This is a genomic window from Cyclobacterium sp. L-R (genome assembly GCF_056859355.1).
In genome coordinates this window covers 1-57,671 of the sequence record NZ_JBSXOH010000063.1, presented here as the reverse complement: position 1 = coordinate 57,671, position 57,671 = coordinate 1, and the positions used below count along the sequence as shown (strand labels likewise).

The 57,671-nt window shown below is 38.4% G+C and carries 35 protein-coding genes (1 of these 35 running past the window's edge); 21 read left to right on the top strand and 14 right to left on the bottom strand.

Annotation, left to right across the window (positions count from 1 at the left end):
* From AC13EX_RS08775 to AC13EX_RS08750, 6 genes are all read left to right on the top strand, one after another.
* Nucleotides 1–1,242 carry the 3' portion of a DUF1501 domain-containing protein gene (locus tag AC13EX_RS08775; protein WP_339717935.1) on the top strand. The gene continues 216 nt to the left of window position 1, outside the view, so only the last 1,242 of its 1,458 coding nucleotides appear in the window; its start codon lies beyond the left edge, outside the window; the stop codon is at nt 1,240–1,242.
* Between the two features lie 190 nt (nt 1,243–1,432).
* Nucleotides 1,433–2,389: an aldo/keto reductase gene (locus tag AC13EX_RS08770; protein WP_482892385.1), complete on the top strand. Its 957-nt coding sequence runs from the start codon at nt 1,433–1,435 to the stop codon at nt 2,387–2,389.
* 27 nt (nt 2,390–2,416) lie between these two features.
* A complete protein-coding gene (locus AC13EX_RS08765) occupies nt 2,417–3,373 on the top strand; it encodes an aldo/keto reductase (protein ID WP_482892384.1) in 957 nt (318 codons plus the stop codon).
* Between the two features lie 757 nt (nt 3,374–4,130).
* Nucleotides 4,131–4,559, top strand: coding sequence for a response regulator (locus tag AC13EX_RS08760; protein ID WP_048642973.1), 429 nt, complete (start codon nt 4,131–4,133; stop codon nt 4,557–4,559).
* Between the two features lie 266 nt (nt 4,560–4,825).
* Complete coding sequence (locus tag AC13EX_RS08755) at nt 4,826–6,301, top strand: sulfatase family protein (protein WP_482892382.1); 1,476 nt, start codon at nt 4,826–4,828, stop codon at nt 6,299–6,301.
* A gap of 447 nt (nt 6,302–6,748) precedes the next feature.
* On the top strand, nt 6,749–8,167 hold the full coding sequence (locus AC13EX_RS08750; protein ID WP_482892381.1) for a Glu/Leu/Phe/Val family dehydrogenase: 1,419 nt from the start codon (nt 6,749–6,751) through the stop codon (nt 8,165–8,167).
* Between the two features lie 479 nt (nt 8,168–8,646).
* Here AC13EX_RS08750 and AC13EX_RS08745 read toward each other — a convergent pair whose 3' ends face one another.
* A complete protein-coding gene (locus AC13EX_RS08745; protein ID WP_339717978.1) occupies nt 8,647–9,531 on the bottom strand; it encodes a 3-keto-disaccharide hydrolase in 885 nt (294 codons plus the stop codon).
* Between the two features lie 30 nt (nt 9,532–9,561).
* Nucleotides 9,562–10,638, bottom strand: coding sequence for a hypothetical protein (locus AC13EX_RS08740; RefSeq protein WP_339717977.1), 1,077 nt, complete (start codon nt 10,636–10,638; stop codon nt 9,562–9,564).
* 195 nt (nt 10,639–10,833) lie between these two features.
* Between AC13EX_RS08740 and AC13EX_RS08735 the strand changes: the two genes are divergently transcribed.
* Together AC13EX_RS08735 and AC13EX_RS08730 are read left to right on the top strand one after the other, a co-directional pair.
* The gene (locus AC13EX_RS08735; RefSeq protein WP_048642977.1) at nt 10,834–12,246 is read left to right on the top strand and encodes a Gfo/Idh/MocA family protein; all 1,413 of its coding nucleotides are present in this window, start codon (nt 10,834–10,836) and stop codon (nt 12,244–12,246) included.
* A 249-nt stretch (nt 12,247–12,495) separates the two neighbouring features.
* Nucleotides 12,496–14,082 carry a sulfatase family protein gene (locus AC13EX_RS08730; protein WP_482892379.1) on the top strand — a complete coding sequence of 529 codons (1,587 nt, stop codon included), beginning with the start codon at nt 12,496–12,498 and terminating at the stop codon, nt 14,080–14,082.
* Between the two features lie 14 nt (nt 14,083–14,096).
* Here AC13EX_RS08730 and AC13EX_RS08725 read toward each other — a convergent pair whose 3' ends face one another.
* The 6 genes from AC13EX_RS08725 to AC13EX_RS08700 all read right to left on the bottom strand — a co-directional run bounded on the left by AC13EX_RS08725 (nt 14,097) and on the right by AC13EX_RS08700 (nt 23,652).
* On the bottom strand, nt 14,097–15,260 hold the full coding sequence (locus AC13EX_RS08725) for an FG-GAP repeat domain-containing protein (protein WP_482892377.1): 1,164 nt from the start codon (nt 15,258–15,260) through the stop codon (nt 14,097–14,099).
* Nucleotide 15,261: 1 nt separating this feature from the next.
* Nucleotides 15,262–18,354: a PVC-type heme-binding CxxCH protein gene (locus tag AC13EX_RS08720; RefSeq protein ID WP_482892375.1), complete on the bottom strand. Its 3,093-nt coding sequence runs from the start codon at nt 18,352–18,354 to the stop codon at nt 15,262–15,264.
* A gap of 279 nt (nt 18,355–18,633) precedes the next feature.
* A complete protein-coding gene (locus AC13EX_RS08715; RefSeq protein ID WP_048642979.1) occupies nt 18,634–18,822 on the bottom strand; it encodes a hypothetical protein in 189 nt (62 codons plus the stop codon).
* 393 nt (nt 18,823–19,215) lie between these two features.
* On the bottom strand, nt 19,216–19,953 hold the full coding sequence (locus tag AC13EX_RS08710) for a 3-keto-disaccharide hydrolase (protein ID WP_482892373.1): 738 nt from the start codon (nt 19,951–19,953) through the stop codon (nt 19,216–19,218).
* A 100-nt stretch (nt 19,954–20,053) separates the two neighbouring features.
* Entirely contained in the window at nt 20,054–21,571 is a 1,518-nt protein-coding gene (locus tag AC13EX_RS08705) for a DUF4301 family protein (protein WP_482892372.1), read from the bottom strand.
* A 740-nt stretch (nt 21,572–22,311) separates the two neighbouring features.
* Nucleotides 22,312–23,652, bottom strand: coding sequence for a DUF5723 family protein (locus AC13EX_RS08700; protein ID WP_482892370.1), 1,341 nt, complete (start codon nt 23,650–23,652; stop codon nt 22,312–22,314).
* A gap of 143 nt (nt 23,653–23,795) precedes the next feature.
* Here AC13EX_RS08700 and AC13EX_RS08695 point away from each other — a divergent pair, with 143 nt between their 5' ends.
* Together AC13EX_RS08695 and AC13EX_RS08690 are read left to right on the top strand one after the other, a co-directional pair.
* A complete protein-coding gene (locus AC13EX_RS08695) occupies nt 23,796–24,584 on the top strand; it encodes a hypothetical protein (RefSeq protein WP_482892368.1) in 789 nt (262 codons plus the stop codon).
* On the top strand, nt 24,578–25,585 hold the full coding sequence (locus AC13EX_RS08690; protein ID WP_048642984.1) for a S41 family peptidase: 1,008 nt from the start codon (nt 24,578–24,580) through the stop codon (nt 25,583–25,585). Before AC13EX_RS08695 ends, AC13EX_RS08690 begins: the two co-directional genes overlap by 7 nt.
* A gap of 181 nt (nt 25,586–25,766) precedes the next feature.
* On the opposite strand, the gene AC13EX_RS08685 is transcribed toward AC13EX_RS08690, so the two are convergent.
* Both AC13EX_RS08685 and AC13EX_RS08680 read right to left on the bottom strand, forming a co-directional pair.
* Nucleotides 25,767–28,775, bottom strand: a complete 3,009-nt coding sequence (locus tag AC13EX_RS08685) for a PVC-type heme-binding CxxCH protein (RefSeq protein WP_482892365.1) — start codon at nt 28,773–28,775, stop codon at nt 25,767–25,769.
* Between the two features lie 40 nt (nt 28,776–28,815).
* Nucleotides 28,816–30,405 carry a hypothetical protein gene (locus AC13EX_RS08680; RefSeq protein WP_339716560.1) on the bottom strand — a complete coding sequence of 530 codons (1,590 nt, stop codon included), beginning with the start codon at nt 30,403–30,405 and terminating at the stop codon, nt 28,816–28,818.
* A gap of 493 nt (nt 30,406–30,898) precedes the next feature.
* Here AC13EX_RS08680 and AC13EX_RS08675 point away from each other — a divergent pair, with 493 nt between their 5' ends.
* Entirely contained in the window at nt 30,899–31,771 is an 873-nt protein-coding gene (locus tag AC13EX_RS08675) for an arylamine N-acetyltransferase family protein (RefSeq protein WP_482892363.1), read from the top strand.
* A gap of 117 nt (nt 31,772–31,888) precedes the next feature.
* Here AC13EX_RS08675 and AC13EX_RS08670 read toward each other — a convergent pair whose 3' ends face one another.
* Nucleotides 31,889–32,134 carry a hypothetical protein gene (locus tag AC13EX_RS08670; RefSeq protein ID WP_048642988.1) on the bottom strand — a complete coding sequence of 82 codons (246 nt, stop codon included), beginning with the start codon at nt 32,132–32,134 and terminating at the stop codon, nt 31,889–31,891.
* Nucleotides 32,135–32,976: 842 nt separating this feature from the next.
* Here AC13EX_RS08670 and AC13EX_RS08665 point away from each other — a divergent pair.
* On the top strand, nt 32,977–34,308 hold the full coding sequence (locus AC13EX_RS08665; protein ID WP_048642989.1) for a Gfo/Idh/MocA family protein: 1,332 nt from the start codon (nt 32,977–32,979) through the stop codon (nt 34,306–34,308).
* A gap of 607 nt (nt 34,309–34,915) precedes the next feature.
* Here the strand turns inward: AC13EX_RS08665 and AC13EX_RS08660 are convergent.
* A complete protein-coding gene (locus AC13EX_RS08660; protein ID WP_482892362.1) occupies nt 34,916–36,058 on the bottom strand; it encodes an SGNH/GDSL hydrolase family protein in 1,143 nt (380 codons plus the stop codon).
* A 464-nt stretch (nt 36,059–36,522) separates the two neighbouring features.
* On the opposite strand from AC13EX_RS08660, the gene AC13EX_RS08655 reads away from it, so the two are divergent.
* Both AC13EX_RS08655 and AC13EX_RS08650 read left to right on the top strand, forming a co-directional pair.
* Nucleotides 36,523–39,912 carry a SusC/RagA family TonB-linked outer membrane protein gene (locus tag AC13EX_RS08655; RefSeq protein WP_482892360.1) on the top strand — a complete coding sequence of 1,130 codons (3,390 nt, stop codon included), beginning with the start codon at nt 36,523–36,525 and terminating at the stop codon, nt 39,910–39,912.
* A gap of 29 nt (nt 39,913–39,941) precedes the next feature.
* Nucleotides 39,942–41,525, top strand: coding sequence for a SusD/RagB family nutrient-binding outer membrane lipoprotein (locus tag AC13EX_RS08650; protein WP_482892358.1), 1,584 nt, complete (start codon nt 39,942–39,944; stop codon nt 41,523–41,525).
* A 350-nt stretch (nt 41,526–41,875) separates the two neighbouring features.
* On the opposite strand, the gene AC13EX_RS08645 is transcribed toward AC13EX_RS08650, so the two are convergent.
* Nucleotides 41,876–43,291, bottom strand: coding sequence for a sulfatase-like hydrolase/transferase (locus AC13EX_RS08645; protein ID WP_482892356.1), 1,416 nt, complete (start codon nt 43,289–43,291; stop codon nt 41,876–41,878).
* Nucleotides 43,292–43,460: 169 nt separating this feature from the next.
* Here AC13EX_RS08645 and AC13EX_RS08640 point away from each other — a divergent pair, with 169 nt between their 5' ends.
* The 7 genes from AC13EX_RS08640 (at nt 43,461) to AC13EX_RS08610 (ending at nt 56,281) form a co-directional block, all read left to right on the top strand.
* Complete coding sequence (locus AC13EX_RS08640) at nt 43,461–45,017, top strand: sulfatase family protein (RefSeq protein WP_048642992.1); 1,557 nt, start codon at nt 43,461–43,463, stop codon at nt 45,015–45,017.
* A 48-nt stretch (nt 45,018–45,065) separates the two neighbouring features.
* A complete protein-coding gene (locus AC13EX_RS08635; protein WP_482892355.1) occupies nt 45,066–46,418 on the top strand; it encodes a nucleoside hydrolase-like domain-containing protein in 1,353 nt (450 codons plus the stop codon).
* A 136-nt stretch (nt 46,419–46,554) separates the two neighbouring features.
* Nucleotides 46,555–48,528 carry a heparinase II/III domain-containing protein gene (locus tag AC13EX_RS08630; protein ID WP_482892354.1) on the top strand — a complete coding sequence of 658 codons (1,974 nt, stop codon included), beginning with the start codon at nt 46,555–46,557 and terminating at the stop codon, nt 48,526–48,528.
* Nucleotides 48,529–48,736: 208 nt separating this feature from the next.
* The gene (locus AC13EX_RS08625; protein WP_482892352.1) at nt 48,737–50,617 is read left to right on the top strand and encodes a sulfatase family protein; all 1,881 of its coding nucleotides are present in this window, start codon (nt 48,737–48,739) and stop codon (nt 50,615–50,617) included.
* 74 nt (nt 50,618–50,691) lie between these two features.
* The gene (locus AC13EX_RS08620) at nt 50,692–52,467 is read left to right on the top strand and encodes a sodium:solute symporter family protein (RefSeq protein ID WP_048642996.1); all 1,776 of its coding nucleotides are present in this window, start codon (nt 50,692–50,694) and stop codon (nt 52,465–52,467) included.
* A 529-nt stretch (nt 52,468–52,996) separates the two neighbouring features.
* The gene (locus AC13EX_RS08615; protein WP_482892350.1) at nt 52,997–55,345 is read left to right on the top strand and encodes a TonB-dependent receptor; all 2,349 of its coding nucleotides are present in this window, start codon (nt 52,997–52,999) and stop codon (nt 55,343–55,345) included.
* Nucleotides 55,346–55,351: 6 nt separating this feature from the next.
* Nucleotides 55,352–56,281, top strand: coding sequence for a DUF4249 domain-containing protein (locus tag AC13EX_RS08610; RefSeq protein WP_169786496.1), 930 nt, complete (start codon nt 55,352–55,354; stop codon nt 56,279–56,281).
* Between the two features lie 311 nt (nt 56,282–56,592).
* Here the strand turns inward: AC13EX_RS08610 and AC13EX_RS08605 are convergent, their stop codons facing one another.
* Nucleotides 56,593–57,207, bottom strand: coding sequence for a DUF4230 domain-containing protein (locus tag AC13EX_RS08605; protein WP_482892348.1), 615 nt, complete (start codon nt 57,205–57,207; stop codon nt 56,593–56,595).
* Nucleotides 57,208–57,671: the final 464 nt, after the last annotated feature.

The window sequence follows — 57,671 nt, the reverse complement described above, 5'->3', positions numbered from 1 at the left end:
CCCTCTCAATTGGAATCTTTTGATTTCAAACCTAAACTTCGGGATTTGTGGGGGCAGGAATTGCCTGAATCTATTAGGAAAGGTCAAAGGCTTACAGGAATGACGGCCAGCCAGACAAGCTTCCCCATGGTCGGATCCTTTTGTGATTTCCAGCAATACGGTCAAGCAAGGGCCTGGATTAGTTCACTTTTTCCTCATACAGCGAAGATTGTAGATGATATCTGTATTATCAAATCAATGCATACTGAGGCGATAAATCATGATCCTGCACTTACTTTTTTCCAAACAGGTGCACAACAAGGAAACAGACCCAGTATGGGGTCTTGGTTGAGTTATGGGCTTGGAAGTGAAAACAATAATTTACCTGCTTTCACTGTGTTGCTTTCTAAAGGCAAAGGAAATGGACAAGGCGTATATGCTAAACTTTGGAGCAATGGGTTTCTGCCCTCAGCACATCAAGGGGTTCAGTTTAGCAATGGAGAGGATCCTGTACTCTATCTAAATGATCAAGATGGCATGAGCAAGTCGGATAGAAGAAAGATGTTGGACAATTTAGCGGCCTTAAATCATCATGCTTATGAAAAAATAGGAGACCCTGAGATCCAAGCTAAAGTAGCCCAATATGAACTAGCTTACAGGATGCAGACAGCAGTACCAGAGGCTACGGATTTGTCTAATGAGCCAGACAGTATATTTGAAATGTATGGGGAGGGGAGTAGAAAGCCTGGGACTTTTGCCGCCAATTGCCTTCTTGCCCGCAAGCTTTCTGAATCGGGAGTAAGGTTTGTTCAATTGTATCATCAAGGATGGGATCAACATGGCAACTTACCCAATGAGATGTCCGTTCAGGCAAAAGATACAGACCAAGCATCAGCCGCTTTGATAAAAGACCTGAAGCAACGAGGGCTCTTGGATGAGACTTTGGTAATTTGGGGTGGAGAGTTTGGACGTACCAATTACTCCCAAGGACGATTGACTCAGGACAATTATGGAAGAGATCACCATCCCAGATGTTTTAGCATTTGGATGGCTGGTGGAGGAATAAAACCTGGTATAGTTTATGGGGCTACCGATGAATTAGGTTATAATATTACCGAGAATCCAGTTCATGTTCATGATTTTCAGGCCACTGTATTGCACCAACTTGGGCTGGATCATGAAAAGCTGATATATAGGCACTTGGGTAGGAAATTCAGGCTTACAGATGTGTCAGGTAGAGTGATTAAGGAATTATTAGTGTAAATTTTTAGTTTGCATAGAGTCTTAGATAATGGGAGTTATCTTTCTAATTATGGCTTTTTGCAATAATGTAAATCAGGTCGAAAAAATATTGTCATTAGGGGTAATTAATTATTATCATGGGGATTCTGTTATGGAACCCCTGTTTGAGTAGTCAAAGTGAATTTCTAGTTCTAGTACATAACCAATATTAATGAAAAGTTTATTATTTCAAAATGGGGACCAAATGCCAGCTCTTGGCTTAGGAACCTGGAAGTCAAAGCCAAATGAAGTTTATGAAGCTGTGCTTCATGCAATAAAGGTTGGCTATAGGCACATAGATTGTGCTTATGTTTACAAGAATGAAAATGAAATAGGCAAGGCAATAAGTGATGCTATTTCCCAAGGCTTAGTGAAGCGGGAAGAATTATGGGTTACATCGAAGTTATGGAATGATTCTCATTTGCCAAATGATGTGCTTCCTGCGATTAAGAATACATTGAACGACTTACAGTTAGATTATCTTGATCTTTATTTAGTTCATTGGCCTATAGCTCTAAAAAAAGGAGTTGGTATGCCAACTGAACCGAGTGATTTTTTGACGAAGGATGAAGCACCTTTAAGTGCCACTTGGGCTGAAATGGAGAAGCTTCAAATAAATGGGCTAACACGCCAAATTGGGGTTTCTAATTTCAATTCGGCCAAAATAGAAGCACTTAAAAAAACAGCTTCTCTAATGCCTACAGTCAATCAAATAGAATTTCATCCTTATCTGCCTCAGGCTAAGTTAAAAGACTATTGTGATAAAAACGGAATTCATATTACTGGGTATGGCCCATTGGGAGCAGCCTATAGGGTGGCAGCCAATGAAGTGGATCACCCATTATTGCTTGAAAACAAGCAATTGGAAATTATAGCAAAGAACAATTCTGCTTCAGTAGCGCAGGTGGTACTCGCATGGGCAATAGAGAAAGGGGTTTCTGTAGTTCCTAAGTCCGTAAATTTTCAAAGAATAGAAGAGAATTTTGCTGCCAGTAAATTGGTTTTGAATAAGGAAGATATGGAAACGATTGACAATCTTGGGGGGCCTTACCGTTACACCCATGGAGGAGCTTGGGTAGGGGAGATAAGTCCTTATGATTTTTCTGACATTTGGGAAGAAAATCTATAAGTAAAATTTTAAATTAAGAACAAAACTATGAAATACATAACATTCAAAAATCAGGATAAAATGCCTATGTTGGGTCTAGGAACCTGGAAATCAGGTCCTGGAGAAGTTTATCAAGCGGTACTTTGGGCGCTGGAAGCTGGATACAGGCATATTGATTGTGCAGCAATCTACCAAAATGAAAAAGAAGTAGGAGATGCATTGAAAGAAGCTTTTGACAAGGGAATCGTGAAAAGAGAAGAGGTATGGGTAACATCTAAGCTATGGAACAATGCCCATGAAATAGATAAGGTAGAGGAAGGACTTCAAAAAACCTTGGCGGACCTGCAGCTAACCTACCTTGATCTTTATCTAATACATTGGCCCATTTCCTTAAAAAGTGGGGTGACCTTTCCTAAAGATGGAAATGATTTTCTTGATTATAAGACAGTTCCACTTACAGACACCTGGAAAGGAATGGAAGCGTTAAAAGAAAAGGGACTCACCAAGCATATTGGCGTATCCAATTTCAATAAAGCTAAACTGAGTGAGATTATTGGTGCTTGCCAGGTGGTACCAGAGATGAATCAAATTGAAATACATCCCTATTTGCCTCAAGAGGGATTAGTGAGTTTTTGTAAAGAAAAAGGCATCAATCTAACTGCCTATTCCCCATTAGGATCAGCGGATAGGCCAAAGGCAAGACAAAAAGAGGATGATCCAATATTGATGGAACACAAGGTTTTTAAAGATATTGCTAAAAAACACGAGGCGTCAGTGGCTCAGGTTTTGATCGCTTGGTCATTGCATAGAGGCATTGCTGTAATTCCTAAATCCGCCAATAAAGATAGGATTAAAGCCAACCTTGCATCTAAGGATATTGAACTTGAAAAAGATGACTTGAAAGCCATAGGTGAAATTACTAGTCGGCATAGGTATATTGATGGAACCTTTTTTACCGAAGTGCCAGGAAGTCCATTTAAACAATCAGATCTCTGGGAGAGTTAAGTCCTAAATAGGAAGTAAATAATCTAATATATACTGCAATTGCTTTAATATCAGTTCATCGGAAATTGCCCATAGTGCGGCTATATGGATTTTCTAACGGATTGGATTTAGAGTAATTGCAGTTTTTTTAGGTTGCGTTTGTGTTGGTCTTAAACCCGAAATATGCAATAGCATTCTATTACGTGCTGAAATTGCTTTAAAATCAGCCACTTCGTTGCTGTATTCAATTTCACCATGGCGGTGCTATGCTGAAATCTCCAAACAGTCTGATTTTCTTGCGATTGTAACACTTCTCGTAAACACGGGACAGGCTTCACCCCTGACTATTGTCAGGACGGAGAAATCCTATTACATAATCCGGGTTAAATAGTAGGCTTTACTTCAAATCTTGAACTTCCATAAAAAAATTAATTATAATCGGTTTAAATAGTTGAAATTTTAATTGAAATTTCATTTTTAATAATAAAATAGCAATACTTTTGCAGTGTATTTACAGCTTTATTGATTTTGTTTGTTGCTTGAATTTTAGAATAATATTGGTAATGACCGTTTAATATTGAACTAAACGTCCTTTTCTGCTTATAAATTTACTTTTAAATTTAAAAAGGGTGTATATTTAGTTCTACTCAATTTGAAAGCACATTAATTTAGGTTTCAAAATAGAAAATGGGATTTAATTGCTGTACGCTAACCAACATAGTTAAATATCCTTACTGTTTTGATTAAAGGAATTAATATTTTAGTATAAAAAATGACAATGAAATCAGCGCACATTTTATTGGTAGAAGATAATGAAGGTGATGTATTTTTAACTAAAGAAGCCTTAAATGAAAGTGAGAATAGCAATACAGTAAGTGTAGCCAGAGATGGTCAGGAAGCGCTAGATTTTATTTTTAAGACAAATGGGTTTGAAGAAAAAACCACTCCAGATTTAATTATCTTAGACGTTAATCTACCTAAGAAAAATGGACATGAGGTCCTTTATGAGCTAAAGAACCATGATTGCTACAAGCAAATTCCCGTAATTATATTATCTACTTCCAGTTCCCAAAAAGACATTGATTTGTCTTACCAGAACTATGCAAATTGTTATATAACAAAGCCTATTGTTGTTTCAGACTTTATAAAGGCCATATCTTCGATTCAACAATTTTGGTTAGATACTGCTACACTTCCCGTTAATTAGGTATATTTATCAAATTAGCCTCAATCAGTAATTCTTCAAATATTACTGTAAATCTGATTAATCCCAAGTGAAGTAATAGAAACGCTGTTCCAGATTGGCTAGCCATTTCACTCTTTCCTGTGCCATTTTCTCGAATCTGCTTGTACATTTTGACTCATCCATATTTTTTCCTTCCATAATGTTTTGGATTGGTATAAGTTTTATGCCTCTAGTTTTGTAAAATCCCCAAGGATAGGTATCTTTTATCAGCTAAACAAAGGACGCAAATGAGTACTTATTTTCGAATGCATTTTAATAAAATCAATTGTTTATCTCTTTTAATAATTGGACTTGTCTTTTTGGGCTGTAATTCTACTTCAGAGAACAATGGGGTAGACAATGAACAGCAAAAGCCCAATATCGTTATCATTTTCACTGATGATCAAGGATATGCGGATGTAGGTGTTTTCGGCGCAAAGAATATAGCCACTCCTAATCTGGATAAAATGGCTAAAGAAGGGGTTCAGTTCACTAATTTTCATGTTGCCAATGCTGTATGTTCTGCCTCTAGGGCTTCTTTGCTTACAGGATGTTATTCGAATCGACTTGGGATTTTTGGAGCACTTTCGCATCAAAGCAAGCACGGTCTGTCTCCGGATGAGATGACCATTGCAGAGGTTCTTAAGCCTGAAGGCTACACTACAGGAATAGTAGGTAAATGGCATTTGGGGCATCTTGAGCCGTTTCTTCCTACAAAGCAAGGGTTTGATGAATTCTTTGGGCTTCCTTATTCCAATGATATGTGGCCATACCATCCAGAAAGACCGGATTTTTATCCTCCCCTTCCATTGTACCAAAACGAAACGATTATCGATACACTTATTGATCAAAGTCTGTTGACAACGATGTATACAGAAAAAGCCGTTGACTTTATTGATAGAAACAGTGAAAAGCCATTTTTCTTGTATTTGGCACATAGCATGCCTCATGTACCTTTATTTGTTTCTGATAAGTTTAAGGGAAAATCTGATGCAGGGATCTATGGAGATGTGATAATGGAGATAGACTGGTCAGTAGGACAGGTAATAGAGGCCTTAGAAAGAAATGGTCTAGAAGAAAATACCCTCGTTGTATTTACTTCGGATAATGGTCCATGGCTTTCCTATGGCACCCATAGCGGGAGTACTGGTATTTTCAAAGAAGGAAAAGGAACTTCATGGGAAGGAGGTATTCGTGTACCTACAATAATGAAATGGCAAGGAAAACTTCCCAAGGGTAAGGTTCAGGATAAGATGGCCATGACAATTGATCTATTGCCTACTATAGCGCATCTGACGGGTGCTTCCTTGCCACCAAACAAAATTGATGGAAAAGATATATGGCCACTGATAGAGGTGGAGGAAGGCGCAGAATCGCCACAAGACGCTTATTTTATCTACTATAACAAAAATGAACTTCAAGCTGTTATTTCCGGTAATTGGAAGTTGTACTTTCCACACAGGTACCGTTCATTACCTGATGATTTCATTAAGCCTACTAATGGTATCCCTGTAAAATATAAGATGTTGGATTTAACAGAAATGGAACTATATAACCTTGAAGATGATCCGGCAGAAACCAAAAATGTTATAGAAGAATATCCTGAAATTAGGGATAAATTAAACACTTTGGCCAATGCTGCTAGAAAAGATATGGGAGATGCCTTGCAGGGAATAGAGGGTAAGAATGTTCGTTTGCCGGTGAAAGATTCAAGTGCTAATTGAAATTATTTCAGTATTTCCGATAGGTAAATCAAAAGTAATAATGGTACCGCAATTTATTCCCAAAAAATTCCGACAGACCGATTATTTTGCATTGAAAATAGGACAAAATCAGCTTACCCCTTAGCTCACACCAAATTTATTTAACAAAGTATTCGAATCTAAGTTAAACTAAGATTATGTGATAGAATCTCTCCGACTTGACAATAGTCAGGGGTAAAGTCTGTCCCGAGTTTAAGGGAGAGGCTAATTGGAGACAAGCATAGCACTGTATTGATGAAGTCGAAAACAGCAAAAAAGTGGTTGATTTTGTAGAGATTTCATCAAGTAATAGAAAGCTAATAGCATATTGCTGGTTAAATTTTGGATAGGGTCTAGTAATTGCGTTTTAGGCATAGACCTTGCTGGCTATAAATTGAAAATTTTAGTTTAAAATTAAATGAAGGTTTTATGAAAGCAAAGGAGGAGTACAGTCTATTTGAAGATGTAAGTAAAGTTGTGGATGATGCAGCACGTCATATGGATATTCATCCTGGTTTGTTAGAGCAAATAAAACAATGCAATAGTATTTACAAATTTAGTTTCCCCTTAAAGAATGGTGATGGAACCTATGAGGTATTATCAGGGTATAGGGTACAACATTCTCATCATAAATTGCCCGTAAAAGGAGGGATCAGGTACAGTAGTTTTGTGAATGAAGAGGAGGTAAAGGGATTGGCGGCATTGATGACCTATAAATGTGCCTTAGTAAATATACCTTATGGTGGAGCGAAGGGTGGAGTTAGAATAGATCCGAATAATTATAATGTTGATCAACTGGAAAAAATCACCAGACGGTATACAGCCGAATTGATTAAAAAGAAATTTATAGGCCCAGCTATAGATGTACCCGCACCAGACTATGGGACAAGTAGCAGGGAAATGGCTTGGATTGTAGATACTTTTGAGGCTTTCAACCCTGATGTGATCAATGCCAAAGGATGTGTTACTGGTAAACCACTTTCTCAACATGGTATAGAAGGAAGAACTGAAGCTACCGGAATGGGTGTGTTTATTGGAATACGCGAAGCCGTAAGTGTTAAGGAAGACATGGATGCACTTGGACTGAAGGTTGGCTTGAAAGGTAAAAAAATCATTATTCAAGGCTTGGGGAATGTTGGGTATTATACCGCAAAATACCTTTCTGAATCTGGGGCTAAGATTATTGGTATTGCTGAATACAATGGTGGCATTTGGGATGAGAATGGAATAGACATTGAAAGAATTAAGGCTTACCAAATTAAAAACAAAACCTTCCAAGGGTATGATAAAGGTGATTTTATTGAAGATGGAAACTCTTTATTAATCAGGCCTTGTGATATTTTAATTCCTGCTGCGCTTGAGAATCAAATTACCGCTGAAAATGCCCATGATATTAATGCTAAGATTATAGGAGAAGCAGCCAATGGACCTGTCACTCAGGATGCCAATAATATTCTTCTTGAAAAAGGGATAATGATTATTCCCGATATGTATTTGAATGCAGGAGGAGTTACAGTTTCCTATTTTGAATGGTTGAAAAACCTTTCTAGGGTTTCTTTTGGGAAACTGGAAAAGCGCTATGACATGAAAAAGTACGAGGAGCTGCTAGAGGGTATTGAAAAAGCAACTGGTGACTCTTTTAGTGAAGAGCAAAAAAGAATTATTATTAAAGGGGCTAGTGAGAGAGATCTTGTAAATTCAGGGTTGGAAGAGACCATGGTCACAGCCTATCACCATATGAATGGAGTAAGAAAAGAAAAAGGAATAAAGGATCTGAGAACAGCAGGGTTTATTGTAGCCCTTGAACGGATTGCTATCTCTTATACCGATATGGGTATATTTCCATAAAAGTTCTGATCTTATTTTAGCAATCTAGCCTTATAATAAAAATAGCCATGGGATGCTCACCATGGCTATTTTTTTGTTCTTATAATATTTGATGACATTTGTAATGAAAGTTCGTTAGCTATTGAAATCAATTTCAAACGGCTAAATATCAATGGTTTATTTTAAGTTCTTTAAGCAGTTACTTTCCTAACTTCTAAAAGATCGAGAGCCATTAAAATCAGTAGGTTTACAATTTAACCCGGATTATGTAATAGGATTTCTCCGTCCTGACAATAGTCAGGGGTGAAGCCTGTCCAGTGTTTACGGGAAGTGTTGCAATCGCAAGAAAATCAGGCTGTTTGGAGATTTTAGCATAGCACCGCTATGGTGAAATTGAAAACAGCAACGATTGGGTATTTTGAAGCGATTTCAGCACGTAATAGATTGTCTATTGCATATTTCGGGCTTAACTAAGTTTACTTTTCGTCGATTCTTTGAATTTAATTTGATCGTCCCTTGTTTTCGTTTTTCAATAAGTTCAATACTTCTTTTAACTGTTCAGAATTGTCTTTGTAAGGGCTTAAATCAAATATCTCCACACTTTTAAAATCAATAGGATGACTTTCGCTTTGTAGCGAAATGTACCCGGTGGAAATCAATTGACCATCCTTTTTGACCTCTGGGTTATGATTGCTGACATTACCACCTCCAATTTGAGGTTTGTAATAAGTAAGGACAGTATCTCCTTCAACGATATGATGAATAATTGAGTCTCCCAAAACTAGAAAATCAGCGGTAACCCATTGTTCACCATGGAAAGTTTTAGAGTTGGAACTGACACAATGAGGGGTGAAAAGTTCTCCATCCATTACCACATTTGTACCAGGAGTACAGAGGTTGCTAGTGGTCCTTGGTTTTTCTCCATCTCCCCCTAAAAGCTGACCTTCAATGGAAATTGGGAAATCCTGATCTTTCGTCATTGTTTCCGGATCTTGCCCATGTAACATGACTCCGGAGTTTCTTAGTGCCCAACCTTCACCACCAGGAGCTTGTTCCCCTACGAACCTATATTGTACTCGGTATAAGTAATGGGAGAAGGACTCATCGTAAAAGATATGGCCATATTGCCTATCGAAATCCTCATAGCCATCATACCTAACTTTAAGTAATCCGTCTTCTACTCTGAATGTGTTAGCATAATTTTCATCCAGCTCATGTTTGGCAATTTTTATACGCCAATTGTCCATGTCTTTGCCATTGAATAGGGTTCTCCAGCCATCTTCTATGGATATGCTTTCACTATTATTGGAAGTGGAGCAAGATGCAATTAGTAAGCAAAGGATTATAAGTATTGGGTATTTTTTAAGTAGGTCTAATTTAAACATTTTGATGGGTTTAAGAGGTGAGGTTTATTATCAGTTTGGCTTTAATTGCATTTTCAATACTATTGCTTGATTATTTCCTGCAGGCAAAGATGCTGGGTTAGTCAATGCGTAAAAGGATTGGCCATCAACTGCAAAGTTTAGCAAAAAAAGTATGTTTAACGGAAGTTCTATAGGTTTGGACCAACCTGTTTCATTGCTATAGATTTTCAATTGTTGCCCTGGAATGCTGTTTGATTGGGCAGCCTCTTCTGTTAGGCCATTTATATAAACTACAGCAAATCCATTTTTTAAAGCGATAAGGTTGGTTATTTCCCCCTCTACGACTACCGATCCATCGTTCCCAAGAGGTAATTTCTGACCTTTGATTTGCACAAAACCTTCTGAATCTAAAGGGATACTATTTATCAATTCCCCATTTTTTTCCAAGTCGTAGGCGCTTATTAAAGGTTCCTTGTTAAAAGCGAAATAAAGAACATTTCCCGCTCTATTAATTAATGCTGTAGGAGGTTCAAAATGAAGGTTCTCCTGATACTGACTTTCCGGGGACAATTTTAGAAATGGACTTGCCTGACCAGTGTTTGGATCTAATTTCTCTAATAAATAGTTGTTTTTATAATAGCCAAGTTCATAGGGGCTTTTATTGTCTCTTCCTGGATGAAAGAGGAGCAATTGATTCTTGTAGATTTCGATGGCATTTTGATTTCTTTTCAGATCTAGAGAGCCATTTGGAAAAGGCATTCGTGTCTTTTTGATGAGGGTTAAATTTTCATCCAGCAATCCGATCTCCTCTCTGATGGACTTTGCGAGGATGGTTCCGCTGTTGGTTATTTTGAGACCATTGACGTAAAACAAGCCATCTTTGCCCTGAGCAGGAATAGTGTTTTTTGCTAAGACATTTCCTGAGCTGTCAAATTTCAAGTATTCCCCAGATTGATAATTGTAAATTAAACCTGTGTTGTAGGCATAGGTTCCTGCATGAATATCACCAGCAAAAGGAATGCGGAGTGTATCAAGAACGACCAAGTCAAACTGTACTGAATTATCCTTCGAGAAATTACATCCCCCAGCCAATAGAACAATAAATAAAATAGGAAATAAGTATTTCATAACTTTCATCCTGAAATTTAAGTGCAATTTTTACCCTTTTCAAACTTTTTGTTCAAAGTAATTTTTGTAATTGAATGAAATTATAGACTTTTCCTTTAACTTCAAATCAAAATTTCCCTTGAAAGTGCAGCTGACTATTTGTTTGGGTGCTAATTTACAGGGATTTGTATTTTGATCAAATAATTAACAGTAACAATGAATAACCAAAGAAGACGATTTATAAGATCTAGTGCCTTGGGTGCCGCGGGAATTTCTTTAATTCCTTCCTTTGTCCTCGGAAATCAAACTGGACATGTCGCACCTAGTGAAAAAGTGAATTTAGCCTGCTGTGGTATCGGACACCGTGGGGGATCAATCACTAAATCATTGTACGAAACAGGCCTTGCCAATATTGTCGCCATTTGTGATGTGGACATGGGGGCTGAACATACCCTTGAAGTGATGAAAATGTTTCCTGATGTCCCTAGATTTAAGGATTTCAGAGAGATGTTTGATAAGATGGGTAAAGATATTGAAGCAGTTTCTGTAGGTACCCCGGATTTTTCTCATTTCCCTATTACCATGCTGGCCATGTCTATGGGGATTCATGTATATGTTGAAAAGCCCATGGCAAGAACTTTCAATGAAGTACAGTTGATGATGGACGGTGCGAAAAAGCACAAGGTTGTTACTCAGATGGGTAACCAAGGTCACTCAGAAGCCAATTACTTCCAATTTAAAGCCTGGAAAGAAGCTGGTATAATAAAAGACGTTACCGCCATGACTGCCCATATGAATGGACGTAGAAGATGGCACGGTTGGGATCCTAATATCAATTCCTTTCCAGCAGCACAGCCAATGCCCTCAACCATGGATTGGGATACCTGGCTAGGTACTTCTCATCATCATGATTACCACGAGGATCTTGTTAATGGTCAGTGGAGATGTTGGTATGATTTCGGTATGGGAGCACTAGGAGATTGGGGTGCACATATCATGGATACAGCACATGAATTTTTGGAGTTGGGCTTACCTGAGGAAATAGAACCATTAAAATTGAAAGATCACAATACTTTCTTTTTCCCGATGGAATCCACCTTGGCTTTTAAATTCCCGAAAAGAGGAAATATGCCGCCAATGACCATTACCTGGTATGACGGTCAAAACAATATTCCTCCAGTTCCTGCCGGTTATGGTGTTTCTGAACTAGATCCAAATATTCCACCACCAAGTGACGGGCAATTGCAGCCAGCCAAACTGAACCCTGGAAAGATTATATATGGTGGAGACCTTACCTTTAAGGGTGGATCCCATGGCAGTACACTTTCCATTATTCCTGAAGAGAAAGCCAAAGATATGGCTGGACAATTACCAGTAGTACCTGAAAGCCCTTCCAATCACTTCGCTAATTTCCTGAAAGCGTGTAAAGGAGAAGAAAAAACAAGATCTTCCTTTGAGATAGCAGGGCCTTTGAGTCAAGTGTTTTCTTTAGGAGTTTTGTCCCAGAGATTAGGTGCAAAATTACAATTTGACAGAAAAACAAAACAAATTACCAATCATGCATTGGCAAATGAATTGTTGTCAGGTGTTCCACCAAGAAAAGGTTGGGAAGAGTACTATAAAATGTAATCTATCTGTCCCCTTAGGGAAAATTGATATAAAGAGCTATTAAGTAAAACTACTGGTTTGGGTAGGTGACAGGTTTTCCTGTGGCCTACTCGAACCAATTGGTTTATACCCCAAGAGAAATCCATTGCCCGAATACCTGCGTAATGTATTTTAACCCGGATTATGTAATAGAATGTCTATTGCCTATTTCGGGTTTAATGTAGGTTCATCCCGATTTTGAATCAAAAGATTAAAAGCCATAAACCCATCATGCAGAAATTATTTACCCAATCTAAAAAGTTCCCTTTTTGCAAAACCAATAATCTATTTGGATTGGTTTTAATGCTTATCATATGTGTTTTAGTTGGTTTTTCATTCAAGCCCTTTCCTAAAACGGGGCAGCCAAATATAGTTATCATCTTTGCCGATGACATGGGATATGGTGATATTAGTGCTCTAAATCCCTTATCTAAAATAAGCACTCCTGCTATCGATTATTTGGTGAAAAATGGAATTTCTTTTCAGAATGCCCATGCAAGCGCATCAGTTTGTACTCCTTCAAGATATGGCTTATTGACTGGGCGATATGCATTCAGGACACCTAAAGCCTCCAGAGGAATAGGTGGATTTACCCCTTCGGTTATTGAAAAGGATCGCCTTACCATTGCTGGGATTTTAAAAAAGGCAGGGTATACTACCGCTATTACAGGCAAATGGCATTTGGGTTTGGACTGGGCTACAAAAGACAATAAAGAAGCGCAATTAAGCAGCACAGGTTATTCTAATGTGGATTATTCATCGCCTGTTAAAGCAGGACCTAATGATTTTGGTTTCGACTATTCCTATATTCATCCTGCCTCATTGGACATTCCTCCTTATGTATTTCTTGAAAATGGTAAGGTAGTCGACAATGAAATAGGACTGACTACGGATGTATATCCCATAAGAAAAGAAAATACAGCGTTCTCTTGGGACAAAAAGCACAGTGATGACAAAGCTGTTTATTGGGAGAAAGGCGTATGGTGGAGATTAGGAGAAATGTCCGCATCTTTCCGTGTAGAAGAATGTTTGGAAACAATAGTAAACCAAGGAGAGAATTTCATCGATCAGCAATCGGCAGAGAAGCCATTCTTTTTGTACATGCCACTTACAGGGCCACATACACCATGGTTGCCTTCTGATGAAAATAAAGGAAAATCAGGGGCGGGATTATATGGTGATTTTGTAATGGACATAGATCAGGTCGTGGCCAGAATTAAATCAAAATTGGAGGCTGAAGGTTTGCTTGAGAATACGCTAATCATTTTTAGTAGTGACAATGGGGCATATTGGCCAGCCGAAGAAATTCTTTTGCACGGACATGATTCTAATAAAGGAAGCAGAGGACAAAAAGGTGATGTTTGGAATGGTGGACATAGGGTTCCCCTAATTATGTCTTGGCCTGATGGCATCAAAAAGAGCAACACCTATGAAGGCTTGGTAAGTTTAACGGATATCTATGCTACAGTGGCAGCGATGACAGGAGTGGAAATACCAGTAGGTGAGGCCATAGACAGTAAGGCGTTTATTCCTGTTTTATCTGGTGATATGTCTTTTCAAACCAGAGATAATATGGTGCACCAATCCTCAGGAGGAATGTATGCCATAACATCAGGTGCTTGGAAATACATTGACGGATTGGGATCCGGTGGTTTTACTTTTCCTACTAATTTAACTCCTGAACCCAATGGGCCTAAAGGTCAGTTGTATCAATTAAGTGAGGACCCTCTAGAAAGCGAAAACCTTTTCGCAACCTATCCTGAAATGATACCTTCCTTGAAAAAACAACTTGAAGCAATTAAAAACAAAGAAAAGTAGTCGTTTTCATACCTTCAATCCCTTAATTGTTCAAAGAGAAAAACTCCTTTTTTGTTGGCAACAATGATATCCATTAGCCCATTCCTAAAAAAATCTTCGACAATAACTTGAACGCCTACCCCTGAATTTTCATCGATAATATGTTTTGTCCATTTTGGGGTTTTGCCTGGAATGTATTCAAACCAGACAAGCTGTGGAGGCTTATTTCCTCCAGGGTCTTTGCCCATATGAGCAAAATAGCGTTTCCCTGTTACCAGGTCTTTATTTCCATCTCTATTGATATCAACCAATTCCAAACCATGTGTTTGGGAAAAACTACTGTCTACAAGATGAGTTACCCAGGCACCAGTGGGTTCTTGCTCATGCCACCAAATACCAAGTTGATGTGCTGAGGAGGAAATTACCTCGGGCTTATCATCTCCATTTAATTCCTGCACATACATTTGGGCAGCAGGCTCGCCTAATTTAGCTGTATGGAATTTCCATTGCCCATCTTTAGGGTTTGTTGGAGATTCCCACCATCCCTCTGTGATAATGAGATCAGGATTTCCATCCATATTGAGGTCTCCCATTCCCAAACCATGGGCATATTTTGCAGTTCCAGGGCTTTCTTTTTCACTTATAGTGAATTTCTCCCAAACTAAATTATCAGGAGTATTTGGGGCTTTATACCAAACCATTTCCCCTGTTTCCGGGATGCTTCCAACCAAATCTTTTCGGCCATCTTTGTCAATATCATAAAAGCCTGCCGATTCATTTCCTAGGGCAGGACAAATGGTATGGATTTTCCAATGTCCTTTTTGGTTTTTTGGGTTTTCAAACCAAAGTACAGCTTCCCCGGGAAAGCCAATTCTTACAAAATCAACCCAGCCATCCATATTAACATCCATTCCATGACTTATGAATGCATTGCTATAACCTTTATCGTATTCAAAAAGCTTAGGGGTTTCCAATTCCTGAGGTTTCCATGAGGGAGCTTCAAACCAATAGGCCCCTGCCATGACATCCATTAAACCATCCTGATTTACATCACCTATAGCAGCTCCTTCTGCTAAGAATTGCGTGGTAAGTACATGCTTCTTGAAGTTTATTTTATTGGATTGGGCATGGCCATAGCCCGTGAGGGTACATAGAGCCAAAAACAGTGATAGATGGGGTAAATGGGCTTTGATAGACATGTTAACGAAGGCTTAGTAAGTAGGTCATTAAACCGTTGAACTGAGATTGATTCAATACATTTCCAAAATGATCTGGCATCAAGGTCATTTTTGATGGGACTTGCTCTAAAATATCCTTTTTGGGAATGGTAAATTCTTTTCCAGATTGATCAGCCATCACCAATACCTGTCCATCTTCTCGTCTAAATAAGCCTGACTTTGCTTGCCCACTTTTGAGTTTGATCGTATAGGTTCTAAAGTTCTCTGATATATTTCGATTAGGGTCCAGCACTTTAGTAGCAAGGGCATTGAGTCCCCAATTGCCTACACCATCCAGTTGAGGGCCAATCATTCCTCCATCATCTCCAATTCTATGACAAATTCCACAGTTTTGCTGAAATAAGGTTTTACCAACATCCAATTGGGCAGGATCCTTAGAATAAGCCTTTGTTCTTTCTATTATGAGGGCTTGCTTTTCTTCGCTAATAGGTGGTAAGTTTTTGGTAAGTTCATCAAAAGCGAGTCTTTGCTTTTCACTTGCTCCTGAATGAAACCTTTCTTCCACTTTCCTGGCTTTTAATATCCTTGCAGTAGCATTTCCATCCCTTATTAACTTAAGAAGCTTTTCTTTCCCTGAATTACTTGTGGCCAATTGTTCAGAAATGGTTTCTTGTAACTCCATAGGAGTGTCTTTTATGTTTTTTGCCAGTAGGCTAGAGGATTGTTCAGAACCGGCTTTGGCTATTGCCAGGGCTATTTTCTGTCTGAAAGAAATGGTACTTTCAGCATCTTTCAACCATTTCTCCAAATAAATAATTTCTGTTTTCGGAGCGATTTCTACCAGGGCATTGGCAGCATCAATCCTAAGTTCTTCCTTTTCCTGATTGTCATTTACCAATTTCTTTAATTCTCCTATATTTTGAGTGATTTTCAGTATGCCAGAAAGTTGAGTGGCGTATTTAATTCTTTCCAAGCCCTCATCCGTTTTATTGCCACCGTTCACCGAATTGTCCTGTAAGAGATCAATACTCAATTGTCGGTTCCAGGATTTCAAACTGGGGGCTAAGTCAATTCCTTGCTGTTTTGCCCCATTATTTAATGCCATGGCTTTTTTAAAGCCAGGAATTCCTTCTCCAGTTTCTTTTGCCAGAGCAACGATTTCTTTCATCCTTAAAGCGGGTAGATCTCGGGCAATTGAGGTTAAATAGGGCAGGTATTTCTCCTTAGGAAGGGAGTTGTTTTTTAGGTAATTGACCAGAAACTCAGCAGCTGTTTTTGATCGCGTATCTGAAAACACCAAGGCTATTACTTCTTTTTCCTGGTTCGACCAGTTTTGAGTTGCCATCTGTTTTGCAATTTGAGGGTTTTGGGCATGTTGATATAGTGCATATTTTAATGCGTACAACAAATGACTGTCTTTCTTATCTGTTGCATGTATTGCTTTCATAATTGGACTAAGCATTGAAGGACTTTGCTGTCTTATCAATGTCTCAGCAGCCACTCTTTTTACGTGAGCGCTTTCATCCACTAATCCCATTTTTACCCATTCCAGCTTTTGATCGTTTAAACTCTGTTGTTCTCCCAAAATTCTCTGTGCATGAACGCGGACAAGTACATCGGTGTCAGAAAGTGCTTTTTCGAGGGAAAGCTCATCCATTGCATCTAGCCTAAAGATGGCCCATAATGCATGAACTTTTTGAATATTGGGCGTTTTTTCATCAGCTATTAGTTTCTTTAATTCAGGTATTGCCGAATCCTTGAATCTGTCCACCAATTCATCGGTTGCCATCATTCTGTTCTGAAGAACAGGATCACTCATTTTTTCAATTAGTACCTCAAGATTGGCTTTTGACCAATTTATAGCTGTTCTTTCCTGACCTTTATACGTTATTTTCCAAATTCTGCCACTGTTTCTGTCTCTTTCAGGATGATCAAGAGGGACTTCATAATGACCTATAATACTATTGTAAAAATCCGCTATGTACATGGCACCATCAGGTCCTATTTTAATGTCCACTGGGCGAAACCAAGGGTCCTTGCTTACTAGAAAATCAGCTTTTCTGGTAGCTTTGGGTGTAGATCCATTAAATGAAATGGTACTTCGGCTGATTCTGCAGGTCACAACATCTCCTGAATAGAAGCTGTTTTGGTATTCATCAGGAAACTGGGTATCAGTATAATATACAAGACCGGATAATGCCGTGGAATTCAGCCCATAGTCCATCATGGTTGGTGCATGGCCCATATTGGGTTCCATTTTTCCCCATTGGGTATAGTTGCCGTTTCTTATTATTTGGTAAATAGGCAAAGTATGGCAATCCGCCGAATAGTGGTAACCCCATTTGTCTAAATCCGATCCGAAAGGATTGATTCTTCCATCACTAGTCTTTTCTGCATGTTGTCCATCTAAGGTAAAACGGAAAGTGTTTCCTGAAGTCATTTTTATTGAATCCCCATCCTTAGCAGCAACGGTGGAAACATTGCTAAATCCGTGGGAGGCATGTATCCAACCATCCAAACCTCTGAAAAGATTATTGACCATTCCATGCGTGTCCTTGGTTTCGAAAGGCCCTAAAATCACTTCTCGCTTATCAGCAATATCATCACCATCGGTATCATAAAAGCGGTAAAGATTAGGTATACTAAAACCAATTGCACCGCCTTTTACTGGTTGTATGCCTATAGGGATATTTAAATCATTGGCGAAATCTGTGATCTTGTCTGCCTTTCCATCACCGTCACTGTCCTCTAGAATGCTAATTCTGTCCGTCCCTTTTCCTGGGCCAGCTTTAATTGGATATTCAGAAGATTGGCTAACCCATAACCTGCCTTTTTCATCAAAAGCCATGTTGATTGGTTTGGTAATATCGGGTTCAGAGGCAAATAGTGTGATTTCAAAGCCTGGAGGAAGGACGAAATCAGCTTTCTCATCTTCAGGGCTTTGATAGGAGGTAGTCCTTATATGTTCTGAATAGATAGGATCAGGCTCTTCTTCTATATAAGCGTCTGATGGTACTCCATTAGCGCTACTACTGTTTTTATCGCCCTGATTATTTCTCTCGCATGCGAAAACAATGGGTACTAACAGGTAAAGTAATAGTTGTCGGGTTTTCATTAATCGGTCGGGAATATTGAATAAACAATCTTGTTAACTTAAGATTTATTCCCTAAAAAATCAATGAATAATTGCTTTCATTACATGTTCGGTAAAATTTTAATCTAAAATAAGGGTGTAAAGGTAAGGTATTGGCCCTTTTTTTTCTTTTTTTCATACAATGATTCTGTCGGGTTTTTTCATTCTAAATTCTTACCCCTGGCTCATTTAATCTGCCCTTATCCAAAGATACTAGCTATTATTTGGATCAAAATGGCTGGACTTTGCAGTAATTGGACTTTAGCCTTCATCCTTAATGGATTTTAATAAGCCTAAGCCTGAACTGAAAAAAACAAAGCCTAAGACAAGGCTAACCGTTGTGATTTTCCAATCCCCTTTGTCGGGTTCTAAAAATAAATACGCACCATAAATCAGACTGCCTAAACCTAAAATGGATAGAAATGGTCCAAAAATCTTTTTAAAGTTCATAGTTGTTTTAAATGGCTAAGAATCAAAAATATTGCCAAAGACAAATCATGCCTTTTTCCTATGGTTGATTCAGCTCAGTTTTCAATAGGGTGGTCAGGGAAAAATTAATCTATTTAAAGAAAAATAGCACCTTTGGATATGCCGAAAGGTGCTATTTTTGATTGATTAAACCCGAAATATGCAATAGACAATCTATTACGTGCTGAAATCGCTTCAAAATACCCAATCGTTGCTGTTTTCAATATCACCATAGCGGTGCTATGCTAAAACCTCCAAACGGCCGATTTTCTTGCGATTGCAACACTTCCCGTAAACACGGGACAGGCTTCACCCCTGACCATTGTCAGGGCGGAGAAATCCTATTACATAATCCGGGTTAAAGTTTGGTATCAGTTAAAAGTCGGTATCCGCTTTTTCTAATTTCAACCTTTCTATCCAAATATTACGGAAAAGCACTTCATGTCCTTCAGCCTGAAGTTTGATGCCCCCAGGGCGGTTGGTTATGCCTTCCCCTCCGTCTCTACCTCCATCAAGTCCCGAATTGGGGCCTCCCCAAACTTTCTGAATGGATACATTTTCATGAATTTTCACGCCATTAAAATAGATGGTGGTCATTGCTTTTTCATTCAATTTTCCATTTTCATCAAACCTTGCGGCCCTGAACTTGATGTCATAAGCATTCCATTTGCCAACACCATTGTAAACTTTATATGGGGCAGCCTTTTCATTAATTATAGCAGCCATTCCATGAGTAGTACTGTCGCCATCCAGAATTTGTATTTCGTAACGATTTTGCAAATAAACCCCACTGTTTCCTCCCTCATTTTTTATTAGGAATTCCACATGAAGTCTGAAATCTGTGTATTTCTTTTTTGTAACAATATCCGCAGCCCCATACTTGCCGCCTGCTCCTGCGGGGTCATTGGAACTAACAGCTTCTCCTTTATCTACTGGGTCAGGTACAATCTCCCACTTGATAGGAAGTTGAGCCGCTATTCTTGGGCCTTCCCAATAGGTCCAATTTTTATTTAGGGATCGCTTTTTTCCATTGAATAATTGATCAGCATCCTTGGGTGCTTCTACACCTACACCGACTTGCGCCAGTAATGGGAGCTGAAACAATATGCTCATGACAAATAAGAAAAGAAATTTTTTAATACTGGATAAATTCATAATCTCAAGTAGAAAATTTGGTGAGAAAAGGTGGATGAAGGAACATTTCCTTCATTGATTATTGGTGAACGTCTCTCAACAAATCATTGATGGTTTTGACAGGATTAAAAGTAATCAAAGGAACCACAACAAATATTGAATTCCAATCAGCCATGGAACCGTTCCAAAGCCCTGGGAGTTCCTGTGCTTTTAAATCCCTACCACTTTTTGATTTTTGTGTGATGAAACCAGTTATTGGATCTCGGTATTCCATAAGGTTAAAAGATTTGCCTTTATAGTCCCTTATACCACAAACCAAATCCGTAGGGTTAAAATGAGTAGAGGATTTGAAATGGGATTTTTGTGTTTCATCATCAAGGTTTAACTGAGCAGTTTCTCCAATTTGAAGAGATAAACTATTATCTGCATCCTTTACCCAGAACGGTCCACCACCTGGCTCACCTGTGTTCTCCACCATTCCACATACTCTCATTGGGCGGTTTAGTTTTTGTTTTAGCCATGCAGCTTTTTCCTCAAGATTTTTTGAGGCGTAAGAGGGGGCTAATTTTCCACCAATAACTTTTGTAAATACTTCTTCCGCTTGATTAACTACTTCTGGGCTGATTTTATTGTCCAATTGACTAAGGGCTGCAAAAGTTTTGTCTTGCGCGTCTATTAGCAATCCTCCGATTGCTTGTTTATAGGTAGTCGTTGTGTCTTTTAATCGGTCAGGAACCACATTGTCGATATTTTTTATAAATACCAGATCGGCTTCGATTTCATTTAGATTCTCAAGCAATGCTCCATGTCCCGCAGGTCGAAATAAAACCTCACCATTGTCTTCAATAAAGGGTTTATTGTCGAGATCAACAGCTATGGTATCAGTTGATTTCTTTTGTTGTGAAAAGCTGATTTCAAATTTTACTCCGAATTCCTTTTCCATTTTAGGTTGTACTTCGGCCACCTTCTTTTCGAACCTGTTTTGATGCTCTGGAGATACAGTGAAATGTAGCCTTACTGTATTGTCCTTACCAACTCCGTATTGGGCACCTTCTACAAAATGCTCTTCAACAGGAGTTCTGCTTCCTTCTTCATATTTGTGGAATTTTAGCAGGCCTTTCGGTAAACTACCATAGGAAAGGTGTTCGTCATCAAGAAGGTGCTGAATTATCAAACCATACTTTTTTTCTTCAATGGCTTTGGATATACTGCTTCCGGCTTTTTTTAAGCTGTCGTCCAGGTCTTCATAGAAGGCAAAAGACTTTATTTCTGAAATAAAAGTTTTTGTAAATTCATCATTGTCTAAATTGCTGTCCACCTTTTCCAAAAAGCCAAAAAGGTTTTTAAACATCCTACTGGCAGCGCCACTTGCAGGAACAAATTTTACAATGATTTTGTCCTTTGATTTTTCTGAATAAACATCTACCGCTTTTTGAAGTTCAGCATCATTCAATTCCAGAATACCATCCCCAATTTTTGCAGCATAATCGATGTCTAAAAATGGGAAACCGTTTTTGAAATTTTTAATTTGTTCTTCAACTGTACCCAATGGCATGCCTTGGGCTTCAATTTGTTTTTCTAGGTCGTTAGATAACATGGGTTTGAAAATGAGGTTATGGAATTTTTATGATATTCTAATATAATAATTCATTTTATGAAAGCACTATTTATTAATGGGAAAATCCGTTCAGATCTTCTCTGTTTACCACTAATTGGGCAATAAGGTTTCCACGATTTTTTAATAAGGTATCGCAATTGCAAGAAAATCAGCCCATTTTGGAAGCAAGGTTAAGAATCAGGCCAAGGTTAGGGCTACTCATATCCCAGAGTACTAACTTATCCAAACTTATTTTAAACCCGAAATATGCAATAGACAATTTATTTCGTGCTGAAATCGCTTCAAATTACCCAATCGTTGCTGTTTTCAATTTCACCATAGCGGTGCTATGCTAAAATCTCCAAACAGCCTGATTTTCTCGCGATTGCAACACTTCCCGTAAACACGGGACAGGCTTCACCCCTGACAATTGTCAGGACGGAGAAATCCTATTACATAATCCGCGCTAAAGTTATTCACTTAGTGAAAGATTTAACCTGAAAGCTTTGTCTTGATATGGACAGGAACTTGCTCCTGTGGTAAATAATTGTACTTACAAGGGTTGGCTAATATGAAATCGCTTCAAAATCAAACATTTCCTCGTTGATTTCGAAGCGATTTAAGGACTTAGTAGAAGGACTGGTTCCTATAAAAAGATTAACAGTTTAGATGACTAGCACTTATCTACTTGATAGGACTCCTGTAAATATAACTATTTAACTTGAAATTATATCTTTGAATTAAGAGCCAAATCCCCATGAAAGTCCCATATGAATGTCTGCCCTGCGACTGTTGTTTTGCATTAAGCCGGTAATGATGGAATGACTTCCGATAAAAAATCCTCCATATTGAAATCCGAGCCCTCCGGTTAAATTTGAAACCTGATGTTTCATCCAAGGTGAATACATTTCAAATTTTCCCAAAACAAGCCTAGGGGTAAGGACAATTAAATCTGCTGCACTTAAATTGGTGTTTATGTTTTCATCAGAAATCCTTTTTTGAGCATACAATGAAATTTGGAAGCTTTTTACTGGACTAAACTCCACATAAGTAGCTAAAGTTCTTGGTAAATTTACCCGAACATCTGAATCATTGTTGTTGATGGTGAAATAACCGGAAGCAACCAACTGTTCATTAATTTCATCAATATTACCATCGAGGTTGTCAACTCTGAAATATTCGTTTTCAGGTATATTTACCGTGTAATTCCTTTGCTGTTGGTTGGATCCCATGCCCATACTTCCAAGGTTTTTAATTGTTAGGCCGGCATTCAAGATGGGTTTGTCATCTTTTTTAAGCATATAATTTACTCCTAAGTCGACACCAAGGCCTCCTGGGGAGAAATCACGCCATAAATTATCTTCTATATTATTACCATCCTCATTTTCCCATCGCTCGTCGTAGGAAAGATTGAGGCTTCCTTGGGCATTGGTAATTGTAGTTTCGTCCTGAGAATCAATTATAGTTGCCTGGAATTTATCGATCCCTAAGTTGGCATAACTACCAGGGAAAAGCAATTTGAAATTTGTCCCTATTGACAAAGTATGGAAATCTGTATCCAGGATCTTCCTTCCAGCCAAAAAGCCAACTTCCATCCATCCTACAGCATTAATGCGTTGGTTTTGTGGAATGTTTATTATGGTTTGATTATCGTTTCCATTAGAATTATCGACAATGGAGCTACCCAAGTCAGGGTTGAAATTTATGATGTCCGCTTTCGCTTTTACCTCGGTTGTGAGACCAAAAGACCATTGCTTAAACCTCAGACCTAATGCAGGACCCAAAATGGATACATCCGATCTAAGGTTAACTGGTTTATCAATATCGTCAAAGATATTTTCAAAAACATCTGGGTCGTCAATAATGTCTTGAAGGGACAATGTGTTATTGTCCAAACCAACATTGAAAGAAAAGAGTGAAACCTCTACCTTTTTGGTTAAATTATTAATTTCTGCAGGGTTCATCATGGCATTGATCATGCCCTTCCTATTACTGTTTTGTACTCCAAAATAATTTTGCTGTGCTACTAATACACCACTGCTAATAGTTAATAAAAAAGAAAGTATTAATACTTTTTTCATGAATCTTAATTTAAAAGTTTAATAAAAAAATTTAACTCAAAAATAGAGAAATAATATTTATTTACCTCTTTTTGAAAGGGGACAGTCCCGTAAATTCAAATTAAATTGTAATTTAGGTGTATGAAATGCTTAATAAATAATTAATGCTGAAAATTTACCTGACTCTTCCCCTTATTTTTTTCTGTTGGTTATTTTTAGTCAATATTAGTTCAGCACAGAGTTCTGGAGATATTTGGTTGTCTACAGGCATTCAGAATTTATCAAGCAGAGATGAAGGATTTTCATTGATGAAGTATAAAGGAAATAAAACCACCAGTACTGTAGGTTTCAATCTGAGTAAAAGAAACAAGACACAGTGGTTTCAAGGAGATTTCTCTTACGGTGTATTGACCAATCAAGTAGGGGGGACCTTGAATGAAATGGGGGTTAATTTTATTACACATACCTTTTATCACAAAGTTAAATCTCCTGACCGTGGGCTTCATTGGGGTTGGGCCAATAAGAATACCTTTCATATTCGTAGCCACAACAATTTTAGCAATTATAATTTCCGTTATGATTATTTCAGTGCTTTAGGACCATCTGTCAGATACATTTTACCATTTGTGTGGAAGAAGAAATCTTTTGTTTGGCAAAATGGGACCAATTGGCAACTTATCGGTTTGCAAGTCAAATCAGGCTATATTGGAGCTGAGCCTGAGGACTATCTCAAAGGGGAATCTCTAGCCAATAATTTTTTCAATACGGTGAGGCCTTTTATTCCGGTGAAGGATCTTGATTTGGGATTTTCTTCTTCTCTATTTTGGAAGTTACCTACCAACAATCAACTGGGAATTAGGTATCAATACAATTATTCCAAATTGTCAGGAATTAAGGTGGTTCACCGCTTGGATCAATCTCTTGAACTGGTTTTAAATGTTAGGTTATGGTAAATAAAATAAACTTATGCCTAATCGCATTGCTTTTCTTTTCTTCCTGTGAGCAATGGGTGATTCCTGAGGACCCTAAATCCGAGCCCTTGGATATTTTTGACAGCCTTTGGGAAGATGTGAATGAACGCTATTCGTTTTTTGATCATAAGGAGATTGACTGGGAGGAAATAAGGACTACTTATAGGGCAAGAATCACAAACAGCACTGGCTCTAAAGGCTTGTATGATGTTTTGGCTGACATGCTATTTGAATTAAGGGATGGGCATGTTAATCTCAATGCAGGATTTGACAATAGTCGAAATTGGGAATGGTACCAGAATTATCCTGATAATTATGACCAAAATATCATAGATGAAAATTACCTAAGAAAGGACTTTTGGATCAGTGGTCCGTTTATCCATCAATTTCTTAACGATGTACTCTATGTGAATTATAGGTCTTTCTCCCAAAATATATCAGAAGGAAATCTTCAGATAATTTTGGAAAGAGCCAAACAAGGTCAGGGATTAATAATCGATGTAAGGAACAATGGAGGGGGTAGCCTAAAGAATGCTTATACCCTGGCTTCCGGATTTACAGACAGTGAAGTTTTGGCAGCTAAAAAGCGCATAAAAAATGGAAGTGGAAAAGATGACTTTTCTTCTTGGGAGGATTTAAGTGTTCCTGCAGGAGAAAATGTATATACTGGTCCAGTGGTGGTGCTTACCAATAGAAGGTCCTACAGCGCCACTACCTTTTTTGCTCAAATGATGAAGGTGTTGCCACAGGTTACTATCGTGGGTGATCAGACTGGTGGCGGAGGTGGAATTCCTGTTTTTGGAGAGTTGGCTAATGGTTGGACTTATCGATTTTCAGGTACGCAAACCATAGACTTAGAAGGTAGGCAGATCGAGGATGGGGTCCTTGCTGATGTTCGTGTTGATTTAAACCCTGTTAATATAGCAAGGGGTGAAGACAATATAATCACAAGGGCCTTAAGAGTGATTTATGAGAATAATTAGCTAAGGTCATTTATTAGGATCCCGCTTGATGTTTTGTGTTCATTTTGGCCTTAATAAAATCTAGCCACAGGAAAGTTCCTGTGGCTAGATTGTTTTAGAAGCGTTCACAGCATCATGGCCCCGTTTTTAGTTTGCTGCATAAGGCAACTTTTTAAAGAATTAGATTTGTCATTTTCAAATGCTATTCTCCTTTTAAATAAGCCAATAAATCAGCCAATTCCTGATCACTCATGTTTTGTTCCAGGCCATTTGGCATCAGAGACATTCCCGGGTTTTCTATGCTTTTTATCTGCGTGCGTAGTATGTTTTCTTCCGTTCCATAAGCTGTTTTTAAACTTAAAGAATTTGAAGATTCTGCAGCAATTCTTCCTGTGACCTGTTTGCCTTCATGCGTTGTTACAGTAATAGCTTGGAACCCAGGATACACTTCATAATTGGGTACTATAGTGTGTAAAAGTACAGCAAGTGCAGGCTGGTTGCTTATACCTGATAAATCTGGCCCGACATTCCCGCCTTCTCCTGCATAGGTGTGGCAGGTGGCGCAATTTGCAGTAAAAACTCCTTTTCCGTTTTCAGCATTTCCTTTTATATCAAGTACCCGCTTATGATCCTCATAGACTTTCATTCTACCTCCTGATTCCAATTCCTTGAAAAGAATTTCTGCACGTTTTCTAACTTTCGCATCGCTTACTTTCATTAAAGAAAGTCTTGTGGAAGATGATATTTCTGCCGGGTTAATTTTGCTTTCTTCGATTGATTTTAATAACTGGTCCCGTAGGATAGGCCTAGATACAAGTGTGGCAATCACAGCTCCTTTTGTTTTGGGAGTATAAGCTTTCCATGCGGTTGTTTCTGTTAGTATTTCTCCCGCCTCAGTACTGTTTAAATTCCCGAGGGACTGAATAGCAGCCAATTGGATTTCAGAAGGGTTGTTTGGAGAAATCAATTCCTTAAGAGTAGATTCTGTTTTTCCCGGAGAAAAATAGCTAAGTAAGGCTGTTGCTTGAATACGAGAAGTTAAGCTGTCTTCAGCCGAAGAAGCTCTTTTTGCAGTCTCCTGAATCAAAGCATTCAATTGTTCCTTAGATTTTGTATAAGTATCCAAATAATTTTTTTCTGCACCCTTTACATGTCCTCTTTCGCTACCTTTCAATAACCCAAGAAGCAAAGAGAAAGTAGGATTGTTCCATTCGCTATTAATAGAGGAGTCAATTAATCCTTTTAATTCATTGGTCGAAACTGAACTGCCTATTAGTTCACCTAACTCTGACCACATTGGTAATTGGTTGAATGTAACTTGCTCCTTTTCTGCTTCTAAAATTTTTAGAAATTCGATCTCCTGTCCATTTAATGCCGTCATTACTGCAGCCCTTGTCCATGGGTCCGATGCGTCTTTTTGAGCTATTTTTGCCAAGTAAGGTAACCACTTTTCCTTATTGTCTGTGCCAAAAGTTATTGCTGTCAGAAACCTGACTCTGGAATTGCTGTCAGTGGCTCCTTTTATTAAACTTGCGGCCATTTGATCTGAAATATTTGGCCTCAAGCCTATAATTGAAATGATCTGTTCTTTAATGACTGGTTCATTATCATTGTAAATGGTGGCCAACATTTGCTCATCCAAAGCATCGAAATGATTCAATAACCAGATGGCTTTTACTTTACCTTCATTCAACGTTTTAGATAAAACCATTTCTTTAAGGTTGGCAATGATTCCAGTAGGCATTTTTTCTAGAATTAACCTAAAAGCTATACTTCTTTCCCATTCATCATTGGAGGAAAGTGCTGCAATCAGCATCTCATTGTTGCTGTCTGAAGTAGTGGGGAAAATTGTTTTTTCCTTAATGTATTCAAACTTGTCATTGCTAATTCTATAAATCTTACCTTTTCCCTTGCCACTTTCAAAGTCCAGTGCTCCTCTAGTTTCTTCAGGCACATAAGAAGGATGGTCGATTACCTTCCTGTACATGTCTGCCAAGTACATGGCTCCTTTAGGCCCATGAGCCAGGAAAACCGGGTTGAACCAGGAGTCTGATGAAGCTAGAAATTCCCAATCTTTATGAACCCTTTCAGAAATGAAGGTGGCTCCATTGTCTTTAACCGATTGCCTTTGAACCAAATTTTGTGCTGGCTCACAGATAAATGCATCGCCTTTATGACTAGTGGCAAGGCCCTCACTTTCAAAAATCAAAGTCCCGCAAGCAGAGGTGAAAGTTCCTTGATGGGATAAGCCCATTAATTTGGGAATGTATTCAGCGGTAGTTATGCTTTGACTTATAGGATACACAAATCCCTCTGCTTCTGCGGGAGATACATTCTCAATGGTTTTGTTAAAAAGTAGGTTGGGATTATTGCTTAATTGATCAGGTTCCATGACAATATGCTGTAATGGATGTCTGTTACTTGAGCCAAATCTTCTACCAAAAGCGTCAAATGCAAGGCCAAATTGACTTTTTCCACCTCGTGTTTGAAATTCTAAAGTTTCGGGATGAAACCTTCCGTCTGCGCCATTAAAGGAGATAGGCTTTCTTTCAGGATGGGCTGGGGAATATACCTCTCCGCCATTAAGTCCACTTGTCACATAAATCCAACCATCTAAAGCCAGAGTTGGGTGACTTGTTCGTATTTGTGCTGTTCTATTGGCATTAAAACCAGTTAGTACGATTTCTTGAATGTCAGCTTTACCGTCACCTGTGGTGTCTTTGAAATAATAAATATGTGGTGCGCAGGTTACAAAAACGCCACCCTTCCAAGCCATGATTCCGTTGGGGTAAGTAAGTCCCTCTACAAAGACACTTCTTTGGTCGTATTTACCATCCCCATCGCTGTCAACTAATCTTGAAATTTTCCCCAAGGTATCAGGGTTTTTTCCGTCCATTGGATCCGGATAACCGGTGTTTTCAGCAACATAGAGCACACCTTTTTCGTCAAATGCAAAAGCTGAGGGGTCCGCTACTAAAGGGTCAGCAGCAATCAAATCAATCTGTAAGCCAGGTTCTAGCTGGAAGGCTGCCATTGAAGATTTTAATGCTGAAGAATCCTCATAAGTATAGAGAGGTGAATTAACAGGGTTGTTTTGAACTTCAAAGACTGGAGAGCTGTCCTCCATTTTCTTTTCCTGTTGACAGGAAACTAATAAAGTCAAACTGATAATTAAAGGCCAATTTCTTGACGGTAAAAGAATGTTTAACATGCTTTTAAGTTTTATTAATTTGCAATACATGAAAGGTGGATTATTGAATTTGAGGGGGTACATTGCCATAATTCCAAGGCTCACCTTTAAAAGGAGGTGCTTTCTCGAAGTGTGGAATGGAGCCTGGTGTAAGTCGCTTTATTAGTTTAATGCTTTGATCTACAATTTGATTGCCGGCCGTGATTTCCAAATTACTATAGGAGGTAAGTCGGGTTTCATATCCACCGCCATTGGAAGAGAAAGCCTCCAAAGTAGGCACATAGCCTACACAATCATTGGCCATACTTACGGGGAAGGTAAACGGAAATTGACTTTCTGCTTTTATCTTAAGCCCCAATTCACAGAAGAATTCTGCGGGATTACTGACGAGTACCAAAGGCCCCAACTGTATGGTTTGAATCTCTACATTATGACTGGGCTTTTGTTTTACCCAGCTGTCTAGCATTACTGTTTCTTTGGCAAAGACCCAATCCGTTTTGCCGACTTCATCTGGGCTTTTCTTAACCATTGCCAGGCTTTTTTCTACGTTTTCTTTGGATGGAATTCGCCTTTTTATATCGATAAACGCTCTTGTGCTATTTATAGGGAAGTGAATACCTCTCGGTATAGATAATAAGGTTTTAACTGCTTCTGCGCCTACATTGGCACCAACAAATCTTGCCCACTCTTCTCCGGATCTATTTTTATATGGGTTTCGGTTATTTACTTGAGTCACGTCACCACTTGCTCCCTGAAGGAAAACTACCACACAGTCTTTTCCCATGGCACCTTTTATGGTTTGTTCCATATAATATACCCAATTGGCGGATATACCACCGGGATTGGTGGTAGAGTGGCAAGCGAAGTTAACGATACAGCCAATACATTTACCATCTTTACTCCATGCGCCAACAACACCTACCTCGGGATCAATAGGGCCTGCTACTTTTGAAATTTCAGGATTTAACTGTCCTGGATGGGTATAAGTCCTTCCATTCTTCATGAAAAACCGTCGGTTAAAAGAAACTTTTTCCTCATTTCCACTACCTATGCCAATTTCCACATCTTCAAGCCCTTCAAGCGCCTTTAGGGCTGTTTCTATTGTAGTCTTTTTAGTGTTGGCCAAATATTTTGGGTCTGCGCAGGAAGACTGTTTATAGGCAAGGTCTTGAATAAAAGGATTTGCATGGTCATATTGACCTGGCATGACCATGGCGGTAGGTCCTGAAGAATGAGAATGAGAAGCGGAAATCATGATCTCATCTTTCGAAATAGCATATCTTTTCCCTATGCCTTCTTTAATTTCATCCACCCAAGGTTGGTAAATAGCCAATGCATCGAAGCCTATAACCAAGGCTTTGTTCTCCCCACTTTGAAAGGCTGAAACCCTGACCTTACAAGGGTCATGAAAAGTCTTATGGTAACCTTTACCATAGTTTCCGGGACTTTCCATGCCTATTTCAGGAGAAATATCTCCATCGGCAAAGGCGGCTTTTACCGGGGCCTCTACAGATGCAGCACTTATTGGGCTTATTCCAGTTGCTGTGGACTGGGCTGTGGTTAAGGATAAACTTAATCCTGCGGTTAGTAGACTGGTTTGTTTTAAGAATTTTCTTCGTGATGGTAAATCACTTGTTGTAATTTTATGCATAACTAATAAAATTGGGGTTGTTTGTGGTTAAGTGTACGTTACCAAAAGTAGTTGAAAAACATGGTTAAGATACTGGAAATGATTGAAATTTCCATTGATTTTATGTAAAAATTGCTAGTTTTTTACCATCAGTAACTTTCCTGACTAACATTTTATTTGGGCTCAATAGTTGTTCAAGCGGATAATAATTTGTTTTGGGTTTATAGCTAGGCCCTTGACTAATCTGTTGTTTTTTTACTTTCCTTTTAATAATGAGCAGTAGAATTTAAAGCCTGATTTAGGCGAATTAGGTGATTCTTTAAGTGGATTGTTTTTTTAGTAAAACAGGTCTTTAGAAAATTTTAACCATATAAAGTCTCCTAAGCTCAAGAAAATGCTAATTTTAGCCTGTCACATACAAGGAGTATGGCTTAAATTTCTCAAATAATGTTCCATCTGGTAATAAAGTGACTATTACCTTACTTCGGATATAATTGTATTATTTACGGTAACTATGATCTTCACACAAGAAAGTCTTTCCCTTTTTAAAGGGCTATCCTTAGACAATGTTTCTCTAAAGGCCTATTTCAAGCGAATTGGTTATGAAGGGAAAGCAGAAAAAAACCTTGATACAATAAAAAAGCTTCATTATCTCCATCCACAAGCTATACCCTTTGAAAATATTAACCCATTTACTGAAGAACCTGTAGTACTTACTTTGCCCGCTGTATTTGAAAAAATGGTAAAGCAGGGAAGGGGTGGGTTTTGTTTTGAACAAAATTTGCTTTTCGGTGCGGTTTTAAATACAATTGGATTTGATGTTGTTGGCTTATCCGCTAGGGTTTTTTGGGAAATAGTTGTTGGGGAAGTTCGTCCAAGAGATCACATGTTATTGCTTTTAAGCTTAGATGGTGTGAAATACTTGTTGGATGTTGGTTTTGGTTCAGCATCTTTTTCAGCGCCTTTGGTTTTGAATAAAGAGGGGATTCAAAACACAGGGGATTATGAGTACCGCATTAGCTATGTTTCTGAATTTCACTATTTGGAAATAAAGATAAAAAATGACTGGAAACTGATGCATCGATTTGGGCTTGAACACCAAATGTTACCTGATTATGAAGTGGTAAGTTGGTATTTGTGTACCCATCCCACATCCGTCTTCATTAAAGATTTAATGGTGGCAAGAAGTTTTCAGGGAGGGAGATATACCCTTTTCAACAATCAGTTTACAGTTCATAAAAAGAATGAGGCCAGTACCAAAAAGAAACTTGATACTGCAGAAGAGATAATGGATGTTCTAAAAGAGAAAATGCTAATAAATCTTCCTGAGCGTGATAAGTTAAAAGATAAAGTCCAAAGGTTGTTAAAAGAGATACAAAACAGTTAGGAAATAAAAAAAGGCCTCTTTTTACGGAGGCCTAAAAAATTTTAGCTGTTATTTAAATTCCAGAGAATTAAAAAATAGATCTAAATGGAATTTTTCTATCAATAAAAAAATAATGGTCTAGTTCATGTAAATTTGATGGTATTCAGTTTCAGGTTCTAATAATTGAAAATTTAAAGAATCTTCTTTTTTGTTGTTTTCAGGCATTCTTCCAACTTTCCAGTTTGCAGGTTTATGAAATTTTCCTTCTCTCTTGAACTGATCAAAGTTTTCAGGATCATCAGCAGCATTCCTTATTGCTTTAATAGTAAATAAAAGTCCTAATGCTACTCCAAGTACTGCGTATATTAATATGTAAGTGCTCATGCGCTAAATTTTTATTTTTCAAGGCTTTCAATCTGCCGAATGATTAAACTTCTAAGTTCCTCTCTTTCCGTCATTCAGAATGATTGATTAACATTTCAAATTTAATGAAATTTTATTACATATTTCAATTAAAAATAGTTGTTTTTTTGAATAAAATTTTGTAAATATAAAATAGTATTTTGTTGTATTATTTTTGTATTTCATACTAGCCTATTTTAATTTTTGTACTGAATGTTTATTTTCAAAGTCCTGAAAGCTTCTATTTAAGGGTTTTATATTGTTATCAAACTTTGCTAAAAGACGATCTAATTTCTTAAAATATCGGAATGTTCATAATCAGTTTCAAAATTAAATTCTGTAATATTAGACTTAATAGAAATTAATTGCAATGCTGAGGAGTGGTGACCTGTTCATCTTAGGTTGGTATGGTTTCAAAATCATTCTGAGGGGTTTCTTTTATTGTAAAAGAGGTAAAACCCTACTCCTCCATTATTTTATATTGCTACGAATACATGAAATACCTATCAGTAAGCTGGCCTTACAGTGCTCATTAAAATGCATGGCTATAGCAGTCCAGCTCCAAAGCGGTATCTGTATATGTGTTGCAATTCACATCAATCCAAGTGGCTATTTTAGATTATTTTTTGTTAATTGACCTTGTTTAGATCTAAAGATGTCTTTAAGGCATTTTAAAGAATTGAAAAATATCTTCCAAATTGAAAATTAGTTAGAACCTATTGACCAAGAATAGCCTGAACATGGCCAAAGGGAGTTAACTTAATAGAGGAATTAGTAAATGTTATAGTTATTTCGAGTTCAATACAATAATTAACCAATAAAAGATGACTGAAAAGAAAAAATCCTCTTTGTCCAGAAGAAAGTTTATGGGCACAGGTCTGCTTACAGCAGCAAGTTTAGGGGTGTTGCCACAAGTGAGTCTTGGCAAAGAAGCAGCTAATACTAAAGAAGCGAATGAAACTTTGCGATTGGGTTTCATTGGACTAGGAAGACAAAACAATGGGCTTCTTGGTAGCTTTATTACTTTACCGAATATAGAAGTGGTAGCCGGTTGTGATGTATATGATGACAAAAGGCAAAGATTTTTAAATCGAACCAAAGATTATTATAAAGGAAAAGGCAAAACTGTAGAAGTAGAGGTATATGAAAATTACCACGATCTACTTGCCAGGAAAGATGTAGATGCAGTGGTAATTGCAAGTCCAGATCATTGGCACGCCTTGATGGCCATCGATGCATGTAAAGCTGGTAAAGATATATACTTGGAAAAACCCCTGACCTTTACCATTAAAGAGGGGCAGGAGTTGGTTAAAGCCGTGCGTTCCAATAGCATTGTTCTGGCAACAGGAAGTATGCAACGTTCTTATGATAACTTTCAGCATGCAGTCAGAATGGTACAGAAAGGAAGATTAGGAGCAATCAAAAAAGTTTATGCTTGTGTAGGAGGGCCTCCAAAGCCTTATGATTTACCGAAAGAGGATATACCTGCAGGACTTAATTGGGACATGTGGTTAGGCCCATTGGCTGCAGATGTACATTTTAATAATGACCTCAATCCCCCTATTTCCATCAATCCTCCAGAGAATGAAAAAGTGTGGGGAGCTTGGCGTTGGTACAAAGAAACTGGTGGAGGATTGACCACAGACTGGGGGGCTCATATGTTTGATATTGCGCAATGGGCAATAGGAATGGATAGAAATGGGCCAGTTGAAATTATACCGGCTGGATATAAAAACACCAAACATCTGACATTTATTTATCCAAATGGTGTAACCGTAACAGAAGAACCTTTCGATAAAAAAGAAACAAGGGGATGTAAATTCGTTGGTAAGGATGGCTGGATAGAAGTTTCCAGATCACATTACGAAGCTTCAGATCCTAGCTTGTACCCATTGATTGGAGAAGGTGAGGACCTGAGAGGTGGCGGAGGTACAGCGCATCATATTGATTTTATAGAATCTGTACGAAGAAGAAAAGATCCAATAGCACCAGTAGAAATCGGTCATAGTACCTGTACTACTTGTAACCTTGGTAATATTGCTTATGACTTGGGTAGACCATTAAAGTGGGATCCTGTGAATGAGAAATTTGCTAATTCGGATCCTGAAGCCGAGAAGCAGCTTCATAGAACTTACAGACCTGGATACAGGTTGTAAAATCAAAAAAGCGAAACCATAAAGGTTTCGCTTTTTTTTATTGTCCTAAGGTATATTTATTTACTTTATAAATAGCAAAAGTACTATAACTACAAAATACATAAACTTTGAACCAAGCTTTAATAGGGCCAGCGTTTATGGCTATTATAATAGTGAATTTGGGTTAAACCCGGATTATGTAATAGGATTTCTCCGTCCTGACAATGGTCAGGGGTGAAGCCTGTCCCGTGTTTACGGGAAGTGTTGCAATCGCAAGAAAATCAGGCTGTTTGGATATTTTAGCATAGCACCGCTCTATTGAAATTGAAAGTAGCAACGAAGTGACTGATTTTAAGGGGATTTCAGGGTGTAGTTGATTGGCTGTTGCATATTTGGGTTTATTAATTGAGGGGTAAATTTTTCTAATTAAATAAAATTTCTAGGAATACTTTTTACAATAAACTCCTTGTCTTATTGCGCAATAAAACTTGCAAGATTACCAATATATGGTGCTATGAATCTTGAGAAAACGCATTAATTTTAATTAAGGCCTAAATTTCCTTCCAGAAGAGATTATTATCAACGGAAAAACGAACTTAAAAAAATAACTGAAACTATAGGGATGCAATTAAAGGTTAATTAGTTTTTCAATTATAGGTAATAAGAATTGAAACATTCGATAATTACCAAGGTCATTGAAATGCGTACCATCCACAGTGGCTTCGTTATCAAGTCCAATTAGCTCTTTGCTAAAGATATAGTGGGTATTTTTGTTGTTCTTTTTTGCATCTAGGTATACTTTTCTGAGGGCATTGTTTTGATTCTGAATGTAGGACAAGGTGCCAAAAATTTTTGGATCATTTTCTTTGAAATAGGCATAATCCCTGATAATGGTTTCCACCAACACAATAGGAACGGAGTCATCAATATTTCTGATAAAAGCGATTGTCTCTGGTAAATTTTTCAGTATGGTGTCAGGTGCTGAGTTAGGTGTGCAATCCAATACGATAACAGAAGGCTTTGAGGGCATGATAAATTGCACGACTTCTTTTTCAAATCGACCATTTCCGCTAAACCCAAGATTGATTACTTCTTTGTTGATTTCTCTCTCTAATAAGGCTGCATAGGTAAGTCCCGGTCTGGAAGCAGAAGCCCCTTGGGTAATACTCGTTCCATAAAATACTATGGGGTTTTCTCGATCGATAATGGTATCTTTTGGTTTGGTGATGCTGGCTTCCTCTTCTATGCCGATTTCAAGTTTCTCTACTCCTTCGTACAGTGGGAGATTTAGCAAATATTCCCGATTTTCTCTGGTCATACCTGTAATCACAGTAGCCTCATTGGACACTTCCTTACCAGGAATGGCAACCCCTACAAATTGCCATCTACCTTTAGTATAAGCGTATAAATCCAAACCATTGCTGGCAATTGGAGTCATATTGCCTTTGACCTTATTGTTCTTCAAGGTCCATCGGATTTTTATTGTAGATGAGTTAGAGGTAAATCGGATAGCTATTCCTGAAGAATTTGTCGATAGTGACCAAACGGCTGGTCTAACTGATTTGTTTGCCTCTTCTGGTAGTCTTGAATAAGGACTTGTATTAGGAAGTTTGCCGATGATTTGAAAATTGGAAGCATTGTGGTAGCTGATTTTTTGATAAGGTGGGAAATTGTTGGTGAAGGCCGTGCCTGGGGAGTTCAAAAATAAAATTAAGCTTACTGCAAAGATGAGTTTAAATATGTCAATTATTGAGGTTTTCTGTTTTTGCATCTTTCGAAGAATTGTTTTTTTAAATATAACAAGAAGAAAATGATTAAATAAGACCGAATAATACTATTTAATTAGTTTAATCATTGATGATGAAAAAGTTAATCATTGATAAAATTTATGTTAACGGTAACAAAGGTTTTAAATAGTCATATTTTATCTATTTTTTAAAGTGTTTCTCAATTGGATGACCGTTCAATATTATAATTGGTTAATAGTATTTGTCTAGATTTTTATCGGTGTTTTTTGTGATTAATGCAAATTAATTATTTTATAATCTGCTTCTTGTTTTGGAATTAAAATATTAAATTATTAACTAGTGCCTATACTGTTAAATAAAAATATAAACAAAACTAAATTACTTATATGAGAAAATGTATTTAAAAGAATGACCAAAATCGAAAAATTAAAGGGTGGGAAAGCCTATTCTTTAGTGAAACAACTCTAAACACTACAAAATCAAAAACATGAAAAATGAAAAAAATCTACTAAAAACTGGCTTTGCAATAAAAGGAATATCAACTTTTATTCAGGTTATTGCCTTAGTATTTCTATTGATTTCAGTACCAATTTACTCCAGTGCTTTTGGTGCAATAGTCAATTCAAAAAATGAAGATTTGAGGGAATACTTAGTTGTTACTGGAAAGGTGGTTGACACCAATGGTGAACCTCTGCCTGGGGTTACCATTACGGTGAAGAGCTCTAATATTGGTACCGTTTCAGATATAGAAGGGAACTATTCGATAGACGTTTCAGCCAATGCCACGCTGGTATTTTCATATATAGGTTTTGAAACCCAAGAAGTAAATGTTGGGAATCAAAGCACCATAAATATTACCCTTAATGAAGATATAGGGGATATGGATGAATTCGTAGTAACCTCTTTGGGTGTACCTAAGGAGCCTAAAGCTCTTGGTTATGCAACTACTACCATTAAATCTCAAGAATTGGTGAAGGTGGGTACTCCGAATATTGCTACCTCTTTGTACGGAAAAGCACCCGGTGTTAGAATTCAATCCGGTGCAGGTGGAGCAACTTCGGCTGTTAATATTACCATACGTGGTATCAATTCGATCACAGGAAGAAACCAGCCTTTGATTATTTTGGACGGTGTGCCTATCCGTAATGAAGAGGTGACGAACAATAATTACTGGGGAGACCAGAGATTGCGTGGAAACGGGCTTCTTGACATCAACCCGGAGGATATTGCAGAATTGACAGTGCTTAAGGGAGCTTCCGCTGCGGCACTGTATGGTTCTGAAGCGGTTAATGGAGTAATCATGATTACAACAAAAAAAGGATCAACCAAAGGATTTAGAGTGGATTTTAATGCCAATATTTCCATGGATAAGATTGCTTATTTGCCAAGGTATCAAAACGTTAGAGGACCTGGTGCTCCCAATCATGTTTTTGATGTGGGGCAGAATGAAGACGGTTTCTTCACCTATGAAGATGGCACCCTTGGTTTACCAAGTACCAGCTTGAACTTCGGGCCTAAATTTGATGGTCGCATTGTATACGGCTGGGATGGGGTAGAGAGGCCTTATATGGCACAGGAAGATAGTTATGCAGCTTTATTTAATGATCCGGTAAATTCACAAGTAAACGTTGCCATATCCAATTCAACCGATGTCGCAGATTTTAGATTATCATTGACACGTCAGGACAATGAAGCGTTAAGTTTAAACTCTAAAAACAGCAAAAATATCGCTAACCTGAACTCTACATTTAGAATTTCTAAAAAAGTGCGTACAGACTTGATGATAAATTACATCAACCAGTACACTGCTAACAGACCTTATTCAGTTGATCGTTTGATTAATAATTTTGGTGGTATGATGTCCCGCTTTGATAATGGTGCATGGTATCTGGATAAGTACAAGACAAGTAGGGGTTACCGTTATGTGACAGGGAATGGTCAGAGTTTAACTCCTGAAGAGAACATAACTAGAAACGGGTTTATGGACGCCATTGGGGACTATATATGGAGGGTGAACGAACACCAGGCTTCAGAACTAAGTAATCGTGTAATTGGTAGCATTACCAACCATTTCGATATCACGGATGAACTATCTTTGAGGGCAAGGTTATCAACAGACTTTACTTACCGAAAAAATGAAAATGAAACATCTTCTACCAGGCCATTGGCATTTGGACCTTCTGGTGGTTTTAGTATGTCGAATGAAATCTTTAGCATTTTGTATGGAGACTTGTTACTAACTTATAGAAAGAAACTAACTGATGAGGTGACCTTAAGTGCCATGGCGGGATATACAGCCAATAAAGAATCCTATTCTTCAATTTCCAGAGGAACCAATGGTGGCCTAAGTACAGAGAACCTATTTGATATTGTGGCTTCTGTCAACCTTCCAAATAATGGTTCTAGTAGAACATCACAAGTAATAGATGCTGCACTTGGAACGGTTAATTTCGATTATAAAGGGTTTTGGTTTTTAGAAGGGACGATCCGACGAGACCGTACGTCTACTATGAATCCGGATAACAATGCCTTTGTTTATCCATCTGCCAATACCAGTTTTATTCTTTCTGACGCCATTGAATTACCTGGATTTATTAACCTTGCCAAGATAAGAGGTTCCTGGGGTATAGTGGGTAATTATCCGGATGTTTATAGGGCTAATATTGCCTATAACCAAAATACCTTGGGAGTTCAGCAGACTGGCGGATCACCTGTGTTATATACAAATATTTCAAGTAGTTTTGGTAATGACTTGATTAGGCCTGAGCAGAAGCACGAATTTGAATTTGGCTTCGAAAGTAGATTTCTTCAAGGAAGGTTAAACCTTAACTTCTCTTACTATAACGCACAGATTAGAGATCAAATTCTGCCATTGACCCTTCCATCTACCGCAGGAGCCAGTTCTGTTCTAGCTAATATAGGTACACTTAGAAATAAAGGTATTGAAATCAGTCTTGACGGAACAGTTTACAAAAGCACTAATCTCGAGTGGACAGCAGGAATTAATTTTTCACGCAATAAAAACGTGGTTGAAAAATTGGCCAATAATGCTACAGAGCTTTTGCATGCAGATTATGATGGCAATGCAGCCCAGTTAAGGTCTGTGGTGGGACGTCCCATGGGAGATTTCTATGCAAGACCTATTGAAACCAATAGCAATGGTGAAAAAATAGTCCAACCAAATGGATTGTATAAAATCGACCCTAACAGTTGGATTCGTGCGGGTAATGCCATGCCAAAAGCTGTGGGGGGTGTGTTTAATACCCTAAGATACAAAAACTTCACCTTTGATGTAATGGCTGATTTCCAAATAGGCGGACATGTAATGCCAACCGGTGTAAACTGGATGATCAGTAGGGGGCTTACTGAGGAAAGCTTGAAATATATGGATACTGAAAGTGGCGGTTTGTCATATTATGTGAATGCCGATGGACAAGGTGTGCAGACTAGCGATGGTCAAGGGCCCAATGGAGAAGAAGTTTACCACGATGGGATGTTGATGGATGGGGTAACTTCAGATGGAAACCCTAACACGAATGTAATTTCTCAAGCATTATATTACCAAAGTACCTACAACTGGGGAGGTCCACAATATGGCCAAGCTAGGTATGAATTGTATATTAAGGAAAACACCTACTTTAAGTTAAGAGAATTATCTATTGCTTACGATTTGCCATCACAAATAGCTTCAAAACTAGGTGCATCTAGTCTTCAAGTGTCTGCTTTTGGTAGAAACTTGTTTTTCTTCTACAGAAACTTAAAGGATCTGGATCCGGAAGTCCTGACAGGTGGTTCAAGGTGGGCACAAACACTTACCAGTGCAGGTACCAACCCTGCCACACGAAGTATGGGTCTTATGCTTAGGGCAAGATTCTAATAGTTGTTTACTCTAAAACTTAAGAAATTATGAAAAATAGATTAATAAGCTTTTTCCTTGTGCTTATTGTAGGCATTTCGGGATGTGAATATTCGGAGTTTGAAGACAATTATACTGACCCTTCAAAAGTGTCTGAAACATCTGTAGATAAACAGTTTACAGGTTTTATCATTGCCAATAGGGAGTACGTTCTTCCCAGTTACTGGAATTACTTTGTGGTGTTAAGAATTACACTTAACAGGTATACTCAGGCTGTAGGATGGGCCAATGAAGAAAATCAGTATGTACCGGGTTCTGCAGCAATAAATGACAGGTGGAACAATTACTATCAGTTCTTGGCCCAATACAGAGAATTGGAAAAAGTATACAATGGGCTTTCAGAGCTCGATAGGCAAGATAATAGGATCTATATGATTACTGCTGCTACTTACCTCTATGACCATACCCAAAAAATAGTGGACCTTCATGGAGCCATTCCTTTTTCTGAAGCAGGAATGCTAAGTACCAATGGTGGTGATTACAGCATGTCTTATCCAGGATATGATGAACCGGAAGCCATTTACACTAAAATGTTAGATGATTTGGCTGGTTTTGCTGACGAACTGAGAACAATGGATATCAACCCTGGAATCCTTACAGGCTTTCAGACCCAAGATTTAATCAATAGAGGGGATATCGATATGTGGTTAAAATATATCAATTCATTAAGGTTGAGGATGTTGAATAGGGTAAGTGCGGCTCCAAATTTTGCATCTAGAGCTGCGACAGAAATTAGTGAGATTTTATCTAATCCTACTAACTACCCCGTGGTGACAACCAATGATGAAAATATTACCTTTCGTATTTATCAATTGGGTACGCTTATAAGTGCAACAAGCTGGCAAGGTGGTTTGGAAGATTGGAATGGAAATGTTGCAGGGAAAGAAATCGTAGATCATATGCTTGATAATAATGATCCAAGATTGACATACGTTTTCGAGCCGGGTGAAGATGCAGAAGGCGAGTATATGGGGCTTGATCCATTATTGAATGGTTCTGATCAAACAGACCTAATCGGTACCAATACACTTACGATCTATAACAGGTCTACCCTTAGTCGAAACCAGTATTTTCCAGGTATGTTAATCAATGCTTCTCAGGTTCATTTGATTGCTTCAGAATTCTATCTCAAAGAAGGACAAGATAGTAAAGCCATGATGCATTATGAAACGGCTATTAAGGAGTCCATTGATTATTATGAAATTTTGAGAGGGATGACTAATACTACCATTTCACCTGATCCTGTGGTTCCATCAGAAGATGATGTGATGGCGTATTTATCAGAAGATGAGATTAGCTGGAGTATGGCAACTTCTGAACTGGAAAAAATGAAATTGATCGCTAGACAAAGATGGTTACACTATAATGTGGTACAACCTCATGAAAACTGGGCAGAAATCAGAAGGAATGATGTGTTGGGTCTTGAGTTTTGGGAAGATCAGTCAAATCAGCAATCCTTACCGCCTAGCAGATGGATTTACCCTGGATCTGAGCAAACTTATAATACCGAAAAATATGAGAGAGTTCAGTCTGATGATGTGCTTTCTAGAAAACTTTTCTGGGATGTTGATTAATTGAAATTAAACGAGCAATGGTAATTAAAATTTTGCTTAATATGATAAAAAGGGTGGCTGTTTAAGCCTCCCTTTTTCGTTTTGATCAAAATGATTTACCTGCCTAGGCATGCAATAGTACTGCTATCACTAGGTGTATTTTAACCCGGATTATGTAATAGGATTTCTCCGTCCTGACAATAGTCAGGGGTGAAGCCTGTCCCGTGTTTACGGGAAGCGGTGCAATCGCGAGAAAATCGGTTTGGAGATTTTAGCATAGCACCGCTATGGTGAAATTGATAACAGTAACGAGGTGGCTGATTTTGAAGCGATTTCAGCACATAATAGATTGTCTATTGCATCTTTCGGGTTTAATTAGGATTAAAAACTTCATTTTCCCAGATTTTTAAAGATCGGGTAAGGTTTTCGAATGTTTCAGGGTAGGAAAATTTTACATTTTTCCTTTCAGAAATATCCGTGGAAAGATCAAACAACAGACCTTCTTTGTTTTTTTCATCAAATAAAATTTTCCAACTTCCTTTTCTAGCTGCTTTAGCTTCAGGTGTTTTCCAAAATACGGTTCTTTCAGGCATTTCTTTCTTTTGTGTGATAACGTTTAGAAAGCTTGATCCATCCAAGGCATGGTTTTCATTTTGATTTGGCATTGGGCTGCCAATTATTTCTAGAAGAGTAGGAAAGATATCCATACTCATCAGGGTTTCATTAGAAATTACGTTTTCCGGTATTTTTTCCGGCCAATAGGCAATGGCCGGAACTCTGTGTCCACCTTCATAGAGGTCTCCTTTCTCCCCTCTCAGAACGCCATTGGATCCCACTTTTGGCCAGGTGGAGCCATCGTAATTAAGGTATTGCCCATTGTCTGAGGTGAAAAATATAAGCGTGTTTTTATCTAGGCCTTCTGCTTCCAAATATTCAACTAGCCTTCCTACATTTTTGTCTAGGGATTCAATCATTTCCTTTAAAATTTCAGGAACATCCTTGGGCTGGTGAGGACCCAATTTACTGTGAGATCCGGGTTTATTGCTGGTAAAATCTTCTCCTTGTATCCGGGTTTGAAGATTTTCATCATCCGGTGATTGCCAAGGGAAATGAACCCCAAGATGGGCCAGGTATACAAAGAATGGTTGCTTTTTATGTTGCTTGATAAAGTCTATCCCATTTGAAGTGATCACATCTGTGGTATACCCTTTTTGAAAAGCCAATTGGTCATTGTGCCACCAGTCCGGATAACCGTAGCGATCGATTTTAGTGAAATAATCACCACAGCCGGAGGTTAGGCCTTTAAATGTATCAAATCCATACCGTGTAGGGTTGGCTTCAGGATGATTCCCTAAGTGCCACTTACCAAAAAAGGCGGTTGCATAGCCAGCATTTTTCAAATAGTCTGCGATGGTTTTAGGTTTAGCATGGCTATTACTGTTTATACCATTTACACTTCCAACTCCTGGTTTTTGCCAGTAACCCGGTAAGGGATCTTCTATACCTACCCTTTGCTGGTAGCGTCCTGTTAACAATGCCGCACGTGTAGGTGAGCACATGGCGCCATTACTGTGAAAATCCGTGAATAGCATTCCTTTTTGAGCCAAAAGGTTTAAGTGAGGAGTATTGGCTTTTCCACCATAATAACCACCTAGGTCTCCATAACCGATGTCATCAGCCAAAATGATGATGATATTGGGTGGTGTAGAATTTTGGGCATGAATAGAAAGAAAAGGAATGTGGAGGTTTAAAACAAAAATCAAGATATAAATTTGTATTTTTTTCATTTTACAGAGGGTAAAATTTTAATTTTTGCTGTTCTGGCATATTATATCATACTGAATTTTTGATGTTTAGGCCATTGTCTATGCAATTGAAAATGCGAGACGAAGTATGGTTTTGATATAAATTTTCTATATTGGTTATTTATAAAATCTTAAAGAAACCAAACCATTTATGAACTTAAAATTACCACTTCAATTAACCTATATTTTGGGTATGTTGCTCCTTTTGGCATCATGTGGCCCAAAGGAGATAAAAGAAGAAGAAAAAGCTGAAAACCCCAATATTGTTATCATTTATATGGACGACCTCGGCTACGGGGACATGAGTGCATATGATGCCGGGACATTGGAAACACCAAACATGGATAAATTGGCAGAAGGTGGGGTGAAATTTACAGCCGGCTATGCTTCTTCTGCTACCTGCTCTCCCAGTAGATATGCCTTATTAACAGGAACCTATCCTTGGAGGAATAAAGATGCAAAAATATTGCCCGGAACTGCCCCTTTGTTAATAGGAACAGATGAAATGACCATACCCAAGATGCTAAAAAGTCAGGGGTATGCCACTGCAGTCGTGGGTAAATGGCACCTAGGCTTGGGAGATGGTACTGTTAACTGGAATGAAAAGGTAAGCCCAGGCCCTAATGAGGTAGGTTTTGATTATTCCTATATAATGGCTGCTACGCAAGATAGGGTGCCTACAGTTTACCTTGAAGACGGATTGGTCCAAGGCTTGGACCCTAATGACCCTATAGAAGTGAGTTATGACAAAAACTTTGAAGGAGAACCTACCGGTAAGGATAATCCGGAAATGCTCAAAATGAAATGGCACCATGGACATAACAATAGCATTGTCAATGGTATTCCTAGAATAGGCTTTATGAAAGGTGGTAAAAAGGCACAATGGGTAGATGAAGACATGGCGGATCATTTCCTTGAGAAAGCCAAAGCATATGTCAAAAAAGACAGGGGTGAACCTTTCTTTTTATACTATGCTCTTCAGCAACCTCATGTACCCAGGACGCCACATCCAAGGTTTGAAGGGAAATCAGGTATGGGGCCAAGAGGAGATGTAATTCTTGAAGCAGACTGGTGCATAGGTGAATTTATAAAAACCCTGGAAGAAGAAGGTCTTTTGGAAAATACACTGATAATTTTTTCCAGTGACAACGGGCCGGTTTTGAATGATGGATACTATGATGATGCAGAGGAATTGGTTGGAGATCATACACCCGCTGGTCCGCTCAGAGGTGGGAAATACAGTTTGTTTGAAGCAGGAACAAGGGTGCCATTTATAAGTTATTGGAAAGGAAAAGCCTTACCAGGAACCACGGACGCCATGGTTAGTCAAATTGATATTTTTAATTCATTGGCCGCTATTTCAGGAAGTCAGGAAAGGACTACAGATGGCAAGGATTTTTCTCAATTGTTCTTAGGAAATGATGGCGAAGGAAGAGATGCCCTGGTACTTGAAGCCACTACCCGCACCGCTTATAGAAAAGGAGATTGGGTACTGATTCCTCCCTATAAAGGCCCTGCTGTAAATAAATTTGTGAATATTGAAATGGGGAATGACTCTGATTTTCAATTGTATGATTTAAGTACTGATTTGGAACAGCAAAATAACCTTGCAGAAGAAAATCCTGAAAAATTGAAAGAACTGTTAGAAGAGTTTATTGCCATCAGGGGTGAAGACTTTGTAGATACCAAAGGACTTGAGTTAAAGTGATCTTAAATGATTTCAGGATTTTGTTCTTAAGCAGAAAAAAATGACCAGATGCTAAAATTTATATCCATTTCTTTACCCATTATAGTATTTTGTTTGTTAGTGCCGGTACTGCTTCAGGCACAGGAAAAACCGCAAGTGATAGTACTTACCGATATTGGGGGAGATACAGATGATGAACAAAGCTTGGTTAGGTTTTTATATTATGCAGACCAGTTTGACATAAAAGCCATTTGTGCTACAAGTCGTCTGGGGCATGGTCAGGACATCAAACCGGAAATTGTTCAGCGCCAATTGGCAGCATATGGGGGGATATACCCCAACCTTATCCTGCATAAGAAGGATTTTCCTCACCCTGATATGCTTACAAAATTGATCAAATCAGGTAATGGTAACTCAGAGGCTTTTGGAGAAGGCTACGATTCCGAGGCCTCTGAGGCCATTATTAAGATTGTAGATAAGAGTAAAGCAATGGTCCATATTCCGGTATGGGGTGGACTGAGGGAATTGGCTCAGGCCCTCTGGAAGGTAAACAATACCCGTGGTAAAGAAGAACTTGATGAATTTTGCAGAAAAATTCAAGTCCATGCAATTGGTGATCAGGATGGCCATAGAAATTACCTTTTAAAAAATTTTAAAGCTTTAAGATTTATTGCCAATGGCTACGCTTGGAATGGTTTTACCGGTATTAGAGAACTATCTACCTTTCGGGGCATGTACATGACCGGTAACCAGCAAATGCAGGATGCAAACTGGGTGAAAAATAATATTCACGGCAATGGACCTTTAAGTGAGTGCTACCAGCTAAACGGTCATGGAACTGACGGTATGAAAGAAGGAGATAGTCCCTCATTCCTTGGCTTGATTGGCAATGGTTTGAATGTTCCGGACCATCCAGAATGGGGAGGTTGGGGAGGTCGATACAGGCTGTTGTTTAACCAACTGTACATCGATGCACCTGATTTTATGGAAGGGACATTGAATGAGAGACATGGAGTGGCCCGGTGGAGAACAGCTTTTCAGTCAGACTTTATGGGCAGGGTTAAATGGGGCGTACTGAGCTATGAACAGGCCAACCACAATCCTGTAATTAATGTAAATGGACATAAGTCGAATGGACCTTTATTCCTGAAAGTTCAACCAGGAATGGAATTGGAGCTGGATGCCTCCGCCAGCACAGACCCTGATGGGGATTCATTAACCTACAAATGGTGGATTTACAATGAGATTTTTCAGCCTGTCAGTCCAGTGGTGTTTAAAGCTTCTTCAGAAGAACCTAAAATAAAGATCGAGATTCCTCCTCTGCCTCTGGGAAAAGAATTGCACCTCATTTTAGAAGTTATGGATAATGGTTTACCTTCAATGTTTGGTTATAAACGAGTCATTATTACGGCTGCAATTTGAATTAATTCCACCAACCTTTATTGGATAAGGAGGGATAATCGAAACACCTAATTTTGTGAAATAAGTCTAAAAATGCAGGGTCTTGCCGTTCTGCTGATAAAAAAAATACTATAAGCCCAAATCTATGCCTATTGCTATGCCATCAATTACTCATAAAATTTTACTGCTATTTCTTTGCTGCAGTATTGTGTTTTCAGTCTACTCTCAGGAAAACAGAAACTTGTTGACCAATGCTTTGAACAGAAAACAAGTAGCGGATAATTTAAATAGTACCAAACAATGGGTCAATTTTCCTGCCTACGAGGACAGAGATGCATGGAATCAAATTACTGAAGAAGTAAGAAAAGCCATGATAAATGAGGGAGAGGCCTACTTGGATTACGATTGGCCAATTGTAAAGGCCAGCATGTACCTTGAGTTTAAACGGACTGGTGACAGAACTAAAGACGCTGCCGTAAACAGTGCCAGGAAGAAGGCCCTTCAAGCACTGATGATGGCCGAGCTAGTGGAGGGAAAAGGCAGGTTTTTGGATGACCTTGTCAATGGTGTTTTTGCTTTCTGCGAACAAACTTATTGGGGAGCCTCAGCCCATTTTTACCTGTATGGATTTGAAGGAAGTATTGCTAATCCTACCACGGTTTTGCCTGATATTGAAGATCCAATTATTGATTTGATGGTTGGAGATATTGCAAATGATTTGGCTTGGACCCTGTATTACTTCAAAGATGCTTTTGACGCAATCAGTCCTATTATAAGCAGAAGACTTTCCTCAGAATTAAAGAAAAAAGTGTTGCAGCCTTTTTATGAGCGAAATGATTTTTGGTGGATTACTGGCTGGGGAGAAGGACGGGTGAACAACTGGACCCCATGGTGCAATTTTAATGTGCTTACTGTATTGTTACTAGTAGAAGATGATCCGATTAAAAAACAGGATGCGGTTTATAAATCCATGCAATCGGTGGATCTATTTATTAATTCTTATCCTGATGACGGTAGTTGTAGTGAAGGCCCTGCTTATTGGGCACATGCCGGTGGCAAAATGTTTGATTATCTGGAGTTATTGGACAAGGCTTTAGGAGGGAAAGTAGCTCCTATTTTTGATCATCCACTAATAGGGGATATGGGGAAATACATCTATAGGTCTCATATTAACGATGGCAGTTTTTATATCAATTTTGCTGATGCTCCTATAAAAATCAAGCATGATCCGGGTAGAATATTTAGGTATGGAGAAAAAATTAATGACCCTATCATGGAGAAGTTTGCTGCCTATTTGGCAAATAAAAGAAGTGAAAAGGATCTAGTAACTTCTGGAACAATAGGAGATAGAATAGGGAATGTGTTTTTGCTAGCGTCCTTAAAAGAATTGCCAGCAGAAGCTCCTCAAGTTGAAGATTTCTATTTTCCTGACTGGGATGTGGTGATAGCCAGAGAAGAAGCAAATGCCAAAGGCTTTTATTTTACCGCAAAGGGAGGGGATAATGACGAACACCATAATCACAATGATGTGGGTTCTTTTATGCTTTATTATGATGGGAAACCTGTTTTTATCGATGTGGGAGTGGGTACTTATACAAGACAAACCTTCAGTCCTGAGCGGTATTCTATTTGGACCATGCAATCCAATTACCACAATCTACCACTCATTAATGGGGTAGCACAAAAAGCAGGTGGGAATTTTAAGGCTACAGGATCCAATTATCGCTTGAAAAATGGTCAGGTTTTTTTTCAGACAAATATTGCGCCTGCTTATCCTAAGGAAGCAGCAGTGAAAAGCTGGGAAAGGTCCTTTGAATTTAGGAGAGAAAATGGTTTGATCATTAAGGATCATTTTGAATTGGATAAAAATGAAAATTCAACAAGCTTTCATTTTATGAGTGCATTGCCTGTTGCCTTAAAATCTCCTGGATTATTAGAAATTACAGGGGAAGGGTTTGAGATTATTACGCACTTTGACCAGAAAAAACTTGATGCCACAATAGAAACAATTGCCATCGAAGACCCAAAGTTAATCTCTAATCATGGAGAGCAATTGTATAGAATTGTTTTTAAATGGAAAGAAGAAAAGCTAAAGGGGGACCTTAAGTTTTCTATCAGTGCTAAAGACTAAGCGGAAATTGGAATGGACTATGATTTTGGCTACATGATAAACGAGTTCAAAAGTCAGGACAAATATTCAATCATTAGATTAACATGTCCTTTTGCTCAAGCATTGTTTATCCGGTCATCCTTAAAATAAGGGCTATAACATAATTTTAGCCCTTATTTCAGTAATTAAGTGATTTTTTCAATTAGATTGTACCTTAATAAATAGATCAATGAAAAATATCACCTATCTCTTCCTTCTTTTGAATTGTATGGCTTGTAAGAATAGCTATAAGGAGGTTGGTAAGCCAAATATTTTATGGATTTCCCATGAAGATCTGGGGCCGATTTATGGGTGCTATGGTGACGAATATGCTTCTACACCCACCATTGACCAGTTGGCAGCCAACAGTATAAAATTTACCCAGGTTTATTCAAATGCGCCAATATGTGCACCAGCACGCTCTACCCTGATCACAGGTATGTACGCTGTTTCCCTTGGCACCCAACACCTAAGATCTGCAATCCCAGTTCCTGAATCAATGAAAATATTGCCTGAAGTGATGCGGGAGGCAGGCTATTATACAAGTAATAATGTAAAGACAGATTACAACTTCAGCCATGAAGGCCGGTGGGATGACAGCAGTAAGGAGGCCCATTGGAGAAATAGACCTGAGGGCAAGCCTTTTTTTAGTGTGTTTAACTTTATGATTACCCATGAAGGTCCTACCAATGCTTTGAGACAGGAGGATACATCTAGCTTAAAAACACATCATGACCCTGCTAAAGCAATACTTCCCCCTCACTTGCCAGACAGTCCCAAAATGCGGGAGATATGGGCTCATATGTATGACTTGCTGGAAGTATTTGATGGGCAGGTAAAGGATTTGTTAGCCCAGCTTGTAGAGGATGGATTACTGGAAGAGACCATTGTTTTTGTCTTTGCAGACCATGGGCATGGTTTACCAGGGTACAAGCGTTGGCTTGACAATGCTGGATTACAAGTCCCTTTTATTCTACATGTTCCGGATAAATACAAACATTTGGTAGCCAATATTTCTGGTCAAGAATCGGACAGGCTGGTTAGTTTTGTTGATTTTGCTCCAACTACACTTTCTTTGGCGGGGGCAAATATTCCTGAAATGATGGAGGGTGTTGATTTCTTAGCCAAGGAAGAAAGCGATTATGTATTTGGCTACAGAGACAGGGCAGATGATTGCTATGAAGTAGCAAGGTCCGTTTACGATGGACGGTATTTGTATATACGTCATTTTATGCCACAGCTTCCTTATTATCAAAATGCACTTATTTTTAATAAAGGGGGGAGTTATGCAGAAATGAACAGACTCAGAGATGCTGGTGAATTAACTGACGCAGCAAAAAAAATGTATGCTACCAAACCCGTAGAGATTTTATATGATTTACAGGAAGATCCTCTGGAACAGAATAACCTAGCCTCTAGGCCAGAAATGAAAGGTAAGCTAGTAGAACTGGCTGTGGAACTCGATGAATGGATGATTCGACATAGGGACACAGGCTTGCTTACTGAGGGCATAATGATGCAGCAGGCAAGCCAATCTAAGGAAAGTGTGTACGCCATTAGTAGGGCTTATTCAGAGGAGTCTTTCAAGGAAGTATTAGAAGTAGCAAAAATGGTTGGAAAGATCACTAACCTTTCTGCCGTCATCCCTTACTTGGATAGTGATCTGGAATCAGCTAGGTTTTGGGGGCTTATCGGAATTGATGCCTATGAGGGCGATATTGGGCGAGTCGTTCCGAATTTAATCAGATTGTTGTCAGATGAAGCACCCGCGGTGGCCATTAAGGCCGCAGAAATTTTGATTAAACGCGAAGAAAATAATGCCGCTTATGAAGTGCTGAAAAACATGCTTTTGCTTGAAGAAGAGGTTCAGGTTTTGCAGGCAGCAATAAGTGTTCGTCGACTAGGCCTTAAAGCAAAACCTTTAATACCCATCATTGCAGAAGAAATTTTCCCCAAATATTCAGGGGAAATTTGGGGGAGGTATAAAAACTGGAGTTATCCTATGTTTATAGGAATGGCTTTAGATCAGGTTCAGATTAATTGCGGAATTGATGTGCCCAAAAGGAAATAGAGAAGACTTAAACCCAAAATCATACAAGAATTCACTTTATTGAAAAAATCATACCCACTTACATATTATACATTATGCTGTTACAAGGAATTGATTGGTTGATATTGGTCGCTTTTTTTGCTGTCTCATTGGGGATAGGATTGTACAGTTCCCGACAATCATCAAAAAACATTAATGAATTTTTTAAAGCAGGAGGTAACCTGCCGTGGTGGATATTAGGCACCTCAATGGTGGCCACCACCTTTTCCACTGATACGCCAAACTTGATTACGGATATTGTGAGGAAAAACGGTATATCAGGAAACTGGGTATGGTGGAGCTTTTTATTAACAGGGATGCTGACCGTTTTTTTCTTTGCCAAACTATGGAAAAGATCGGGAGTGTTGACAGATATAGAATTTTATGAATTGCGCTACAGTGGTAAAGCAGCCTCCTTTTTAAGGGGCTTTAGGGCTATATTTCTGGGTTTATTTTTCAATGTGGTCATCATTTCAGGAGTTTCTCTAGCAGCGATTAAAATTGGGGGCGTATTACTTGGAATAAGCCCCGTAGCTACTTTATTAATATCTGGAATTGTTACCGTTATCTACAGTTCTTTAGGAGGTTTACGAGGTGTAGTATTTACGGATTTTATACAGTTTATTCTGTCTTTGGCTGGCGCCATTGCTGCTGCCTGGGTGGCTGTCAATCATCCTGCAGTAGGAGGACTTGAGAACCTTGTCAATCACGAGCTTATTGTGGATAAACTTGATTTTATTCCTGATATCGCCAATAAAGAAATTTTCCTTACCATATTCCTAATTCCATTGTTTATTCAATGGTGGTCTGTGTGGTATCCAGGTTCTGAGCCCGGAGGTGGGGGCTTTATTGTTCAAAGGATGCTGGCAGCCAAGGATGAAAAAAATGCATTGTCCTCTGTTATGTTTTTTACCATTGTTCATTATGCCATCAGACCTTGGCCTTGGATATTGGTAGCTTTGTGTAGTATAATCGTTTTTCCGGATATGGCTTCCCTACAAGCTGCATTTCCAAATGCGGATGCCTCCATAGTTCAGGATGACATGGCCTATCCTGCTATGCTGTCCTTTATGCCGGTGGGAATTATGGGCTTAGTAGTCACTTCCTTGGTAGCTGCATATATGTCCACACTTTCCACCATGCTCAATCTTGGCGCTTCCTACATGGTCAATGATTTTTACTTAAGGTTTATCAAGCCGGGAAGTACACAAAAGCACCTTGTGGCAGTCGGAAGAATAGCCACTGTTACAATTATGGTTTTAGGTGGTTATGTGGCTTTACATTTAGAAAATGCATTGCAGACATTTAGTATACTTTTGCAAATTGGAGCAGGAACAGGTTTGATTTATATCTTACGCTGGTATTGGTGGAGGATCAATGCCATGAGTGAGATTGTTGCGATGGCAGCTTCCTTCCTTACCGCCTTGTATTTTGCCTTTATTCATCACAATTACTTTGAAGAATTTGCTACCCATGAGGAATTAATTGTAGGGATATTTGTAACTTCAATTTGTTGGATTTCTACAGCTTACCTTTCCACACCTACTGACAAATCCGTTCTTGTTTCTTTTGTGAAAAAGACAAAAGCTCCTGGTCCAGGTTGGAAAAGAATTCACAATTTAATTGGCAATACCGGTGAAAAAGTAGATACCACTGGCTACTTTGACTTTCAGGCAGCGATTCTTGCTTTTGGTGCAGGAGTAATTGGTGTGTTTAGTTTCTTATTCGGTACGGGTAATCTTTTACTTGGAGATCCTCTAAATGGAATGCTTTTAATAGGACTTGCATTTATAGCATTTGGAGCTTTGGTTTACCTAAGGAAACGATTCTAAACAGGGAGTTTTATGTTAAATAAAATAAAGAGATAACCAAAATATGGGTCTCAATGGATTCTTCAGGGAGCTGAAGAATCCATTTTTTTTACCCTTGACTTTACCAAGAATTGGTGAAATCCCATCGAAAGTAGACCAGATACTATTTCTATTCATGAAGGTGTTTTTAGAAATTTGTTTGTGCTTATTTCAATCCATTGTTTATCCAATTCAATTGATCCCAAAGGAGAACAATACTTCGTGGGAATTTTTTTTAAAAATGCTAAAACAGCTGTAGCAAAAATACCAGATGTAACGTCAGGGAATACAGGGAGTATTGAACTCGGTGGTTTTGACTATTTTATTTTTCCATGGAGATTAATGATGTCTTTCAAAGCTTTTATAAAGTTCTTAATGTGTTGGTAATTTGACCGATTATCGCAGTATTATAACTTGCCCTAGGTTATTAAATAGTAAAATGAATATTCAAATTATCGTTTTTTAACTAGCTTTACCAAATTATTTATTGTTTTGCTTATTTGAATAAAAAATGAGGATACTTACAATTGGCATATTTCTATTTTTTCTTAGCACTGTGGGGTTTTCTCAAAAAATCTCAGTAAGTGGAACTGTAAAGGAAGAAGGGACAGGGGAAAACCTGATTGGAGCAAATATTTATGATAAAATTTCCCAAAAAGGGACGATCGCCAATCAATTTGGGTTTTATAGTTATACAACTTCCGGCGATAGTTTAGACCTATATTTTAGTTTTGTAGGATTTCAGGCTAAGCACATTCAATTCAAAGCAAATAAGGATACTGTAATTAATGTGACCTTAGTGCCTGACGGTAATCTTGAGGAGGTGGTGGTTTCTGCTTCAGATATGGACCAAATTCAGGAAGTTACGAGGATGAGTTCCATCAATGTTCCAATAGAGCAAATCAAGGAATTGCCTGCATTAATGGGGGAAGTAGATGTTTTTAAAGTTTTACAACTTCTACCTGGTGTGCAGTCTGGTACTGAAGGAGGAAGTGGTCTGTATGTAAGAGGGGGAGGTCCAGATCAAAATCTTATTTTATTGGACGGGGTGCCGGTATACAATGCCTCACACCTTTTTGGTTTCTTTTCGGTCTTCAATGCAGACGCCATTAATAATGTAGAACTTATCAAAGGAGGTTTTCCTTCCAGATATGGAGGCCGACTTTCTTCAGTGATTGATATAAGCATGAAGGAAGGCAATATGCAGGAATTTAAAGGAGAAGGATCCATAGGATTAATTGCTTCAAAAGTAACTGTTGAAGGACCTATCAAAAAAGACAAAACTTCTTTTATTCTATCAGCGAGGCGTACCTATTTAGATATTTTGGCCCGACCGATTATTAAAGCTGCTACTGAGGGAGATGAGAATATAGGGTATTATTTTTATGACCTTAATGGCAAAGTCAACCATATCATCAATGATAAAAACAGGTTGTACCTGAGTGTATATTCAGGTGATGATAAGGCCTATTCCAAGTTTAAAAACTTTTATGTCAATGACAATGAAAGGACCGATTATGATGAAGAATTTGGCTTGAAATGGGGCAATTTTATCTCAGCCCTTCGATGGAATAATGTTATAAATAGCCGGCTTTTTAGTAATTATACTTTTACTTATAGTCGATACAATTTTGATCTATTCAGTAATTATGAGGAGAAAATTACTGGTTTAGGTGCCACCGAGACTAATTTTTATTCGGACAGGTATTTTTCAGGTATAAGAGATTGGGCAGGAAGGGCAGATTTTGAATTCATTCCTAATCCAGACCATTATTTCCGATTTGGTACCAATGTGATTTTCCATAAGTTCTCCCCAGGAGTTTACGCCAGTAAGAGCAGTACAGGAGACAATGATCTCCAATTGGGTGCAGATGAATTAAATTCAACAGAATATGCGGTATATGCCGAAGACGATATTAATATTACCAGCCGATTGAAAGGCAATTTGGGGCTTCATTATTCAGGGTTTAATACCGACAATCAACATTACAATTCCCTTCAGCCCAGGATAGCAGCAAGGTATTTGGTCAATCCCAGTACCTCAGTAAAAGCTTCCTATGTCACCATGGCACAATTTATCCATTTACTTACCAATGCAGGATTAGGTTTGCCAACGGATCTATGGGTGCCAGCCACAGCTAAAATTGGACCACAAAAAGCCATGCAGGTGGCCATTGGTGGGGTTAAGAATTTCAATAAATTTGAGCTGAGTGCAGAGGCCTATTACAAGACCATGGATGGCTTAATCGAATACAAAGATGGGGCAACATATCTCAACCTGGATGAAGATTGGCAGGATAAAGTGGCTATAGGAGAAGGGGTAAGTTATGGCCTCGAATTATTGCTTCAAAAGAAAGTAGGCAAAATTTCCGGATGGATAGGTTATACCCTTTCTAAAACCGAAAGGAGATTTGACGAGATTAATTTCGGTGAATGGTTTCCTTACAAATACGACAGGAGACATGATGTGAGTTTTGCCCTTACCCATGAATGGAAGGAAAACAAAGATTTTTCGGTGGTTTGGGTATATGGAACTGGAAATGCTGTTTCCCTTCCTACGCAGCGTTATGAAGGGGTATCGATAAACAACTTTGGAAGTACATGGAGATCAGAGTTACAGTATTACGAAAGTAGAAATAACTTCAGAAACAGGGATTACCATCGACTTGATGTAAGTTTCAGTTGGTGGAAGACCAAAAAGTGGGGAGAACGAAAATGGACGCTTGGCATCTACAATGTCTACAACCGGATGAATCCTTTCTTTATGGACATTGGTTATGATCAGCAGAGCAATAAAAAGGTGAAACAATACAGTCTTTTTCCCATTATACCTTCGTTTTCTTACGGGTTTAAATTTTAAATGGACATGAATACATTACTTAGCTATCGAAGATATTTCCTGTTTGTTTTTATAATAGGAGGCCTGTTCATCAGTTCTTGTGAAACCACAGTGGACATTGATATACCTTTTGAAAAACCTCAGGTGACACTGAATTCAACCCTAATTCACAATACCTTTCCAAAGGTAAGACTAACTTATTCCAGACATATTCTTGATAATAATTGGGAATTTGAACCAATAACAACGGCAGAAGTAAAGTTAACTACTGATGATGGTCAATCCTTTTACCTTGGCTATAATGAGGAAAGTGGGGAGTACATTAGTTTGGACTACATGGTGATGGAAGGTAAAGAATATACAGTTGAAGTGAAGGTGGAGGGCTATGACATTATTAGTGCTACAGAAACTGTCCCAATTCATGTCCCAATTAAAGACCTGATTTATAATGGGAGTGCAAAAGTGGATTCTTGGTCAACCAGAGATGACATTACCTTGGTTTTTGACGATGCCATAGGTGAAAATTACTATGAAATTTCAGCTTTTTATTACCGCCAAGGGTCTTATGTTGATCAAGACGGGAATGAGGTCTATTATTCTGATAATCAGCCGATTTATCTGGAGCCAAAAAACCCTGCTTACGAACAAGATTTTTTCTTGGATGGAGCGGTACTTATTGACGATAAATTATTTGATGGTAAAGAAGCGAAAATAGATTTTTTCACCAGTGGTAATTTTATAGAATTAGAAAATGGGGGCGAGGTTCAATTTGTATTGAAAGTGGTGTCTCCAGGCTATTATTATTTCCGTACAACTTCTGGTTTACAGGACTGGAATGAAGGGGATCCCTTTGCCCAACCCGTGCAGGTTTATACTAATATTAAGAATGGTATAGGTATTTTCATGACGGGAAATGTTTCTTCTAAAGAAATGGAGACTGGAACTGGTCAAAACTAAATTCTAAAGAAACTGAAGGCTATCTCTAAATAAAAATTAGTCCTAAAATAAGCTTCAGATTTAGACTTTCTTTTAGGTGCTGTAGCTCACCCGAAATATGCAATAGGCATTCTCTTACGTGCTGAAATCGCTTTAAAATCAGCCACTTCGTTGCTGTTTGGAGATTTCACCATAGCGGTGCTATTCTAAAATCTCCAAACAGCCTGCCCCCGTAAACACGGGACAGGCTTCACCCCTGACATTGTCAGGGCGGAGAAATCCTATTACATAATCCGGGTTCAATTTATGGTGAAATTGTCTTCCGATTGCGTTTAAAATTTTAAATTATCTAAATCGGAAGGAGAGCTGATGGTTGTTTCCTGGTATTGCAGACTCCATCCCATGGAATTGGTTAGAATATAGATCTTGGAGAGTTCATTGATTAGCCTTTCCTTGGCATCATCTTTCAGGTCAGACTGATCGATTTTTGCCTGAACCATTTTATTTACGCTTCCTTTGATCTTGTTATAATCAGCGGCATCAAACTTATTGAAATAATCTTGACTGACATCATAGTATTGAAGGTCAGGGTAAATGTTGATTTCCGGTTCGGGAAGAAATAGAATACGTACTTGTTTGGCCTCCGGGTCTACTTCCGTTTTAATTTGCCTAAGGTCATATGCGATGGTTACTTTCGCATTCACTATCACTAATGCTTTTTTATTGGCAGAGAAGATATCGAAATAATTTTTTTTGGTGTTTTTATAACTCAAAACCTGAGAAAACTGCCCTTCAGTGACAATCAGTTTACCTACCTGTTTAATTTGCTGTTCTAAAAGTGCCGAATTGAGCTGTATTTCTTCCTTTTGCTTGCTTTTGCCCATGAAATACTGAAATGACCAAATGACTGCTATTGCGGTGATGATTCCTGCAAAAAACCTAAACATAAATTTGGATTAAAACATGGATGAACTATTTAACGCTTAAACCCCGAAATATGCAATAGACATTCTATTACGTGCTGAAATCGCTTTAAAATACCCAATCGTTGCTGTTTTCAATTTCACCATAGCGGTGCTATGGTAAAATCTCCAAACAGTCTGATTTTCTTGCGATTCCAACACGTCCGGTAAACACGGGACAGGCATCACCCCTCACTATAGTCAGGGGCAGGAAATCCTATTACATAATGCGGGTTAAATGTGTGATGCTATTTCCCACAGGGGCGATAATTACTTTGTGACCAAAAACAGAAAATCTCATTACACAATTCAGATTTATTATAACAAATGAAAGGAGAATATGATTGCGTTCCAATAAAAAAAAAGTTGAATGACCCACATGGGTTATTTAATTGTGGGAAATTTTATTAGGAAAAACCTTTTAATAAAAGAAATACATTGAATATATT

Bases quoted from the DNA above. Each gene is read 5' to 3' on its own strand.
- AC13EX_RS08625 (WP_482892352.1), top strand. From the start codon at position 48,737: ATGAAAAATATCACCTATCTCTTCCTTCTTTTGAATTGTATGGCTTGT.
- AC13EX_RS08660 (WP_482892362.1), bottom strand. From the start codon at position 36,058: ATGCAAAAACAGAAAACCTCAATAATTGACATATTTAAACTCATCTTT.
- AC13EX_RS08720 (WP_482892375.1), bottom strand. From the start codon at position 18,354: ATGAAAACCCGACAACTATTACTTTACCTGTTAGTACCCATTGTTTTC.
- AC13EX_RS08670 (WP_048642988.1), bottom strand. From the start codon at position 32,134: ATGAGCACTTACATATTAATATACGCAGTACTTGGAGTAGCATTAGGA.
- AC13EX_RS08610 (WP_169786496.1), top strand. From the start codon at position 55,352: ATGAATACATTACTTAGCTATCGAAGATATTTCCTGTTTGTTTTTATA.
- AC13EX_RS08640 (WP_048642992.1), top strand. From the start codon at position 43,461: ATGAACTTAAAATTACCACTTCAATTAACCTATATTTTGGGTATGTTG.
- AC13EX_RS08690 (WP_048642984.1), top strand. From the start codon at position 24,578: ATGGTAAATAAAATAAACTTATGCCTAATCGCATTGCTTTTCTTTTCT.
- AC13EX_RS08750 (WP_482892381.1), top strand. From the start codon at position 6,749: ATGAAAGCAAAGGAGGAGTACAGTCTATTTGAAGATGTAAGTAAAGTT.
- AC13EX_RS08605 (WP_482892348.1), bottom strand. From the start codon at position 57,207: ATGTTTAGGTTTTTTGCAGGAATCATCACCGCAATAGCAGTCATTTGG.
- AC13EX_RS08715 (WP_048642979.1), bottom strand. From the start codon at position 18,822: ATGAACTTTAAAAAGATTTTTGGACCATTTCTATCCATTTTAGGTTTA.
- AC13EX_RS08665 (WP_048642989.1), top strand. From the start codon at position 32,977: ATGACTGAAAAGAAAAAATCCTCTTTGTCCAGAAGAAAGTTTATGGGC.
- AC13EX_RS08615 (WP_482892350.1), top strand. From the start codon at position 52,997: ATGAGGATACTTACAATTGGCATATTTCTATTTTTTCTTAGCACTGTG.
- AC13EX_RS08700 (WP_482892370.1), bottom strand. From the start codon at position 23,652: ATGAAAAAAGTATTAATACTTTCTTTTTTATTAACTATTAGCAGTGGT.
- AC13EX_RS08725 (WP_482892377.1), bottom strand. From the start codon at position 15,260: ATGTCTATCAAAGCCCATTTACCCCATCTATCACTGTTTTTGGCTCTA.
- AC13EX_RS08760 (WP_048642973.1), top strand. From the start codon at position 4,131: ATGAAATCAGCGCACATTTTATTGGTAGAAGATAATGAAGGTGATGTA.
- AC13EX_RS08710 (WP_482892373.1), bottom strand. From the start codon at position 19,953: ATGAGCATATTGTTTCAGCTCCCATTACTGGCGCAAGTCGGTGTAGGT.
- AC13EX_RS08655 (WP_482892360.1), top strand. From the start codon at position 36,523: ATGAAAAATGAAAAAAATCTACTAAAAACTGGCTTTGCAATAAAAGGA.
- AC13EX_RS08650 (WP_482892358.1), top strand. From the start codon at position 39,942: ATGAAAAATAGATTAATAAGCTTTTTCCTTGTGCTTATTGTAGGCATT.
- AC13EX_RS08695 (WP_482892368.1), top strand. From the start codon at position 23,796: ATGCTGAAAATTTACCTGACTCTTCCCCTTATTTTTTTCTGTTGGTTA.
- AC13EX_RS08620 (WP_048642996.1), top strand. From the start codon at position 50,692: ATGCTGTTACAAGGAATTGATTGGTTGATATTGGTCGCTTTTTTTGCT.
- AC13EX_RS08705 (WP_482892372.1), bottom strand. From the start codon at position 21,571: ATGTTATCTAACGACCTAGAAAAACAAATTGAAGCCCAAGGCATGCCA.
- AC13EX_RS08765 (WP_482892384.1), top strand. From the start codon at position 2,417: ATGAAATACATAACATTCAAAAATCAGGATAAAATGCCTATGTTGGGT.
- AC13EX_RS08635 (WP_482892355.1), top strand. From the start codon at position 45,066: ATGCTAAAATTTATATCCATTTCTTTACCCATTATAGTATTTTGTTTG.
- AC13EX_RS08680 (WP_339716560.1), bottom strand. From the start codon at position 30,405: ATGCATAAAATTACAACAAGTGATTTACCATCACGAAGAAAATTCTTA.
- AC13EX_RS08755 (WP_482892382.1), top strand. From the start codon at position 4,826: ATGAGTACTTATTTTCGAATGCATTTTAATAAAATCAATTGTTTATCT.
- AC13EX_RS08685 (WP_482892365.1), bottom strand. From the start codon at position 28,775: ATGTTAAACATTCTTTTACCGTCAAGAAATTGGCCTTTAATTATCAGT.
- AC13EX_RS08730 (WP_482892379.1), top strand. From the start codon at position 12,496: ATGCAGAAATTATTTACCCAATCTAAAAAGTTCCCTTTTTGCAAAACC.
- AC13EX_RS08745 (WP_339717978.1), bottom strand. From the start codon at position 9,531: ATGTTTAAATTAGACCTACTTAAAAAATACCCAATACTTATAATCCTT.
- AC13EX_RS08770 (WP_482892385.1), top strand. From the start codon at position 1,433: ATGAAAAGTTTATTATTTCAAAATGGGGACCAAATGCCAGCTCTTGGC.
- AC13EX_RS08735 (WP_048642977.1), top strand. From the start codon at position 10,834: ATGAATAACCAAAGAAGACGATTTATAAGATCTAGTGCCTTGGGTGCC.
- AC13EX_RS08630 (WP_482892354.1), top strand. From the start codon at position 46,555: ATGCCATCAATTACTCATAAAATTTTACTGCTATTTCTTTGCTGCAGT.
- AC13EX_RS08675 (WP_482892363.1), top strand. From the start codon at position 30,899: ATGATCTTCACACAAGAAAGTCTTTCCCTTTTTAAAGGGCTATCCTTA.
- AC13EX_RS08645 (WP_482892356.1), bottom strand. From the start codon at position 43,291: ATGAAAAAAATACAAATTTATATCTTGATTTTTGTTTTAAACCTCCAC.
- AC13EX_RS08740 (WP_339717977.1), bottom strand. From the start codon at position 10,638: ATGAAATACTTATTTCCTATTTTATTTATTGTTCTATTGGCTGGGGGA.